This window comes from Novosphingobium sp. MD-1 (assembly GCF_001014975.1).
GTDB lineage: Bacteria > Pseudomonadota > Alphaproteobacteria > Sphingomonadales > Sphingomonadaceae > Novosphingobium.
This window is the reverse complement of record NZ_BBXA01000030.1, coordinates 475,449-532,289: the sequence shown is the minus strand read 5'-3', so window position 1 is coordinate 532,289 and position 56,841 is coordinate 475,449. Positions and strand designations below refer to the sequence as shown.

The following is a 56,841-nucleotide window of genomic DNA, read 5'->3' as shown; positions in this document are numbered from 1 at the left end:
GGCGCGGATTCGATCGCTTCGTTGGCGAGTTGCATCAGCGACGTGTCATGAAAACTGGCGGAAAGGCCCTTCAGCCGCAGCGCGGCCATGTGCCAGTTACCATCGCACCGCGCACGCGAAAGCAGGTCCAACTGGCGCTCTACACTCTCCACGAACGCCGCGCGCAGTTCAAGGAACAGGGCCGGATCGTCGCCCGCAGCCGCCGCCAGCGCGGCATCGATGTTTTCGCCGAGATAGGCCATCGGGCCATATTCAACAGTCATTGTTAAAACTGGGTTTATGCCGCTGCCCGCGGCGTGGTATGCCGGCTCCATGAGTGGGGGACGCATCATTCCGATCGACAGCAGCCAGCCCGAAGCGGAGGCGGCTGCAGATACGCGCGACAATCAGACAGAACCGCTGGAACTGACCGATCCGATCAGTGACTTGCCGATGTTCGAAACCGACGAAGGCGAATGGTTCGAGGAAGCAACCCGTTCTCGGTTTTCAGGCCTTCTCGCGCCCACGCTGGCGGCCCTGGCGATAGCTGCCTGGACCGTTCTTTTCGTATTGGCCAACCTGGACGTGCTGCGTGCAACGTCCGCTCTGAACGTCTGGGCCCAGTCGATCTCCACATGGTCGATGCCCGTGCTGTTGTGTCTTGTCGCGCTGCTGCTGGTCCTGCGCTTGAGCAAGCGCGAAGCCGCGCGGTTCAACGATGCCGCGCGCGGGCTTTCGCTGGAGTCGCAACGGCTCGAACAGCGTTTGACGAGCGTGAACACCGAACTCTCGCTGGCGCGCAACTTCATTGCCTCGCAAAGCCGCGATCTGGAAGCGCTGGGGCGCATCGCGGTGGAGCGCATTACCGGCAGCGCGGCGCGGTTGCAGGAACTGGTGGTCGACAACGGCGCGCAGGTCGATCGCATCGCCACCGTTTCGGTCAGCGCGCTCGACAACATGGAGAAGTTGCGGGGGCAACTGCCGGTCATCGCCAACGCGGCGAAGGATGTAACCAACAATATCGCCGGCGCCGGGCGCACGGCGCATCTCGAACTGGAAAGCCTGGTTGCCGGATTCCAGCGCCTCAACGAGTTCGGCGTGGCGAGCGAGCGGCAGGTCGATTCGATCCGCCGCAAGGTGAACGAGGCGCTCGCCGCGTTCGAGGCCGCAACTCAAGAGCTCGAAACAACATCGGCCGAGCGCTTTGCCGCACTGACGGCTGAAGGCGAGGCATTCCGCGAGCGCCTCGATCAGGACGAGATCGCGGCCCTGGCGGCGATCCGTGCGCGCGCCGATCACCTCGCGACCGAACTGGACCAGCACCGCGTCGCCACGATGGCGGCCGAGGCCGAGGCGCTGGATGCCCTGCAACTGCGCTTCGATACTCTGCGCGAGGAAAGCGGCAGGCTTGGCGAACAGATCGCCGCCGCCGAAAGCGACGCGCTCAAGGCCTGGTACGAACGCTCCGCCGCCCATGCCGATACCACGTTGCAATCACTGGGCGCGGTCAGCCGCGATCATGAAGCGGTGGTGGCGCAGGCGATGGAGCAGCTGGCCGGGTTCGAGGATTCCGCCCGCTCGCTGGTTTCCCGGATCGAGGCGGAAGCCCGGCGGCTGGACGACGAACTGGCACGCCGGCGCGCGAGCACCGAGGCTTCCGCTTCGGAACAGCGCGCCGCGCTGACGCGCCGTTTGACCGAGATCGACGATGCCATCCTGCTGCGGCGCCAGGCAATGGAAGCCGCCGGCGCCGAAGCGGCCGACGCGCTGGCCGCCAAGCTGGCCGAGCTGGACCAGGTGATCGAGGAACAGCGCCGGCAACAGATGCAGAGCACCCGGCAGCTCGCCACGCATTGCGATCAGATCGCCGAACGCGTGGTGTCGTTCTCGCTGGCGCTGCGCGCCTCGGGCGAACAGGGCGGGGAAACCGCGCAGGCCGTCGATCAGGCCCTGGGTCTGCTCAACCAGCGGCTTGCGGAATCGCGCGAGGCCCTTTCGAAAACGGACGTGCAGATCGGGGAACTGACGCTGGCGGCGGTTCGCCTGCTCGAACTGATCCAGGTGAGCGGCGAACACACCCGCACACAGCTTCCCGAAGCGCTGCGCAGTTCCGAAGCCGGGCTGAAAGGCATCGAGGATCGCGTGTTCATGCTGCGCGACACGTTGCGCGAAGCGGGCGACAGCGGGCGCACCCTGTCCGAAGACATTGTCGCCACGCGCGGCGAAGTGCGCGATGCGATCAAGGACGTCGGCCGGTTTCAGGAAGCCTTTCTCAGCCGTGCCGCCGAACAGCAGGTCAGCATCAGCGAACTGCGCCAGATCCTCGCCACGGCGCGCGAGGAAAGCGAGGAGCTGGCCACGCAAGTTGACGAGCGGCTTACCGAAGTGCTTACACGGCTCTCCAGCGTCGCTTCGGGGATCGCCTCGCAACTGCGCGAAGGCACCGTCGGCGAAATCGAGGAAATCGCGAACCAGCTCGGCGACCAGAGCGGAGCGGCCATCGTGCGCGTGCTTCAGGGACGCGGCGCGGAACTGGTGGGCAAGCTGGAAGAAGCGATCGACGCCGCGACGCAGGCGAGCCGCGATTCGGTTATCCAGATGCGCGATCAGCTAAGCCGCGTGGACGAACTGGCCGGCAATCTGGAAGCGCGTGTCGAACGCCTGCGCGAACGCGCAACCGAACAGGTCGACAACGATTTTGCCCGGCGGGTGGCGCTCATCACCGAATCGCTCAACTCGACCTCCATCGATATCGCCAAGGCGCTGTCGACCGACGTGTCGGAAACCGCGTGGGCGGCCTATCTCCGCGGAGACCGGGGCATCTTCACACGGCGCGCGGTCAGCCTGATCGACAACGGGCAGGCCAAGGCGATCCAGAACCACTACGAACGCAACCGCGATTTCCGCGAGAACGTGAACCATTACATCCACGATTTCGAGGCGATGCTGCGCCAGCTTCTGTCCACACGCGATGGCAACGCGCTGGGCGTGACACTGCTGTCCTCGGACATGGGCAAGCTCTACGTGGCACTGGCGCAGGGCATCGAGCGGCTGCGGGGATAAACGCCCACCGCCCGCCGTGGAAACCCGATCTTAACCAAGCCCACGTAGTGTGGTCTGATAGAACCGGACCGGAGACGATTACCCGCCGGTAAACCATTCCCATTTTTTACGCCTTAACAGGCCACCGGTAGCTCCCAACGCGATAAAACGTATGGGTAGATATCATGGGAATGACACTTGGTGGTCTGTTCGGCTGGGTAGCGCCGAAGCAGACGACGAACAATAATACCGTTGCATCATCCACGACCACGCAGCCGGCTCCGGCCACCAGCACTTCGACATCCACGGCAGTCGCAAGCGCGCCCGTCGCGACTAGCGCGACCGCGCCCGCATCGGCCGGCACGTCGACCGAAAGCGCAACCTCGCCGGGCGTAATCGTGGAAACCGGCAATACGCCTGCGGAGCCGGTAACCTACTCTGTTCCGGCGGTCGCGCCCGCCCCAGTCGAGGCTGCGCCGGTGGCATCGTCGCCCGCTTCGTCGAACGACAACACCGCTCTCGCTGCGCCGGCCGTTACCGACAGCCAGCCCGTTGCGCAGGAGCCCGTTGCGGCCGATCCGGCGACGGCAACCGCACAGCCGCCAGCTGTGACCGGGCAAGCCGCGAGCGCGCCCGCCGAACCGCTGGACCAAACGCCCCCGGCGGTTGCGTCGGCGCCCCCGGCGGACACCAATCCTCCGGCGTCGGAAGTTAACACGCCAGCGGACGCCGAAGGCCCCGAGGTGGCCGAGAACAAGGCGGCGCAGCCACAGGCGCCAGTCGACGACAAGCCCGCAGCTTCGCCGCCGGTTAACACGGCAGGCGTCGCCAGCAATACGGCAACGACAAACCCGGCATCGCCCTCGGCCGATCAGCCGGCAAGGATGGACCAGACCGCGCCAGCGACATCGTCTTCGCCCGCCGGGACGCAGTTCTCGATCGCCGGTCAGGTCAAAGCCGCCGCGCAAGCGGGGCACGCGGCCACCGACAAGGCCGAAGCCGATTCCGCGAACCGGGCGGAACGCTTCACCCATGCCGAGATATGGGCGCGGGCGGCTTACGAAATGATGGCGCAGGCATCCGCGCAAAATGTCAGGGCGCTGCACCTCGTTACATCGGATTGATTGCGGCATCCGTGGAAAGAAAAGGGGCGCTTCCCGCAGGAAGCGCCCCTTTTTTTGCGCGGATCCGATCTAACCGGTCGATCAGGGCAGCGGCGGCACCGGCTGCGGCGGAATGTCCGCGTCCTCCTCGTGCACCTCGACCGTACCACGGCCCACATGGCTGCGGCTGCGGCTGTAGGCGAAATAGACCAGCAGGCCCACCGCCGCCCAGACCACGAACAGCATCTGGCTCTTCACGTCCAGCTTGTAGAACAGATAGAGGCAGCCCAGGAACGACAGCGGCGCGGTAACCATGATCGCCGGAGTGCGGAACGGACGATGCCGCGAAGGTTCCGTGCGCCGCAGGATCAGCACCGCGACCGAAACCGCCGCGAACGCAAATAGCGTGCCGGAGTTCGAGATGTTGGCAAGCAGACCCACCGGGAAGAATGCCGAAAACAAGGCCACGAACACACCCGTCAGGATGGTGATGACGTGCGGGGTGTTGAACTTGGGGTGGATTTTGGAAAAGGCTGCCGGAAGCAGGCCATCGCGGCTCATCACGAAGAAGATGCGGGTCTGGCCGAACATCATCATCAGGATGACCGAAGGCAGGGCAAGGCCGGCCGCGAGCCCGATCAGGTTGCCGATCTTCGGCCAGCCGATCTCGCGCAGCGTCCACGCCAGCGCTTCCTTGGAGCAGACCACGGCCTGATCGCCAATGCTGGCGCACTGAGCCGCCAGTTCGCGGCTGCCGGGCTCAAGGCCCATGCCGTGCGCGTCCATGACCGGCTGCGCACCGACCGAACCGATCACGCCCGCCGCCACCAGCAGATAGAAGATGGTGCAGATCGCAAGGCTGCCGATCAGGCCGATCGGCATGTTCCGCTGCGGATTCTTGGTTTCCTCGGCGGCGGTCGAGACCGCGTCGAAGCCGACATAGGCGAAGAAGATCGAGGCGGCGGCCGCGCCCACGCCGCTGAAGCCCAGTGGCATGAACGGTTCGAAGTTCTTCATGTTCATCACCGGTACCGACAGGATGACGAACAGCGTCAGCGCGGACACCTTGATAGCCACGAGAACGGCGTTGACCGTCGCGCTTTCCTTGGTGCCGATCACGAGGAGCCCGGTGACGAGGCTGGCGATCAGCATCGCCGGCAGGTTGATAACGCCACCGTCATAGGGGCCGCGCACGAGCATGTCGGGTATGTCTATGTGGAAGGCGTTCTCCACCAGCCCGACCACATAGCCCGACCAGCCGACGCTGACCGCGCCGGCCGCCACCGCGTATTCGAGGATCAAGGCCCAGCCGACCATCCAGGCGATCAATTCGCCCATCACGGCGTAGCTGTAGGTATAGGCGGAGCCGGAAACCGGCACCATCGCCGCCATTTCGGCATAGCACAGGGCGGCAACGGCGCAGACGAAGCCGGCGATGACGAAGCTGAGCATCATGCCCGGCCCGGCCTTCTGCGCCGCTTCGGCCGTGAGCACGAAAATGCCGGTGCCGATCACGGCGCCGATCCCGAGCATGGTAAGTTGGAAGGCGCCGAGCGAGCGATGCAAGGATTTCTTCTCGGCAGTAGCAAGAATGGCGTCGAGTGGTTTGACGCGACCGAACATGGAATTCTCCCGCCTTGGACCGTTGCGGACCGCCGATCCCTCGGAACGGTTACACCGGCAACCAGGTTGTGGCGGAGGAAGCTAGCGGCAAGGTTCCGTCACGCAAAGGTCTTTTTCCCCCGCCTTCTGGGGATGCCGGCATGCTTGCGGGCGGCGAACGATGGTCTAGAAGGCTTGTCCCCGTATTCCGAAGGGACCACATGCATGTCCACGACGTTCCAGCTCGATACCGCGACCAGCCGCGCCAACCCGACGCCGGCGCCGATGAAGCGCCTGACAGTTCCGGCGATCCGTCAGCGCAAGAAGGACGGAGTGACCGACCAGCCCGTGGTGATGCTGACCGCCTACACCGCCCGACAGGCACAGTTGCTCGATGCGCATTGCGATCTTCTTCTGGTCGGGGATTCGCTGGGGCAGGTGATCTACGGCCTGCCTTCGAGCGTTCCCGTCACGCTCGACATGATGGCCGCGCACGGCGCGGCGGTCGTGCGCGGCAGCTATCACGCCGCCGTCGTGGTGGACATGCCATTCGGCGCCTATGAAGGTTCACCGGAACAAGCGTTCGCCAGCGCCGCGCGCCTGCTCAAGGAGACGGGCTGCGCGGCGGTGAAGCTCGAAGGGGGCGAAGCCATGGCGGAAACCGTGGCCTTCCTCACCCGGCGGGGGATCCCCGTGATGGGCCATGTTGGTCTTACCCCGCAGGCAGTGAATGTGCTGGGCGGCTACAACGCGCGCGGCCGCAGCGAAGCGGAAGCCGCCAAGATCGTCGGCGACGCCAGGGCGCTGGCCGATGCCGGCGCGTTCGCCATCGTGATCGAAGGCGTGGTGGAACCCATCGCCATCCAGATCACGAAGGCCGTGCCCTGCCCCACTATCGGCATCGGCGCATCGGCGCAGTGCGACGGGCAGGTGCTGGTGACCGAGGATATGCTGGGCATGTTCGAACGGGTGCCGCGTTTCGTGAAGATCTACGAGAACCTGGCCGAGACGATCTCCGGCGCGGCCGCGCGCTATGCCGACGAAGTCCGCGAACGGACCTTCCCCGGCATCGAACAGACCTACCAGCCGCGCTGAATCCGGATAACGCAAGCATCCGCGCATTTCCCGGCATTGCGTTGCCGGGTCGTTCCGCTATGCCCGGCGCGACCGTCCGTGGCCGCGCACCGGCCACCGCATTTCCGCATCTTCAGGGGACCAAACCGTGCTTCGTTTCTTCAAGGGCTCGATCGGCTTCACGCTGGTCTGCCTCGCGCTGGCGGTAGCTTATGGCTGGTGGCTGACGGGCTCGGCATCGGCAACATTGGCGCTGGTGTGGATCGTCACGGTGCTGTCGATCCTCGAAATCTCGCTGTCGTTCGACAATGCGGTGGTCAACGCCACCGTCCTCGCCGAGATGGACGACATCTGGCAGCGGCGGTTCCTCACCTGGGGCATGGTGATCGCGGTATTCGGCATGCGCATCGTGTTCCCGCTGGCCATCGTGGCGATTGCCGCCGGAATCGGGCCGGTGGAAGCGCTCAAGCTCTCGCTCAACGAACCGGCGCGCTACGAAGCGATCGTCAGCGGCGCGCATGTGGGCATTGCCGGCTTCGGTGGCGCGTTTCTGGCGATGGTGGGCCTGTCGTTCTTCTTCGACGGCGAAAAGGAAGTCCACTGGATCCGCTGGATCGAGGAGAAGCTGAGCCTCGTCTCCAACGTCAAGGCCGCCGAGATCGGCCTGCTGATGGTGGGGCTCTATCTGGTCTCGCTGCTGCTGGACGCCACCGAGGCGCATACCTTCATCGTGTCGGGGATGCTCGGCATCGTCGCCTTCATCGCGGTGGAAGCGATCGGCACGGTCCTCGAAATGCGCGAAGAAGCGCAGAAGGCGGCGGGCGCGATGGTCCGCTCCGGCCTAGGCGGATTCCTGTACCTCAACGTGCTGGATGCCTCGTTCAGCTTCGACGGCGTGATCGGCGCATTCGCGTTGTCCAACAACATGGTCATCATCGCGCTGGGCCTGTCGATTGGCGCCATGTTCGTCCGTTCGATGACCATCATGCTGGTGAAGCGCGGCACGCTGGCGGAATACCGCTATCTTGAACACGGCGCGTTCTGGGCAATCATCGCGCTGGGCGGGATCATGCTGGCATCGGCGCGCTTCCACATTCCCGAAAGCGTCACGGGGCTGATCGGCGCGGCGCTGATCGGCCTGTCGTTATGGTGGTCGATCCGCCACCGGCGTCGGCATCCCGACACCGGCGCGGACTGACCCTCACTCCGTCGGGTTGCTATTCAATCGGCATCGAGGCGAGCGTCGGTTCGGGAGCCGGCGTGCCGAGGAAGCGCGGCGCCGGCGCGGGCATGACCATGCCTCCATCCTTCACGAACGTGCCACGTGCGACGTTGTGCGCGTGGCCGGGCGCTTCCGACAGGCTGAGCACCGGCGCGAAGCAGATGTCCGTGCCATCCATGATCGCGCACCATTCGTCGCGGGTCTTCGTCAGGAACAGCGCTTTGGTCCGCTGCTTGAGATCGGGCCACGCCTTCGCATCCATCTGCCGCGCGAAATCCGGATCGTCCTTCAGCCCGGTCTTCTCCATCAGCAGCGCATAGAACTGTGGTTCGATCGATCCGATCGAAATCCACTTGCCGTCCGCCGTCTCGTAGGTGTCGTAGAAATGCGTGCCCCCATCGAGCAGGTTGACGCCGCGTTCGTCCTTCCAGATGCCGTTGCCGAAGAACGTCCACGTCATCGCGGACAGGATCGCCGCACCATCGACCATCGCGCAGTCGACCACCTGCCCCTTGCCGGTGGTGCGGGCGCTGAACACCGCCGCCATGATTCCGAACGCCATCAGCATGCCACCACCGCCGAAATCGCCGACCGCGTTGACCGGAAACTGGGGCTTGCCCCCCGCCTCGCCATAGGTGTGCAGCGCGCCGGACAGGGCGATATAGTTGATGTCGTGCCCCGCCAGCGGCGCCATCGGCCCGTCCTGGCCCCAGCCCGTCATCCGGCCGTAGACCAGCCGCGGGTTGTCGGCCAGCAGCACGTCCGGACCAAGCCCGAGCCGCTCCATCACGCCGGGGCGATAGCCCTCGACGATGGCATCGGCCTCCTTCACCAGCTCGCGAATGCGCGCCAGCGACGCCGGGTCCTTGAGATCCAGCGCGATGCGCTGACGGTTGCGGTTGAGGATATCGCGCTGGCCATCGTCGCCTACGCGGCTGGTGGCCCCGGGGCGGTCGATCCGGATCACCCTGGCGCCATGATCCGCCAGCATCATGCAGGCAAACGGCCCCGGCCCGATCCCTGCGAACTCGATGACAGTCAGTCCTTCCAGCGCTCCGGCCATGCCGCTCCCTCGTATTTAATTGATCGATTAAAGCGAGGTCGTAACGCCCGGGGCGGTGTCCTGTCCAGAGCGAATCCGCCGGACCAGGAGAGAGGCGCGATCAGCCCTGCCCGCGCCCGGCCAGGACCTGCGCCATCGCATCCGCATCCGCACCCCGCCCCTCGCGTCGCCAGCCCGCTTCCAGCAGCTTCATGGCTTGCACGCTGCCGGGGTTCTGGAACAGATAGCGCGCGGTCATGCCATCGGCGTCGCGCGCCCTCCCCGCCGCGCGTAACGCCGCATCCATCCGGACCAGAACCGGCTCGGTATAGCGGATGGACGCGGCCCGATCATAATCGGCAATGGCTCCGGTCGTGTCGCCCGCCAGCATCCTGACATCGCCAACCAGCAGGTGTGCTTCCGACGCACCGGGATTGGCGTCGCGCAGGCGCGTGGCGACCGCGAGCGCCTCGCCGTTGAGCCGCATTTCGAGCAGCCCCCGGACATAGGGCAGCACGTTGGTCGCGAAATTCGGCGCTTCGTTGTAGCGCACGCCCAGCACGCCCAGCGGTGCGCCCGACGGCAGCGGCGCGAACGGACGAACGCCGTGCTGCGCCGCCCGGGCAAGATAGGGCGCGGCACGTTGCGGCTTGCCCTGCCGTTCCCACGCATGACCGACAAGCGCGAGCATATAGGGTGATGCCCAGGGCTGTCGCGCTACGATCTCGAACCGGTCGAGTATCTGCCGGTAATCCCCCTGGCGATCCAGCGCCCGCGCCAGCATCTTCTGCGCCTCGAGGTTGTCCGGCTGCATCCGCGACAGGCGATCGAAATATTCGACCGCCAGGTTCACGTTGCCGGCACGGTATTCGAGAATGCCGTTGAGCTGGATGGCGGCCGGCATGTCGCGCAGCGCCGATCCCGTGCGCAGCAGGATCGAGCGGGCCAGCTCGGTTTTTCCCGCGCGGGCCGCCAGCACAGCTTGCAGGTAAAGCGCGCGCGCGTTCTTCGGATCGACCTCGATCAGTTTGCGGCAGACCGCCAGCATCGCGCGATACTGGCCAAGATCACCCAAGGTTGCGGCATATTCGCCCAGCAGGGCCTTGTCGTTGGGCGCGATCCGCAGACCGGCCTCGAACCACGGCAGGGCGGCGCGCAAGCCATACTGTTCGCGCACCAGCATCCCGCGCAGTTCCAGCGCGCGCACGTTGTTCGGGTCCAGCCGCACGGCGTGATCCGCGGCCCCGATCGCCTGGGCCTGCTCGCCGCCCGAAAAGCGCAGCCGCGCGATATCGACCCACAATCCGGCATCATCGGGCGTGAACCGCAAGGCCTGGTCGAACGCCTGCGCGGCACGCTGGAGATTGCCTTCCGCCAGTTCGAGTCGTCCGCGAACACGCCAGCCGTTGCCCGCCGTGTCAGGGGCGAACGCGCCTTCCGTCAGCCAGCGGCGCGCTTCCGTCCGGTCGCCTTCGAGCAGCAGCGCCTCGCCCACCAGATCGCGCACCGCATCGGCCGGTGTGCCGTTGCGCACCGCTTCGCGCAGCGGCACTTCGGCGGCGATCCCGTCACCCCGGTCCAGCGCGGCGCGCGCTTTGTCTCGCAGTCCGTCAAGCACGGGCGCGCTGCCCGCAACCGGGAGCGCGGCGGCAAGCAGAACCGCCGCCGCGACCAGCCGCGCCACCAGGGGCCAACGCCTAGTGCTGGAGGTCGTATTGCTTGAGGAGATCATAAAGCGTCGGTCGGCTGATCCCGAGCAGGCGCGCGGTGCCCGATATATTGCCCTCGCTGCGCGCCAGCGCGTGGCGGATCACGCGGCGGTCGGTCGCCTCGCGCGCGGTCTTGAGGTTCAGCGGATTGTCGCTGTTCTCGTCGGGCGCGGGCAGATCGAGGTCCAGCGCCGTCACCAGCTTGCCATCGGCCATGATGACCGCACGCTTGATCCGGTTTTCCAGTTCGCGGACGTTGCCGGGCCAGTTCCACGCGTCGATGGCGGTCAGCGCGTCGGCTGCGAAGCCCTTGACCGCCGGATTCATCTCGGCGGCGAAACGTGCAAGGAAGGCATTGGCCAACAGTGTGGCATCCCCCGGCCTTTCGGCAAGGCCCGGAATGCGCACGACGATTTCGGCCAGGCGATAGTAAAGGTCTTCGCGAAACCGCCCGTCGGCAATCATCGCTTCGAGGTTCTGGTGCGTGGCGCAGACGATGCGCGTATCGACTTCGATCGAGCGACGGCCACCGATGCGCTCGATCGTGCGTTCCTGCAAAAAGCGCAGCAGCTTCACCTGCAGCGGAAAGGGGATGTCGCCTACTTCGTCGAGAAACAGCGTGCCCCCGCTCGCCATCTCGATCTTGCCCTCGGTGGTCTTGATCGCCCCGGTGAAGGCCCCCTTCTCGTAGCCGAACAGTTCGCTTTCGAGCAGGTTTTCGGGGATGGCCGCGCAGTTGATGGCGACGAACGCGCCGCGCCGGCGGTTCGACGCTTCGTGCAGGCCGCGCGCCAGCAGTTCCTTCCCGGTGCCGCTCGCCCCCAGCAGCATGACCGAAACGTTGGTGCCGGCGACCCGTTCGATCGTGCGGGCAACCTTGACCATTTCCGGCGCCGCCGTGATCATCCGACCCAGCACCTTGTTGTCCGGCCCGGCGCGATCCGCCAGCGAGCGGTTTTCCGCCTCGATCCGGTGGAGGTGCAGCGCGCGGCGCACGATCAGGCCCAGCGCATCGATATCGACCGGCTTCTGGTAGAAATCGTAAGCGCCCTTGGCGATCGCGGTCAGCGCGCTTTCGCGCGCGCCGTGGCCGCTGGCGACGATCACTTTGGTATCGGGCTTGAGCGCCATGATCTCGTCCAGCACGGCAAAGCCTTCGCTGGTTCCGTCAGGATCGGGCGGCAGCCCCAGATCGAGCGTCGCCACCGCCGGCTCTTCTGCCCGCAGCAGCGCCAGGGCGCTGGCGCGATCGCCGGCGATAAACACGTCGAAATCCTCGTAGGCCCATTTGAGCTGGGCCTGAAGACCGGGATCGTCCTCGACGATCAGCAGCTTGGGGCGCACCTCGGTCATCATGCCACTTTCTTTTCATCGGAACCTTCCCCGGTTCCGGGACTGACGTGTTGTTCGGCGGCGGGAGCCAAAGGCAGGCGGATCGTGAAGCGGCTGCCCAGCCCTTCCCGGCTTTCCACATCAAGCCGCCCGCGCATGGCGCGCACCATTTCGCGCGCTTCGAAGGCGCCGATGCCGAAACCGCCTGACTTGGTGGAAACGAACGGCTTGAACAGGCCGTTGCGGACAAAGTCGGCGCTCATGCCGGCGCCGGTATCCACCACGTCGATGCACCCCTCCGTGCCCTCGATGCGCCAGCGCAACAGCACCGGCATCCCTTGCGGGCTGGCATCGATCGCATTCTGCACAAGGTGCAGGAGCACCTGCTCCAGCGTTTCGCGATGGGCGAGAACGCCGAACGAGGTTTCCCCAACAGCATGCGCCCGCGGCCCTTGCGCCCCGGCATAGCGGGTGACGACACCCTTGCACACGTCCGCGACGTCAGTCCCCGCGAGCTTTTCCGGCGCGGCCTTGCCATAGCGCGAAAGGCGCGCCAGCAGGGCGTTGAGCTTGTCCGTGGAATTGCGCAGCGTCACCAGCATATCGGCGCGAAAGGCCGGGTTTTCGGCATGGCGTTCCGCATTGCGCGACAGCAGGCTGAGCTGGCTCGCAAGGTTCTTGATATCGTGCATCACGAAGGCGATGCGGCGATTGAACTCGTCAAACCGGTTCGCCTCCAGCAGCGCGACCTGGCCGTTGTTCTCCGCCAGATAGCTCGCCAACTGCTGCCCGACGACGCGCAGCAGGTCGAAATCCTCCCAATCGAGCTGGCGTGTCACCGGCGGCCTGCCGAGCACGACCATGCCCACCAGCCGTTCGAAATGCAGCAGCGGCACCAGTGCCCAGGCTTCGCGGTCCTCCACCAGCCACCCCGGCACCCGTGCCCGTTCGCCCTGATGATCCGTGCCGGCCCGCACCTCGTCGAGGTCGACGATGAAGCCGTGCTGTTCAAAGAAGGCGACGCTGGCCGCCTCCATCGCCATGCCCGGAACTTCGGCGGCAGGCCATTGCCAGCGCCCGGCGAGTTCAAGGTCACCGGTTTCGGAAGGCACCAGCAGCAGGCCCTGGGCACTGTCGGTGATATCGGCCAGCGCCTGCACCACGCGCGCATGCAGCGGCAGCGCCTGCGCTCCGCCGTGTCCGATCGTGCGCGTGAAGCGCAGCCATTCGGCGCGATAATCGTAGCGGTGCTGGAACAGGTGCTTGGCGAGTACGACCTTGGCCCAGCCCCGCAGGCGCTTTGATGGCATCACGGCCAGCACCAGCACCGTGATGGCCACGGCAAACCCAAGCTGTGCCAGTTGCGAGGCGTTGCCCCCCAGCCACGCCAAAGATTGCGCGGCGCCCACCATCACGATCATGTAGCCGCCGATCACCAGCAGCGAGAGCGACTGGAAGGCGATCGTGCGCGAAGGCGAAAAGCGCAGCGAGGATTGCGCACGCGCCGCTCCGAACGCGAGCAGGACGGTAGCGATGATCTGGGTCAGCGCCCGGATCGCCACGAGATTGTCCGGCACCCAGTTCGCCAGGTAGGCGATAGTGTAGAAGTTGAGGTCGTAGCCCCAGACCAGCGCCATTGCCGCGCAGGCCCAGCGCACCGCGATGCGCTGTTGCGCCACCGCGCCGACATAGAGGTTATGGACCAGCACGAGCACGCCGGTGGTCACCAGCAGCCGCAGCATGACCGAGATGTGGAAGATCATCTCCTCCACCCCCTCGATCGCGCCGAACCACAGTTGCAGCATAATCGCGATCGCCTGCAAGGCCTCCACGAAGGCGAGCACGATCATCAGCGGGCGCACCGGTCCCATGTGGCCATTGCGCCCGTCGCTGGCGAACAGGGCGTAGACAAGGCCCAGCCAGCCCAGATCCCGCAGGGTTTCCGCCAGCTGCGCCGGGAGCGATCCAGCCCCCATCGCCGCACACAGCAAGGCCCACAGCGCCATTGCGACCAGCGCGGCGATGCGCACCTTGCCGCCGGGTTCGCGCCGCCGCGCGCCATCGCCCAGCCAGACCGCGAGCAGCAAAGCGCAGAACGCCGCAAGCACGTAGCCCCAGTGGGCAAAGCCACTGGAGGTATGCCCCGCGAGTTCGTCGATCGCGTTCAACGCGCGCCCTCGTTCCACAGCACGACGCGGATGGTCTGCAACAGGATCAGCAGGTCGAGGAACGGGGTGTAGTTCTTGGCGTAATAGAGATCGTATTCAAGCTTGTTGCGCGCGTCCTCGATCGAAGCGCCATAGGGGTAGTTGATCTGCGCCCAGCCCGTGATGCCCGGCTTTACCATGTGCCGTTCGGCGTAGTAGCGGAGCTTGTCCTCAAGATCGGACACGAATTCCGGCCGTTCCGGGCGCGGGCCGACGAAGCTCATCTCGCCTTTGAGGACCGTCCACGTCTGCGGCAATTCATCGATCCGCACCTTGCGGATGAAGCGGCCGATCCGCGTTACCCGCGGGTCATCCTTCTGCGCCCATTTCGCGCCATCCACTTCGGCATCAGTGCGCATCGAACGCAGCTTGATCACATCGAAATTCTGCCCGTAGAGCCCCACGCGGGTTTGCCGGAAGAAAGCCGGGCCACGGCTGTCCAGCTTCACCAGCACCGCGAACAGCGCGATCACCGGCAGCGTCATCACCAGCAGCAGCAGGCTGGCGGCGATGTCGAACAGGCGCTTGGCCGCGCTCGACAACATACGGCCCGACGAGAAGCCATCGGAAAAGATCAGCCAGCTCGGGTTTACCGAGTCGAGATCGATCCGCCCGGTTTCGCGCTCGACGAACGTCGAGAAATCGTTGACGTGGACGCCGGTGGTCTTGATCCGCAGCAGGTCCTTGAGCGGCAGCGCGTTACGCCTCTCTTCCAGCGCCAGCACCACTTCGCTGACGCCCAGGTTGTCCACGAAGCGCGTCAGGTTATGGATGGCGGCGCGGTTGATCGCCTCCTCCACCACCGGCACGCCGTCGCTCATGCCGACATAGCCGACGATCACGAACCCGGCCTCGGGGCGCTCTCCCAGCTTGCGCAGGCGATCGGCGCGATGGCCGGAGCCCAATACCAGGATGCGCCGACGGAACGCGGCGGTGCCGAGCAGGCCGCCCAGCAGCACGCGCACCCCGAACAGCAGGCCGATGGCCAGGAACATCGCGTAAAACAGGTTCGACCGCCACAGCGTGTGGCCGGGCAGGAGGAAATAGACCACCGACATCGCAATGATGCCGAGGCTCACAGCCACCAGCAGGCGCGCGGCGGCATAGCGCAGGGACCGCAGCGCCTCCGACCCGTAGACCCCGACCGAGATCATCGCCACCTGCACCAGCACGGCGAACGTCGCCAGCGGCGCCCAGCGTTCGTTGATCGGCCCGAAATCGAGCCCGATCTGTCGCGCGCGAACGATCCAGCCCAGTTCGCCCGACGCGATCAGCAGGAAGAAATCGAACAGGCCCAGAAGGAAGACCGCGTTCGGAATGTAATGTTTGAACAGGCGGATCATCAGCCCTGCTTCACCTGGCTTTCGACCATTACGGCCATCATCCGTCCTTGTAGCCAGGAAGGGTAAAGCGTCGGTGAATCTGACAATTTCCGTTTCACCGCGGTCGCCGGAAAACGCTGCAAAATGGAAATGTTATCGCGCTAGGTACTGAAATCTGTCGGTATTGTTTACAGCCCGCAATCGCTCGATCATGGTGCGTCGATTGTTTGCGAACAGCGCAACATGGCACTGGCGGCGAACGCGCTTCGCTGCCATGCTGCGCACCATGCGGCAAAAGGAATTGCGCATAGCCCTGGTCTGCTTCGGCGGGATCAGCCTTGCGGTCTACATGCATGGCGTGACCAAGGAATTGTGGTACGCCACGCGCGCCAGCAGAGCGCTGCATACGGACGATCCCGCCAGGGTCGCCCCGTCGGCCGGCGTGGAGAAAGTCTACCTCGACCTTCTCGAAACGATTCAGCGCGAATGCGGCCTGCGGCTGCGCATCCTGCCGGATATCATCTCGGGAACCAGCGCGGGTGGCATCAACGGCGTGCTGCTGGCCCAGGCGCTGATCAGCGGGCAGAGCCTCGAACCGCTGACGACGCTGTGGCTGGAAAAAGCCGATGTCGACGTGCTGCTCGATCCCGACGCCAAGCCGTGGAGCCGCTTCGCCAAATTCTGGGCGCAACCGATCGTGTGGTTCGTGCTGGCCCGTCCCGGCAATGCCGTGATGCGCATGGTCGCCCCGCGCATCCGCGCCGAAGTGCGGCGTAAGGTTTCCAGCCTGATCCGCGCGCGCTGGTTCGCACCGCCGTTCAGTGGCATCGGCTTTTCGCGCCTGCTGGCCGAAGCCCTGGAAGCGATGGAGGAGAGCACGGCGGAACAGGCCGGCACGGCTCCGCTGCTTCCCGCCGGCCATCCGCTCGATCTTCTGGTCACCGCAACCGATTTCAATGGCCACCTTGAGGAACTGCGGCTCAACAGCCCGCCGCTGGTGGAAGAAAGCGAACACCGGCTGGCCATCGCCTTCAGCCGGGTCGCCGGTATCGGACCTGGCAGCGATCTTGCCACGCGGGCGGAACTTGTCTTTGCCGCACGATCGACCGCCAGCTTCCCCGGCGCGTTTCCCCCGCTGATGGTGGCCGAGATCGACCGCCTTGTGCAGGAGCGCCGCATGGGCTGGCCGGGGCGCGACCGCTTCCTCCAGCGCATCATGCCCAGCCGCTGGAAGCGCGGGGAAGTGGGCGAAGTCGCGCTGGTCGATGGCGCGGTGCTGGTCAATCGGCCGTTCGCACAGGCGATGGGCGTGCTGCGCAACCGCCCGGCAGAGCGCGAGGTGGACCGTCGCTTCGTCTATATCGATCCCAGCCCCGATCACGTCCGCTATGAGGAGCGCAGCGGACGCACGGTCGGCTTCTTCTCCGCGATCTTCGGCTCGCTATCGTCGATCCCGCGCGAACAGCCGATCCGCGACAATCTGGAAACGCTGGAACAGCAATCGCGCGAGCGCGCCCGGCTCCGCTCGATCGTCGATGCGCTGCAGCCGGAGATCGAGGAAACGGTCGAACGCCTGTTCGGCTATACCCTGTTTTTCGACCAGCCCAACCGCAAGCGCCTGACCAACTGGCGGAACAAGGCGCAACAGGCGGCCGCCGAACAGGCTGGCTATGCCTTCCATGGCTATGCCCAGGTGAAGTTCGCCGGGATCGTCAGCGATCTGGTGGACCTGATCGTGGAAGCCGCGCCCGATGCCGCGCCGCGCGCGGAAATCGAGAGCGTGCTGTGGGCGCACCTTGTCCAGTCCTCGGGTCTCGACAAGCTGGCCGAACGCAAGGGCGGTGCGACAGAGGCCGCCATCGGCTTTTTCCGCGCGCACGATATCGGTTTCCGCATTCGCCGGCTCAAGCTTCTCGCCCGTCGGCTGACTTACGACTGGGACGAGGCCGAAGGGATCACGCCCGAAGCGCGCGAGGCAGCGCGCGATACCGTCTATCGCGCGCAGGCGCTCTATCAGGGCCGCGAGACCGCCGCCGGCCTTGGCCCGGGCTTCGCCGCCTCCGCCGCCGTGGTCGCCAGCGATCCGGGGGCGGTCCTTGCCTCCATCGCAGCGCGGCGCGACCTGACCGGGATCGACCTCAAGGTCGATGCCATGATCGTGGCGGCGCTGGAAGCGATGGACAAGCCGTTGCGACGGCGCTTCCTCCACGCCTATCTCGGCTTCCCGTTCTACGATGTCGCCACGCTGCCGCTGTTGCAGGGAGAGGGCATGGGCGAATTCGATCCGATCAAGGTCGATCGCATCTCGCCCGACGATGCCACGTCGATCCGCGCCGGGGGCACGCTCGATTGCCTGCGCGGCGTGGAGTTCTTCAATTTCGGCGCCTTCTTCAGCCGCGCCTATCGCGAGAACGACTATCTCTGGGGCCGCCTGCACGGCGCGGAACGGATGATCGACCTGATCGTCTCCACGGCGGAGCTTCCGCTTAACGTCAGCACCGTTCGCCGGGCGAAACGGCAAGCGTTTCTCGCCATCCTGCACGAAGAGCGGGACCGTCTCTGCGTGGAAAACGGGATGGTCGACCGCGTCATAGCGGAAGTGGAAGCGGCCTTCGAAGAAACGGAGCCGGGCGAAACGCGATAGGCGCGCCAGCCCTGCCCCGCGGAAGTTTCCCTATTCCGTCAGGTCGCTCCACGCTTCCTTGAGCCGTTCGAAGAACCCCTTCGATTGCGGGCATTCCTCGCCGGTCTCGGTCGCCTGGAACTCCCGCAGCAATTCCTTCTGCCGCGCGGAAAGCCGGGTTGGGGTTTCCACCATGACCTCGACCACCAGATCGCCCATACCGCGCCCCTGCAGCACGGGCATGCCCGCACCACGCTTGCGCAGTTGCTTGCCTGACTGGATGCCCGCCGGAATCTCCACGGCATGGCGTTTGCCATCCAGGCCTGGAATCTCGATCTCGCCGCCCAGCGCCGCCGTCGTGAAGCTGATCGGCGCGCGCGTCAGCAGCGTAGTGCCTTCGCGTTCGAACACGCGGTGGCGCTTGACGTGCAGGAAGATGTAAAGATCGCCCGGGGGGGCACCGAACGGCCCGGCCTCGCCCTTGCCGGCAAGGCGGATGCGCGTGCCGTTGTCGACGCCGGCGGGAATCGTCACTTCCAGCGTCTGTTCCAGATCGACGCGACCCTCGCCCCGGCAGAACCGGCAGGGCTTCTCGATCACCTCGCCCCGGCCATGGCAGGTCGGGCAGGTCCGCTCGACCATGAAGAAGCCCTGCTGCGCGCGCACCTTGCCGTGTCCGCCGCACAGGTTGCAGCGCCGCGCACCGGTGCCCGGCTCCGCGCCGGACCCGTCGCAGGGATCGCACTTCTGCGAAACCTCGACCGAGATTTCGGCGGTCTTGCCATGGAACGCCTCTTCCAGCGTCACTTCCATGTCATAGCGCAGGTCCGCCCCGCGCCGCGCCTGCTGGCGACCGCCGCCAAATGCGCCGCTGCCGAAGATCGTTTCGAAAATGTCGCCCAGATCACCGAAATCGGCGCCGCCACCAAAGCCGCCGCCACCGGCACCGCCCTGCTGGAACGCGGCGTGGCCATACTGGTCATAGGCCGCGCGCTTCTGCGGATCGGACAGGCAGGCGTAGGCCTCGTTGATCTGCTTGAATTTGGCTTCGGAATCGGCGCACCCCGGATTCTTGTCCGGGTGGAAGCGCATCGCCAGTCTGCGGAACGAAGACTTGATCGTCTTGTCATCCGCCGTGCGCTCGATTTCGAGCAGTTCGTAATAGTCGGCTTCGGTTGCCATAAAACAGCCCCAACGTCACCCGCCATCCACGCCTGTGCGCGAATGGCGGGTTCGTTTCATCGCAACATCAAGCCTTGTTGTCGTCGACTTCCGAGAACTCGGCGTCGACCACATCGTCATCGGCCTTCGGCGCATCGGCGCCCGGCGAAGCGGCGGCCGCCTGTTCCTTCTCGTAGATCGCCTGGCCCAGCTTCATCGCCTTTTCGGTCAGCGCCTGGGTCTTGGCGTTCATGTCGTCGGGGTTGCCGCCTTCGATCGCCGTCCGGGTTTCCGCAATGGCGGCTTCGATCTCGGCCTTCAGTGAAGCGTCGATCTTGTCACCGTGCTCCTCAAGCTGACGCTCGGTGGCGTGGACAAGGCTGTCGGCATTGTTGCGCGCCTCGGCCGCCTCACGCCGCTTCTTGTCTTCCTCGGCGAACTTCTCGGCATCCTTGACCATCTGGTCGATGTCGGAATCGCTGAGGCCACCCGAAGCCTGGATGCGGATCTGCTGCTCCTTGCCGGTGCCCTTGTCCTTGGCGCTGACGTTGACGATGCCGTTGGCGTCGATGTCGAACGTCACCTCGATCTGGGGCACGCCGCGACGCGCTGCCGGAATGCCCACGAGGTCGAACTGCCCCAGGAGCTTGTTGTCCTGCGCCATTTCGCGCTCGCCCTGGAAGACCCGGATCGTCACCGCCTGCTGGTTGTCCTCGGCAGTCGAATAGACCTGGCTCTTCTTGGTCGGGATCGTGGTGTTGCGGTCGATCATCTTGGTCATGATGCCGCCCAGCGTCTCGATGCCCAGCGAAAGCGGAGTCACGTCGAGCAGCAGCACGTCCTTGACGTCGCCCTGCAGCACGCCAGCCTGGATCGCCGCGCCCATGGCGACGACTTCGTCCGGGTTCACGCCGGTGTGCGGGTCCTTGCCGAAGAAGTCCTTCACCACTTCGCGAACCTTGGGCATGCGGGTCATGCCGCCCACCAGCACCACGTCGTCGATGTCCTTGGCCGAAAGACCGGCATCAGCCAGCGCCTTCTTGCAAGGATCGAGCGTGCGCTGGATCAGGCCGGCGACCAGCTTTTCCAGGTCGGCGCGGGTGATGGTTTCGACGAGGTGCAGCGGAGTGGTGCTGCCGCCTTCCATGCGCGCGGTGATGAACGGCAGGTTGATCTCGGTCGTCTGGGCCGACGACAGTTCGATCTTCGCCTTTTCGGCCGCTTCCTTCAGACGCTGGAGCGCAAGCTTGTCGCCACGGAGATCCATGTTCTCCTTGGCCTTGAACTTGTCCGCCAGGTATTCGACCAGCGCGGTGTCGAAATCTTCACCGCCCAGGAACGTATCGCCGTTGGTGGACTTCACCTCGAACACGCCATCGCCGATCTCCAGGATCGAGATGTCGAAGGTGCCGCCGCCAAGGTCATAGACCGCGATCGTCTTGCCGTCCTGCTTGTCGAGGCCATAGGCCAGCGCCGCCGCGGTCGGCTCGTTGATGATGCGCAGCACTTCCAGGCCGGCGATCTGGCCGGCGTCCTTGGTCGCCTGGCGCTGCGCGTCGTTGAAGTACGCGGGAACGGTAATGACCGCCTGCGTCACCGTCTCGCCCAGATAGGCTTCGGCGGTTTCCTTCATCTTCTGCAGCGTGAAGGCGGAAATCTGCGACGGGCTGTAGTCCTGGCCACCGGCCTTGACCCAGGCATCGCCGTTCTTGCCCTTCACGATCGTGTAGGGAACGAGCTCCGTGTCCTTCTGGGTCAGCGGATCGTCGAAACGACGGCCGATCAGACGCTTGACCGCGAAGATGGTGTTGTCCGGATTGGTCACGGCCTGGCGCTTCGCCGGCTGGCCGATCAGACGTTCGCCGTCCTTGGTGAAGGCGACGATCGAAGGCGTCGTGCGCGCGCCTTCCGAATTTTCGATGACCTTGGGCGTGCCCCCGTCCATCACCGCAACGCAGCTGTTGGTCGTGCCGAGGTCGATACCGATAACTTTAGCCATGGTTTCCCCATTTCCTTCCAGATTAGACACCGCGCACATGGCGCCCCCCGCGAAGGGCAGACGCCGGTCGGCGGCTCCGACGCGGCCGATATAGGTTCGGTTTGACTTGGCACAAGGCCTGACCGCGCCTAGATCAACAGACGAATTTTCAACTGGAGGATCGACGATGCGGCTCTACGTTCTGGCGGGACTTTCCAGCCTTGCCCTCGCGCTGACAGGATGTGGCGAAAAGGCCCCGCAGGAACCGGTCGCCGCTTCGTCGAGCGCCGATGCCACCCCGGAAAATGCCCCCGGAATCGCCCTGACCGATGCTATCGTGCAACTGCCGGTGGTCGCCGGCCGCCCCGGTGTCGCCTACTTCACCGTTTCGCAGGGGAACGGCGCGCCGCGCAAGGTCGCGGCGGTCCATGTCGATGGCGCCGGCCGGGCGGAAATGCACGAAAGCAAGATGGAGAACGGCGTCTCCTCGATGTCTCCGGTCAAGGAAGTGGCGCTGGAGCCGGGTAAGACCGTGGAGTTCAAGCCCGGCGGTTTCCACGTCATGCTGTTCGACGTGGCCGATACGCTGAAGGCCGGCGGCACTACCGAACTGACCATCACGCTCGACAATGGCGACAAGGCAACGGTCGTCGCCAAGGTGGCCAGCCCCGGCGGTGGTGAGGCGAGCGGCGCGATGGGCGGCATGGAGCATATGGACCACAAGATGTGATCGCCAGCGCCGCGCAAACGTGCCCGGTGGGCGGTGATCGGCCGCTCACCGAACGCGAGTGCGCGCTGGTGCGGGAGGTGTTCGGCGGAGCCATCGATGTGGCACCGGTCCGCGTCAAACGGCGGCGGTTCTTTCCGTTCCAGCCGCGCAACGTGGTAATGGCGCCGATGGGCCACCTCCACTTCCATCCCGCCGGAGCGCACTATTGCGACGATTTCGGGGAAGCCCCGCTATCACTGCAAGGCCTGTTCATTCATGAGATGGCGCATGTCTGGCAGGCCCAGCGCAAGGGGCGATGGTATCTGCCGCTGATGCGCCATCCGTTCTGCCGCTACGATTACCGTGTCGTGCCGGGCAAGCCCTTCGCCCGCTATGGCATCGAACAGCAGGCGGAAATCGTCCGTCATGCCTTCCTCGCGCAAAAGGGGCATCCCGCCGGGGACGCCCCTCCTCTCGCCCGCCTGCAGGCGATTCTGCCCTTCGCGGATCAACAGCGCACTTCGTATTCGTAACCGTTGCGATCCACGCGGTAGCACCGGCCGCCGTGCTTCTTGATCTGCGAGCCGCCGAGCGCGCCGACCGCGCCGCCGATCGCGGCGCCGGTAGCGGCATCACCGCCCGTCGCCGCCGCCACACCGGCGCCGGCCGCCGCGCCGACGAGGCCACCTTCGGCCGCATAGTTGCGCGAACAGCCGCCCAGCGTGACGGCGGAACCCAGAACAAGCGAGGCAATCAGGAACTTACGCATGATGTGTCTCCGTTTCTTGCGCAGGCGACGCGCGAACCGGGGGCCGCGTTCCGCCGCTTGCGACGAACCGTGCAGCAGTTGCGTTTCACGGGCCGGAAGCGCGGCAGGAAGCGGGCAGACTCGCCATGCGCTTCGTGATCGACAAGTGGCTGATAATCCACCGGAGGACGCCATGCCGCACCATGTCGATCACGCCGCCATTCTCGATCGCCTTGCCGCCGGGCGCGGCGGCGTGCGCAATGTGTTTGACGATATCGATCCGCGCCGCCTGGCGCACATCGTGGTCGACATGCAGAACGGCTTCATGGAGCCGGGCGCGCCCGTGGAAGTGCCCGAAGCGCGGAGCATAGTCGCCAACATCAACCGGATCACGCGCGCGGTGCGGGCCGCCGGGGGCACCAACGTGTTCCTGCGCTACACCAGTTCGCCCGAAGGCGATGCAAGCTGGTCCAATTTCATGATCCGCCAGGGCGCGGCCGCCACCGGCCACAAGGCGGCGTTCACCCCCGGCGCGCACTACTGGCAGCTCTCGCCCGCACTCGATGTCGCGCCGGGCGATCAGCTCCTCGACAAGCATCGGTTCAGCGCGTTCACGCCGGGCACTTGCGCGCTCGACGCCTTGCTGCGGGAACGCGGGATCGACACCGTGCTCATCACGGGGACGCTGACCAACTGCTGTTGCGAAAGCACTGCGCGCGATGCGATGCAGTTGAACTACCGCGTGCTGATCGCCGCGGACGCCAACGCCGCGCTGAGCGACGAAGAGCACGCCGCCACGCTGCACATCATGGCCATGGTGTTCGCCGACCTTTATGCGACCGACGAGGTGGAGGAACTGCTGGCGCGCTGACGCGCCAGCGCTTGCCCCGTCGTCCGGCTCAGTCCGGCTTTTTGGCCACGGCCACCATCGCGGGTCGCAGCAGGCGGTCCTTGATCATGTAGCCGGCCTGAAGTTCCTGCAGCACGGTGCCGGGTTCGGCGTCGGCGGAAGGCACTTCCATCATCGCCTGATGCTGGTGCGGATCGAGCGGCAGGCCCGTGGCCGCGATACGGCTGATGCCGTGGCCGGCGAAGACCTTCTCGATCTCCCGCCCCGTGGCTTCCAGTCCGGCGACCAGATTCTTGAACTTCTCGTCATCGCGCAAGTCTGCGGGGATCGATTCCAGCGCGCGCGCCAGGTTGTCGGCCACGGACAGGATGTCGCGCGCGAAGCCGGTCGCGGCGTAGGCGCGCGTGTCCGCGATGTCCTTTTCCATGCGGCGGCGCAGGTTCTGCGTTTCGGCCTTTGCGTAAAGGATGCCCTGCTTCGCCGCCTCGAGTTCTTCGCGCAGCTTGACCAGTTCCTCGCCGTTGCCCGCCGAATCGATCAGTTCCTCGGGCACACCCTTCAGTTCTGCCTGTGCAGCTTCGTCCAGCGGGCGTGTCTCGTTATCCGTCATTTTCTTGAAAATCCGTCTTGTCCGATGAGTTTGCTCAACGATTGAGCCGTGAAATCCACCATGGGGACAACGCGCGCATAATTCAACCGCGTCGGTCCGATAACCCCCACCACGCCGACGACGCGCCCTTCCGCATCGCGCCACGGCGAAGCGATCACCGACGAGCCGGACAGCGAGAACAGGCGGTTCTCGCTGCCGATGAAAATCCGCGTCGATTCGGCATCGCGCGCGGCATCGAGCACCCCGGCGATCGCCTCGGCGTTCTCGAGCTGGTCCAGCAGTTGGCGGACACGCTCGATGTCGCCCAGCGCGGCCTCGTCCAGCAGGTTGGCCTGCCCGCGCACCACCAGCACCGGGCGCTGCGCCGCGTCCATCGACCAGATCGCCAATCCCCGTTCGACCAGATCGCGGCTGGCAGTATCGAGCGCGGACCGGCCGCCCGCGATGTCGCGCCGGATTTCCACGGCGGCTTCGCCCAGCGTGCGCCCCATCAGCTTGTGCGTCAGGTAATTGCCTGCCTGCTCCAACGCGTGGGGCGGAACATCCGCCGGCAGGTCGATCAGCCGGTTCTCGATCGCGCCATCCTCGCCCACCAGCACCGCCAGAGCCCGTCCGGGCGAAAGGGCCATGAAGGAAAGCTGCATAAGCCGGGGCTCGCGCCGCGGCACCATCACGACGCCCGCGCCGGCGGACAGTTCCGACAGCGCCAGCGACGCGGCGTTGAGCGCCGCCTCGATCGTGCCGCCTTCGGCAAGGCCCCGCTGGATCTGCGCGCGCTCCGCCGCTGAGGGTTCCGCCACCTGCATGATGCCATCGACAAACAGGCGCAGGCCAATCTCGGTCGGCATCCGGCCCGCGCTGGTGTGGGGCGCGGCCAGCAGCCCCGCGTCCTGCAATTCCTGCAGCACCGAACGGATCGAGGCGGGCGACAGGTTGACCCCGCCCGTGCCCGCCAAGGTCTTGGAGCCGACCGGCTGGCCGCTGGCTATATAGCCTTCCACCACGAGCCGGAAGATATCCCGGGCGCGGCTGGACAGTTCGGTGAGCGGAAGCGAAACCATAAGCACCCAATGTAAACGGCAGGCTTGCAGGCTCAAGGGCATTGCGCGTAGGGCCTGCGCAACTTTCAACACCCGCCTGTCATCGGCATGCGGATTTGCAGGATAATCGCCATGCGCCCTTCCGGCCGCGCCGCAGACGAAATGCGCGCCATCACGATCGAGACCAACTTCACCAAGCATGCCGAAGGTTCGGTCCTGATCGGATTCGGCGATACCAAGGTGCTGGTCACCGCTTCGGTGGAAGAGCGCGTGCCGCCGTTCATGCGCGGCAAGGGCGAAGGCTGGGTGACGGCGGAATATTCGATGCTGCCCCGCGCCACCCACACGCGCGGCAGTCGTGAGGCGGCCAAGGGCAAGCAGTCCGGCCGCACGCAGGAAATCCAGCGCCTGATCGGCCGCAGCCTGCGCGCCGTGACCGACCTCAAGAAACTGGGCGAACGCCAGATCACGCTCGATTGCGACGTGATCCAGGCCGATGGCGGCACCCGCACCGCCTCGATCTCGGGCGCGTGGATCGCGCTGCGCCTGGCGGTGCAGAAGCTGATCGACGCCGGAGCGATCCAAGACGATCCGCTGACCGAAAAGGTAGCCGCGATCTCGTGCGGAATCGTGAACGGCGTGCCGGTGCTGGACCTCGACTACATCGAGGATTCCTCGGCCGATGCCGATGCCAACTTCGTGCTGATCGATGGCGGCAAGATCGCCGAGGTGCAGGCCACCGCCGAAGGCGCGACCTATGACGAGGAGGGTCTGCTCCGGCTGCTCCGCCTCGCCCGCGTGGGTTGCGCGCAGATCTTCGATGCACAGGCCAAGGCTGTCGCGCGGTGACACGCCACCTGGCGCGCGGCAAGCTCGTCATCGCCACGCACAACAAGGGCAAGCTCCGCGAAATCCAGGCGTTGCTGGCGCCCTATGGCGTGGAGTGCCTGTCCGCCGGCGAACTCGGCCTGCCCGAACCGGCCGAAACCGGCACGACTTTCGTCGAGAACGCGCTGATCAAGGCGCGCGCGGCGGCGGAAGCGGCGAACCTGCCGGCGCTGGCCGACGATTCCGGCCTCTGCGTCGCCGCGCTGGGCGGCGCGCCCGGCGTCTATACCGCCGACTGGGCCGAAGCCGCGCCCTATGAAGGCGGCCCCGGTCGCGATTGGTACATGGCCATGGGCAAGGTCGAGGGGAAACTGTGCGAACAGGGGGCGGACACCCCGCGCGACGGATACTTCGCCTGCGTCCTCGCCATCGCCTGGCCCGATGGCGCCAGCGCCGTCTATGAAGGCCGCGCGCACGGCACGCTGACCTGGCCGCCGCGCGGCACGCTGGGCTTCGGCTACGATCCGGTGTTCGTGCCCGCCGGCGGCACCCGTACTTTCGCCGAACTCGATCCGGAGGAAAAGCATCGCATCAGCCACCGCGCCGATGCCTTCGCCAAGCTGGTCGCGGAACAGTTCCCGGAGTAGAACCGGGCCGATGACGCCGCTTGCGCTCTATATCCACTGGCCGTTCTGCCTGGCGAAGTGCCCCTATTGCGACTTCAACAGCCATGTACGCGAACGCACCGACATAGGCCAGTGGCAGGCCGCGCTGCTGGCGGACATGGCGCACGAAGCGGCGCTGTCCGGTGGCCGTGAGTTGACTTCGATCTTCTTCGGCGGCGGCACGCCATCGCTGATGCCGCCCGCGCTGGTCGAAAGCCTGATTGCGCAAGCTAGCCGGCATTGGCGCTTTGCCGAAGACATCGAGATCACGCTGGAAGCCAACCCTTCCTCGGTGGAAGCCGCCAACTTCGCGGCGCTGGCGCAGGCCGGCATCAACCGCGTCTCGCTGGGGCTTCAGGCGCTGGACGATACCGCCTTGCGCTTTCTCGGCCGGCTTCATGACGCCAGCGAAGGGCTGGCCGCGCTTGCCGTGGCGCAACGGCATTTCCGCCGCGTCAGCTTCGACCTGATCTATGCGCGCCCCGATCACACCCCGGAAAGCTGGGAAGCCGAACTGACCCGCGCGCTGGCCTTCGGCACCGGTCACCTCTCGCTCTACCAGTTGACGATCGAGCCGGGCACGCGCTTCGCCACGCTCGTGCGCGAAGGCCGCTTCACGCCGCTCGACGATGACGCGGCCGGCGCGCTTTTCGGCCTGACCCGCGAACTCACCGCGCGCGCGGGCCTGCCCGCCTACGAGATCAGCAACCACGCCCGCCCCGGCGAGGAAAGCCGCCACAACCTCACCTACTGGCGCTATGGCGATTATGCCGGCATAGGCCCCGGCGCGCACGGGCGGCGCGGCGGCGTGGCGACAGTGCGCCACCGCAAGCCGGAAAACTTCCTCAAGGCGGTGGACGCGCAGGCGCATGGCCTTGCCGAACAGCGCGCGCTGGGGATGGCGGAGCAGGCTTCCGAAGCGATGCTGATGGGCCTGCGGCTGGCCGAAGGCGTGGACGTGAAGGCGCTGGCGGCGCGGTTCGGTTTCGCCGAAAGCGATCTCGTGGTGCCCGCCAAGCGCGCGTTCTATGCCGGATTGGGCCTGCTGAACGATACCGGCGACCGGCTGGCCGTCACCGGAAAGGGCATGCCACTGCTCGACGCGCTGCTGGGCGAACTCGTGCCCGAAAGCCTGGTTGCGGCATGACGCCGCAGGACATCCTCGAAGCCTGGGGCCAGCACCTTTCGCTGGCGCGGCGCCGCTCCCCGCATACGGTCCGCGCCTACCTCGCCACCGCCACGCGCCTCCTGGCGGCGCTTCCGCCCGCGCAGGGCTGGGCCTCGCTCGCCCGGCTCGATCCCGCCACGCTGCGCACGCACCTTGCCGCGCGGCGGGCAGACGGGATCGGCAATGTCTCCGCCGCGCGCGAACTGTCGGCGATCAAGTCGTTCATCGCCTTCGCGCGCGAACAATCCGGCGAAACCGGCATCGCGCCGCCCCGCCTGCGCGGCCCGCGCGTGAAGAAGGGCCTGCCGCGCCCGATCACGCCGGATGAGGCGGTCAACCTCGCCGCCATGGTCGCCGAAGACGCCAGCGAGGAATGGATCGCCGCGCGCGATCGCGCCGTCCTGCTGCTGCTCTATGGTGCGGGCCTGCGCATCGCCGAGGCGCTGGCCCTGCCGGCCGCCGTCCTCCCGCTGGGCGAATCGCTCGTCGTCACCGGCAAGGGTAATCGCCAGCGCGTCGTCGCGATCCTGCCGATCGTGCGGGCGGCGGTGGAGGACTATGCCGCCAAGGCGCCCTGGCCGCTGACGAAGGACGCCCCCCTGTTCCGGGGCGCCAAGGGCGGTCCGCTGGCGCAGGGCATGGTGCAGAAGGCCGTCGCGCGCGCCCGCACGGTGCTTGGCCTGCCTCCCACCGCGACCCCGCACGCCTTGCGGCACAGCTTCGCCACGCACCTGCTCGGCGCGGGTGCAGACTTGCGTTCGTTGCAGGAGCTACTGGGCCACGCTAGCCTCAGTTCAACGCAGATCTACACCAAGGTGGACGCGGCAACGCTGCTGGACGTCTATCGCAACGCCCATCCGCGCGAACGGTAGGCGGCCGTTACTTCACCACCACGCGCGGCAGGCGCAGCGTGGTCAGCAACCCACCCAGATCCTCGCTTTCGTTCAGCGAAATCGAACCGCCGTAAAGCTCGGCCACGTCGCGCACGATGGCCAGGCCCAGCCCGGTTCCGGGCTTGCCGGTATCGAGCCGCGCGCCCCGATCGAAGATGCGCTCCCGCGCTTCCTCGGGAATGCCCATGCCGTCGTCCTCGACCCAGATGTCGCAGAACTTCGGGTCCGCCGGGTTCGCGTCCACGGTGATGAACACGCTGCCGCCGCCATACTTGGCGGCGTTCTCGATCAGGTTGCCCAATATCTCGTCCAGATCCTGCCGTTCGATCGCGACCTGCGCCTCGCGGCTGCCGTCCATGTCGAAGCGGACTTTGGGATAGAGCCGTGTAACCGCGCGCTCCACCGCCTCGGCGCTTTCCCACACCACCGCGCGCGAAAGGCCGGTCGCGCGGCGGCCGACGGCGCGCGCGCGGGCCAGGTGGTGATCCACCTGGCGCCGCATCACCGCCGCCTCGCGGATCACCGTATCGGCAAGGTCCGAAGCCTTGGCCGTCGCCGCGTTCATCACCACCGTCAGCGGCGTCTTGAGCGCATGGGCCAGGTTGCCGGCGTGGGTGCGGGCTTCCTCCGCCTGCCGTTCCGAATGTTCGAGCAGCGCGTTCAGCTCCAGCACCAGCGGCTGCACTTCCAGCGGCAGCGGCTCGTTGACCCGGCTCGCCCCGCCTTCGCGCATGGCCGCGATCGCCCGCCGCACGCGCCGCAACGGCCCCAGCCCGTAATAGGTCTGCAAGGCCGCCATGCCGAACAGCCCCAGCCCCAGCACCACGAACGACCAGATCAGGATCGAGCGGATGCGGCGGATCTGCGCGTCAAGTTCACTGCGGCTGGCGGCGACCGCGAATTGCCACAGCGTGTTGCTGCCCGGCAGGATTACCGATCGCTCGATCATCCGCAGCCGTTCGCCCTCGAACTGGCCGCTATCATAGATGTGCGGCTCGGTATCGACATGGTCGCTCTGGAGCTTGAGCGTGCGGTCCCACAGCGAGCGCGACGGGAAATCCTCATGCCCCTGCCCGCTGATCTGCCAGTAGAGCCCGCTGTTCGGTTCCAGAAAGCGCTGGTCCCCCAGCGGCCGGTTGAAGAACACTTCGCCATCCGGCCCGATCTCGGCCGAGGCGACCATGGCGGTCAGCATGTAGCCCAGCTGTTCGTCGAAATTGCGCGTGACCAGGCCGGTCAGCGTGCGGTCGAGCGCGAGCCCACCGCCCAGCAACAGCACCGTGATCCACGCGAACGCGATCAGCATCATGCGCCGCGCCAGCGATCCGGTGTGCGGCGCTGTCTTCGGTTCCTGCGCGGTGGTGGTCACGCTCTCAGTTCCCTGCCCGTCCGCCGCGATGCCGTGTCATGCCCTGCGGTGCCGCGGACAAGGCGCCGATCGTCAACCGCGGCCCGGATGGGCCGGATCGTCGAGGCTGTAACCCAGCCCCCGGATCGTGGTGATCACGTCCGGCCCCAGCTTCTTGCGGATACGGGTGACGAACACCTCGATCGTGTTCGAATCCCGGTCGAAATCCTGATCGTAGATATGCTCGATCAATTCGGTGCGGCTGACGACCTTGCCCTTGTGGTGAAGCAGGTAGGACAGCAGCTTGTATTCCTGCGCCGTCAGCTTCACCGGCTCGCCGTTCAGCGTGACCCGGCCCGAACGGGTATCGAGCCGCACGTCGCCCGCGATGAGTTCCGACGAGGAGTTGCCCGAAGCCCGACGGATCAGCGCGCGCAGGCGGGCGATCAGTTCCTCGGTCTGGAACGGCTTGGCCAGATAGTCGTCGGCGCCCGCGTCGAGCCCGGCCACCTTGTCGGACCAGCTGTCGCGCGCCGTCAGCACCAGCACCGGGAATTTGCGCCCTTCCTTGCGCCACATGCCAAGCACGGTCAGCCCGTCGATCTCGGGCAGGCCCAGATCGAGGATCACCGCGTCGTAGTCCTCTGTCGAGCCGAGAAAATGGCCGTCCTCGCCATCGGTGGAAAGATCGACGGCGTAGCCATTGTGTTCCAGCGTGGCCTTGAGCTGCTTGCCGAGGGTCGGTTCGTCCTCGACGATCAGGATGCGCATGTAAGGCTGTCCCCTGCTGCTCGCCCGCTCCCATGCCGGAGAGCGCGCGGTTACGTGTTCAGGAATGCTAGATGATCCCTTGAACCTGAACGGTCAAGGAATGGAAAGATCAGCGGGATTCACCCAGCACCTGCCCGGTGCGCGCATCCACGTCGACGAACATGACATGGCCTTCGCGAATGAACTTCAGGCGATAGACCATGGCGGCGGGATCGTATTCCGGCCCCAGGTATTGCATTCCCGGCTTGGTCGGCAACACGGTCCGCTCGATCTCGCGCAGCGAACGCACGTTGCCCGCGCGCAGGTCGCGGCGGACTTCGCCCTGGGCGTCAGGACGGTTCGGGGCCGAAAAGGCCGTCGCAGGCAAGGCCGCGAGACCGACAGCGGTAAAGGCGATGATCCAGCGCATGATGCTGCTTTGCCTAGAGCCGAAGCATTGAACAAGGCGTGAATGCGGATGCCGGCGGCGGTTCAGGCAAAAAGTGCCGGCCGGTAGTCCTGACCCTAGACCTTCTGCCCACCGGCGGCTAAGCGCGCGGCATGGCAGCAGCACCGATCTTGAGCTGGGAGGGCCTTGGGCTTCTCCAGGGCACCGGCTGGCTTTTCCGCGATCTTGACCTCCACATCGGCCCGCGCGACCGGCTGGCGCTGATTGGCCGCAACGGCGCGGGCAAGACCACGCTGCTGCGCCTGATCGCGGGGCAGATCGATGCCGACAAGGGCAAGCGCTCCATCCAGCCGGGCGTGCGGCTGGTGACGCTGGAGCAGGACCCGTTCTTCACCGGGTTCGATACGCTGATGGATTTCGCGCTGCACGGGCCGGACGCGCCGGAACGACACGAGGTGGAAGCCATCGCCAGCCAGCTTGGCATCGACATGGCCCGCAAGGCCGAAAGCGCCAGCGGTGGCGAACGCCGCCGTGCCGCGCTGGCCCGCGCGCTCGCCTCAGACCCCGACATCCTGCTGCTGGACGAACCGACCAACCACCTCGATCTCGCCGCGATCGACTGGCTGGAATCCTGGCTCCAGCGCTATACCGGCGCATTCGTGGTCATCAGCCACGACCGCACGTTTCTCGAACGGCTCACCCGCGCCACGCTGTGGCTCGATCGCGGTTCGCTGCGCCGAAAGGACATCGGCTTCGGTGGCTATGAAGCGTGGATGGAACAGGTCTATGCCGAGGAAGCCCGCGCCGCGGACAAGCTGGACGCCAAACTGAAGATCGAGGCGCACTGGCTTGAGCGCGGCGTCACCGCACGGCGCAAACGCAACCAGGGCCGCCTTGAAAAGCTCTGGGAAATGCGCGCCCAGCGCGCCGCGATGCTCAGTCCGCAAGGCACCGCCAAGCTCGCCGTCGCCAGCGACGATGCCAAGAGCAAGGCGGTGATCGTCGCCGATCACGTTACCAAGACGTTCGGTGAAGGCGCCGGCGGGCGCGCGATCATCAAGGATTTCAGCCTGCGCATCACCCGGCGCGACCGCATCGGCGTGGTCGGCGCGAACGGCGCGGGCAAGACCACGCTGCTCAAGCTGCTGACCGGCGAACTCCAGCCCGACAGCGGGACGGTCACGCTGGCCAAGACGCTCAGCGGCGTGATGATCGACCAGCAACGCAGCCTGATGTCGCCGGAAAAGCGCGTGCGCGACGTGCTGGCGGAGGGCGGCGACTGGATCGACGTGCGCGGCGAACGCAAGCACATCCAGGGCTATCTCAAGGATTTCCTGTTCGATCCGGGCCTCGTCGAGGCGCGCGTCGGCACGCTGTCGGGAGGCGAACGCTCGCGTCTGCTGCTCGCGCGCGAATTCGCCCGCAAGTCCAACCTGCTCGTGCTGGACGAGCCGACCAACGACCTCGACCTCGAAACGCTCGATCTGCTGCAGGAAGTGATCGCGGACTACGACGGCACCGTACTCATCGTCAGCCACGACCGCGACTTTCTCGATCGCACCGTCACCATCACGCTAGGGCTGGACGGATCGGGCAAGGTCGATGTCGTGGCCGGCGGCTATGCCGACTGGGAAAAGCAGCGCAAGGCGCGCGTGGCGCCGGTCAAGGCCGCGCCCAAGGCGGAAAGCGCCCCGCCGCCGCCTCCCCCGGCCGCGAAGAAGAGCAAGCTCTCCTACAAGGATCAGCGCGATTACGAACTGCTGCCCAAAAAGATCGAAGAACTCGATGCCGCCATTGCGCGCGGCGAAGCGCAGCTGGCCGATCCGGACCTCTACGCGCGCGATCCCAAGAAGTTTGACGCGCTGATGGCCGCGCTGGAAAAGGTCCGGGCCGACAAGGACGCGGCCGAGGAGCGCTGGCTCGAACTCGCGGAGATGGCGGAAGGCTGAGAGCCGACAAGCTCCCAGCCTTCGGTCGTCAGCCGCGCTTCGCTTCGGCGATCCGTTCGTCCACCCGCTTCTCCAGCATAGACAGCGGCATCACGCCTTCCTTCAGGATGTCGTGAAACCAGGGCAGGCTGAAGTGGTCGCCCAGTGCCTGCTGCGCCTTGGTGCGCGCAGCAACCCAGGCCGTGTGACCCATCTTATAGCTGCACGCCTGCCCGATCGAGGCGCAATAGCGCTCGATCTCGCGCTGGCTGCGCGGCCGCGCGAAGCCCACTGTGTTGACGAGGTAGTCGGTCGCTTTCTCACGGCTCCAGCGGTAGTGGTTCAGCCCGGTATCGACCACCAGACGCGCCGCGCGGAACAGGAAGGACTGGAGATAGCCGGCGCTTTCGATGCCGGTATATCCGCCCAGTTCATCGGCTAGCTGCTCGGCATAGAGCGCCCAGCCCTCGCCATAGGCGGAAATGAAATAGTCCTTCAGGAACATCGGCAGGTTCCCGCCGCTACGGGTATAGCCGCCCTGCAAGTGATGGCCGGGAATGCCCTCGTGGTAGGTCAGCGCCGGCAGCGAATACTTCGGCCAGTCGGCAACGTCCTTCAGGTTGATCCAGTAGATCGCCGGGCGCGAACCGTCGAGCGGCGCGGAATAGTAATACCCGTTCGGCGCGCCATCCTGAATTTCCACCGGAACGCGGCGGATTTCGAGCGGTTCAGACGGGATGTCGCGGAACGCGCGCGGCAGTTTCTGCGTCATCGCGGCGATACCCGCGTTCAGGCTGGCGATCAGGTCCAGGCGCCCCTGATCGGTGTTCGGATAGCGTTGCGCGGGCGAGGCGTTGAGCGCGGTCAGCCGCGCCCCAACCGAACCGGAGGTGAAGCCCGCGCCCTTCAGGATCACGTCCAGCTTTGCGGAAATATCGGCTACCTGCTCCAGCCCGATCTTGTGGACCTGCTCGGCCGTGTGATCGGTGGTGGTCGCCTTGCGCAGCGCCAGCCCGTAAATCTCGTCGCCCTTGGGCAGACGCCACGCGCCATCGCCCGGCCGCGTGCGTCCTCGCAACTGCTGCATCAGCGCGATCTGGCGATCGAGCGCGGGATAGACGTCTCCCGCCACGATCCGGGCAGCCCGGCTTTCCCAGTCGCCTGCCACGGTCTTTGCTGTCGTTCGCTTGACCAGCGATCGCACCATGGCGTTCTGTTCGGGCGACGGTGCGCGCAGCGCGCGCATCTGCTTCAGCACCAGATCGACGGACCATACCGGCGCGATCAGGCCGCGCCCGGCGTCGCGCCGCTGCCGCGCGGTTTCATCGTCCAGCGCGAAAGCGAAGGCCCGCAGCCGCGTCAGATAGGCTTCGGCGTCATCGGCGTTCTCGACCGGGTGCTGGCTGTCGAGAAAGTCGGGAACACTGAAATAGACGCCGCTCTGCTGCGTGATCGGATAGGGATTTTCCACGTCGTCCAGCCCGAACGGCTTGCCGGCGAGTTCCTGTTCGAACTTGTAGGCAAGGACATCGCGGTTCAGCCGGGCGGCGGCGCTCAGGCTTCCCGCATCCACGCCACGCATTGCCGCCAAGGCGCGTTCGTTGAACGCCCGCGACGCGTCCTTCCCGGCCTCGCTGTAGTCATCAAGCCGTGCTCGCAAGCCGGCACGAGTGCCCTTGTCGAGGCCAAGGCGCGTCGCGTTTTCGGGCTCGATAAGCAGCTGTTCGTAGAACAATCTGTCGGCCAGCGCGTTGAACGCGGCATCGCCGGCCGTCTGGGCCAGAACCCGGAGCGGCCAGCCTCCGCCAAGCGCACCCGCCGCGATTCCCGCGAAACCCAGAAATTCCCGTCGTTCCATGAAGCTGCTTCCCGACACTATGGTTTCAATCGATACGGCCTGACACGGCGCGGGGATAGCACGCAATGACGTTCGTCGATCCGCCTGTGTCGTTCATCGGATGCGATAAAAGTCCGCCAAACGGTCAAGCGCGATGCGCAAGACCAGCTTACCGCTGCGGACAGGCCAGTCCAGCGCCTTCTCCGCCATCGCCAGGGCATCGCCGGCGCAAACCACCCGCCACAGAATATCGCTCAATCCGGTTCCCGCGGCGGCGATCGCCGCATCGAAGCGTTCCTTCGCCGCGATCTGCCGCTCGGTCGGCGAAAGGTTGCGCTCGCCACCGCCAAAACGCACCGGTTCCCAGCGCATCGTGACGGCTGGCGCCAGTTGCGCGCGCTCCCAATCGGTCCGCAGGCGCTCCCCCGCGTCGAACTGCCGGTCGCTGAGATGGCCGCGTGCATGGAGCCAGGTCAGTGGCGATTCGGCGCAATTCACCTTCACGCTGCGCCGCGCGGCCGCCGCGGAACCACGCCCTGCCCGGCGCGGGCCTTCGCTGGTCAGTTCACGATCGATCAAGACCTGGCGCATCGGGTCACCTCCGCTTTGAACATTTGGGGAACGCCGCCGCACTTGCCCCAGGGGCTGCTTTGTAGGAAAGCAATTTCAACTTCCGTTCCTCTCAGAAATGGAACCACCATGATCAACCGCATCCGCGACATCCGTCGCCAGAAAGGCCTGACCCTGGCCGACGTGGCCGCGCGCTGCGTTCCGCCGACGACGGCGCAAACCATCGGCCGGCTCGAAACCGGGATGCGCAGCTTGTCGCTGACGTGGATGAACCGGATCGGCGCCGCGCTCGATGTCGATCCGCAGCTTCTGGTAAAGCCGGACCATTCCGCCATACCCAACGTCGTCGCGCGGCTCACCGCCGGCGGACCTGAGGCGCTGACGCACCCGATGGACGCGGTGCTGCCCACCGAGTTCGGCGGCGATGCGCGACTCATGGCGCTGGTTGTCGATGCGGGCCTGGGCGAATACCGGGCGGGCGATCAGGTGTGGCTGCGGCAGGTCGATCCGGCGGATTATTCGCGTGCGCTCAACCGCGACGTGCTTGCGCCACGCCCTGCCGGCCGCTTCGCCTTCGGGCGGATGATCGACCATCTCGACGGGCGCATCGCACTGCTGCCCCCAGGCATCGGGCAGCGGCAGGTTGTGATCGACCACCCGGCGTGGATCGGCGTGGCGGAAATGCTGGTCCGAAAACTGTGAACCCTGCAACCGGGCGCCGCCTGCTCTCGATTTCGACGCTTTACCCCTCGTCCCAGCGCCCCGGTTTCGGGCGCTTCGTCGCGCGGCAGATGGAAGCGCTGGCCGCGCGCGGCGATTGGGAGGTGACGGTGGTGAACCCCATCGGCCTGCCACCCGTCAAGCTGGCCCGCTATGCCGACATTGCCGAAACGCCGCTGATCGAAACCGGCGGTCCCGTCACGGTGCATCATCCGCGCTTCACGCTGATCCCCGGCCTTTCCGGCCACATCAATCCCCTGCTGATCGCACGCGCTATCCTGCCGATGGTGCGGCGCCTCCACGCCGAACGGCCGTTCGACATGGTCGACGCGCAGTTCTTCTATCCCGATGGTCCGGCCGCCATGCGCGTGGCCGAGGCGCTGGGCCTGCCGTTCGCGATCAAGGCACGCGGGTCCGACATCCACTACTGGGGCACAAAACCCTTCGCGCTGCGGCAGATGCGCGCGGCCGCCGAAAAGGCATCGGTCCTGCTGTCGGTCTCGCAGGCACTCGCCAACGACATGGCCGCCTTGGGCCTGCCAGCCGGCAAGATGCACGTCCATTATACTGGCCTCGATCACGCGCGCTTTTCGCCCCTGCCGCGCGCCGCGGCGCGGCAGCTGGTCTCGGCCATTCCCGATCTCGGCATCTGGTCGGTCGGTAGGCTCGTCGTCAGCGTCGGCGCGCTGATCCCGATCAAGGGGCAGGCGCTGGCGATCCGCGCCCTGGCCCATCTGCCCGAGGACGTCCGCCTGGTCATTGCCGGCACCGGGGCGAACGAGGCCGCGCTCAAGGCGCTGGCGAGCGAACTCGAGCTGGCCGAGCGGGTCCAGTTCGTCGGCGCGGTCGATCACGAGACCCTGCCCACGCTGCTTTGCGCGGCGGACGCCATGGTCCTGCCTTCGGAACGCGAAGGCCTTGCCAATGCCTGGATCGAAGCGCTCGCCTGCGGCACGCCGGTCGTCATCCCCGACATCGGCGGCGCGCGCGAGGTGGTGGACTGCCCCGCCGCTGGCCGCATCGCCGCACGCGATCCGGTGGCCATCGCCACCGCGCTCGGCGATCTGCTGGCCTATCCCCCCGCGCAGGAAGACGTCGCAGCCTGCGCCGCCCGCTTCAGCTGGGGCGGCAATGCGGCCGCGATGGCGGAGATTTACGAGGGCGTGGTCCGGGAGCAGACCACAGCCTGACGGCGCGCACAAACACCGCCCCCGTCGTCCCAGCCCAAGCTGGGACCTCAGGCTGCTGCGGGAGACCTTTCAGAGGTCCGTCCCCGGTTGCCCGAGATCCCAGCTTACGCTGGGATGACGCGTTTTCTCACCCCCGCTCGCGCGCCAGGCGTTCCTGCTTTTCCAGCGCGCTTTCGGTGGGGATGAAGCTCTTGGGATTGACCTTCAGCCAGATCAGGATCGGCGCGGCCATGTAGATCGAGCTGTAGGTACCCACGAAGATACCGAGCGTGATCGCCGCGGTGAAGCCGAAGATCACGTCCGGCCCGAACAGCAGCAACGCGACCAGCGTGATCAGCATCGACAGCGAGGTCACGATCGTACGCGCCAGCGTCTCGTTGACCGAAAGGTCGAGCAGTTCCGGCATCGGCATCTTGCGGTATTTCTTCATGTTCTCGCGGATACGGTCATAGACCACGATCGTATCGTTGAGCGAATAGCCGATCAGTGTCAGCAGCGCGGCCACGATGTTGAGGTCGAACTCCATTTGCGTGATCGCGAACATGCCGAGCGTCAGCACCACGTCATGCACCAGCGCGAACAGCGCGCCGATGCCGAACTGCCATTCGAACCGTATCCAGATGTAGGCCGCCACAGCCAGCGCGGCGAAGCCCAGCGCCTTGAACGCGTCCCAGCCAAGCTCCTTGGAAACCTTGCCCGAAACCGAATCGACGCCGTCGATCCGCGCATCGGCATGGGCCGTCTTGATCGCGGCGGTGATCGTGCGGGCCATCTTGTCCGACAGCGCGGGATCGTGGTCCGATCCTTCGGGCAGCTTCATCCGGATCGAGATTTCGTTGGGCTTGCCGTAGCGCTGGATGATCGGCTCGCCGTAACCCAGTTTATCCACCTCGCCCCGCAGCTGCGCCACGGGCGCCTCGGCGCTGCGCTCGAAGGTCACGCGGATCATCTGGCCGCCGACGAAATCGACGCCCAGGTTGAGGCCGCGCGTCGCCACCAGCGTCAGCGATCCCGCCATCAGCAGCAGGCTGATGATGTAGAACGGCAGCCGCCACTTCAGGAAATGGATGTTGGTATTGTCGGGAATGAGCTTGAGGAGCTTCATGTCCTTCGTCTCCTCTTACAGGCTCAGTTCGGACGGCCGCGCGCGGCGGAGCCACTGCGCCACCCACATGCGGGTCATGGTCACGGCGGTGAACACCGAAGTGACGATGCCGATCATGAGCACCACGGCGAAGCCGCGCACCGGGCCGGTGCCGAACGCGAACATCAGCACCGCGGCGATGACATTGGTGATATTGGCGTCGAAGATCGCGCGGCTCGCTTCCTTGTAGCCCATCTCCACCGCCTGCACCACGCGCCGGCCACGATGACGTTCCTCGCGGATGCGTTCGTTGATCAGCACGTTGGCGTCCACCGCCGCGCCGATGGTCAGCACGAAGCCGGCGATGCCGGGCAGGGTCAGCGTGGTGCCGACGATGCCCATGATGCCCAGGATCATCAGCACGTTCACGACCAGCGCCAGGTTCGCGTAAACCCCGAAACGGCCGTAGGTGATGAGGATGAAGGCCATCAGCGCGCCGGTGCCGACGAGCATGGCGATCATGCCCTTGCGGATCGAATCCGCGCCAAGGTCCGGCCCCACGGTCCGCTCTTCCACCACCTTGAGGTCCACCGGCAGCGCGCCCGAGCGCAGCGCGATGGCGAGCTGGTTGGCGCTTTCCGTGGTGAACCGGCCAGAAATGACGGCACTGCCGCCCAGGATCGGCTCGTTGATGTTGGGCGCGGACAGGACCTTGCCGTCCAGGATGATGGCGAAGGGCTTGTTGACGTTCTGCGTGGTCAGCTTGGCGAACTTTTCGCCGCCGTCCGAATTGAACGTGATGTTGACGACCGGTTCGTTGGTCTGCTGGCTGTTGGTCTGCTGCGCGTTGGTCAGCTGGTCGCCGCGAATGCCGCCCAGCCGCTTGACTGCGATCGCGCCCAGCTTGGGGTCCTGATAGGGTACGATCTCGCTGCCCGGAGGGGCGATGCCGCGCGCCACGTCCGAAGGCAGCGCGCTGGTATCCACCAGCTTGAATTCGAGCTTGGCGGTCTGGCCCAGCAGGTTCTTGAGCGCCTGCGGGTCCTGCAGCCCCGGCACCTGCACCACGATGCGGTTGGCGCCCTGGCGGATGATCGTCGGCTCCTTGGTGCCCAGCGCGTCGATGCGCTTGCGCACCACTTCAACCGCCGTGTCCATCGCCTGCGTCACCGCCTGGTCGATGCCTTCCTGCGACGGCGTCAGCACGAAGCGGTTGCCGTCGACGACGTCGATCTTCCAGTCGCGCTGGCCGGTAAGCCCCGCGCCGCTGGTCAGCGGCAGCACCGCCTCGCGCACCGCGTCCACCTTGGTCGGGTCGGCCACCACGAACGTCAGCGCGCCATCGCGGTTGGAGATGTCGCTGATGCGGATATCACCGGACTGGCGCAGCTTGTTGCGGACGCTTTCCTCCATCGCTTCGATGCGCTGCTGGCGCACTTGCGACGGATCGGCTTCGAGCAGGATGTGGCTGCCGCCGGCCAGGTCGAGACCGAGGTTGATCTTCGGCTCCGGCAGTACGGACGGCCAGTTGAGGCCCGCCGTGGCGGTCAGCGAAGGCACGGCGGCCAGCATGCCGACGATCGTCAGCGCCCAGAGCCACAGTACCTTCCAGCGCGGGAAATCGAGCATGAGAACAGGTTCTTTTCGTCTAGCCGATGGGATCAGTCGTTGGCCGGAGCCGTCCCGCCGGGCGGAACGATGTCACCGATCGTCGAACGCACCGCCTTGACGCGCACGTTGGGGCCAAGTTCCAGTTCGGCATAGTGATCGTCCAGCTTGATGACCTTGCCGACCAGCCCCCCGGCGGTGACGACCATGTCCCCCTTCTTCATGGCGGCGATCTTTTCCTTGTGCGCCTTCTGCTGGCGCATCTGCGGCCGCAGGATCAGGAACCAGAAAATGAACGCCATGCCGACCAGCGGCAGGAACGAAAGCCACTGCGGCGGCTCCTGGGTGGCGGCGGGTGCGGCGGCGGAAAGGAATGTCAGCATCATGGAACCGTTCTTGGGATCGGTGGAAAGGCATTGCAACCCGCCCGGACGGAAAGCGGTGTGCCCGCCCGGAAAGATTGCGCAAAAATATGGCCCGGCCGCCTAGCAGCTTGGGCCACGCAAGGCAAACGGCACCCCTTCCGGCGGCACTTTCGGAGACGAAAAATCGTCTCCGCCCAAAGCGCACCATGCCGCTTGCCATCCGCAAGTGACCTGCCTATAGGGCGCGCTCCGGTCGGGACGTAGCGCAGCCTGGTAGCGCATCACACTGGGGGTGTGGGGGTCGGAGGTTCGAATCCTCTCGTCCCGACCAATATTTCCAACAACAACGCACAACGAAACACGCCGCCCACGGAACCCCGCAGGCGGCGCGCTTGTTTTGGCCGTTCGATCCCTATCAGGCGAGATCGAAGCGGTCGGCGTTCATCACCTTGGTCCAGGCGGCGATGAAATCGGCCACGAACTTCCCGTGGGCATCATCCTGCGCATAGACTTCGGCATAGGCCCTGAGGATCGAGTTGGAACCGAACGTCAGGTCCAACGCCGTGGCGGTCCACTTCACCGCGCCCGTCTTCCGATCACGGATTTCGAAGAGGCCGTTGCCGGCCGGCTTCCAGGTGTTGGCCATGTCGGTCAGGTTCACGAAGAAGTCGGTGGTCAGCGCGCCTTCGCGGGCGGTCAGCACGCCATGCTTGGTTCCGCCGTGATTGGCGCCGAGCACGCGAAGCCCGCCGACCAGCACGGTCATTTCCGGCGCGGTAAGCCCCATCAGCTGCGTGCGATCCAGCATCAGCTCCGCCGGACTGACCGCGTAGTCCTGCTTCAGCCAGTTGCGATAGCCATCGTGGATCGGCTCCAGCGGCGCGAAGCTGTGAGCGTCGGTCTGCGCGTCGGTGGCATCGCCCCGCCCCGGTGCGAACGGCACGGTCGCCTCGATGCCGGCAGCGTTGGCGGCCTGTTCCACACCGACATTGCCGGCCAGCACGATGATGTCCGCCACGCTGGCGCCAACATCCGCCGCGATCGGTTCCAGCACCGCCAGCACGCGCGCCAGCCGGGCCGGCTCGTTGCCTTCCCAGTCCTTCTGCGGGGCCAGGCGGAGGCGCGCGCCGTTGGCGCCGCCGCGCATGTCGGACCCGCGATAGGTCCGCGCGCTGTCCCACGCGGTCGCCACGAGATCGCTGATCGACAGTCCGCTCGCCGCGATCCTGGCCTTTGCCGCGGCGATGTCCCAGCCGGTGCTGCCGGCGGGCACCGGGTCCTGCCAGATCAGGTCCTCGGCCGGTACGTCGGGTCCGCGGTAGCGCACCTTCGGCCCCATGTCGCGGTGCGTGAGCTTGAACCAGGCGCGCGCGAAGACCTCGGAGAAATAGGCCTGATCGTCGCGGAACCGTTCGGAAATCGCGCGGTAGACCGGGTCCTTGATCATCGCCATGTCGGCATCGGTCATCATCGGATTGGTGCGGATCGACGGGTCCTCCACGTCGGCCGGACGATCTTCCTCGCGGATGTTGACCGGTTCCCACTGCCAGGCGCCGGCCGGGCTCTTGCGCAGTTCCCAGTCGTGGTTGAACAGCATCTGGAAATAGCCGTTGTCCCACCGCGTGGGATGCGTGGTCCATGCCCCCTCGATGCCGCTGGTGATGGTATCGCGGCCCATGCCCTTGCCGCCGGGATTGGCCCAGCCAAGGCCCTGCTGCTCCACCGGAGAGGCTTCGGGTTCGGGGCCAAGCCGGCTGGCATCGCCATTGCCGTGCGCCTTGCCCACGGTGTGGCCGCCTGCCGTCAGCGCCACGGTTTCCTCGTCATCCATCGCCATGCGGGCGAAGGTTTCGCGAATCTGCGCGGCGGTCTTCAGCGGATCGGGCTGGCCGTTCACGCCCTCCGGATTGACGTAGATCAGGCCCATCTGCACGGCCGCGAGAGGGTTTTCCATCGTCGAAGGCGTGGCAACATCGCCATAGCGTTCGTCCGACGGAGCCAGCCATTCCTTCTCGGCGCCCCAATAGACGTCCTTTTCGGGATGCCAGATGTCCTCGCGACCAAACCCGAAACCAAAGGTCTTCAGCCCCATGGTCTCGTAGGCGATGGTACCTGCCAGCACGATCAGGTCGGCCCAGCTCACCTTGTTGCCGTACTTCTTCTTGATCGGCCACAACAGGCGGCGCGCCTTGTCCAGGCTGACGTTGTCAGGCCAGGAATTGAGCGGCGCGAAGCGCTGGTTGCCGGTGCCGCCACCGCCGCGCCCGTCCGCCGTGCGATAGCTGCCGGCCGAATGCCACGACAGGCGGATCATCAAGCCGCCGTAATGCCCCCAGTCCGCCGGCCACCATTCCTGGCTGTCGGTCATCAGCGCGCGCATGTCCTGCTTGAGCGCCTCGAAATCGAGCGACTTCAGCGCCTCGTGATAGCGGAAGCCCTTGCCCAGCGGATTGGTCTTGCTGTCGTGCTGGTGCAGGATGTCGAGGTTGAGCGTTTCGGGCCACCAGCTCGTGACGGAGGCCGACGTGCTGGTCAGGCCCCCATGCATGACGGGACACTTCCCCGCCGTTGCGGAATTGCTGCTCATTCTGTTTCTCCAGCCTTGTTCATCAACCGCGCCGCATGCGCCGCCGAAATCCGTATCGTTCGGGCGAACTCATTTATCAAAGCGATTTAAATTGTCACAATGATCGCTCAGTGCGATTTCTGTATCTCACATCATGTCGAGCGCCTGAGCAATCATACTTTGGTTTCCTACATGAACCGATACGGTTACTGTCCCGCGTCCTGCCGCAACAAGGACGCTCCCATGCCCCTCCTCGACGCCCTGATTTCCCCCATCTCCTCGATCATCGATCGCATCATTCCCGACAAGGAAGCCCGCGACCGCGCCAAGCTGGAACTGTTGAGGCTGCAAGGCACGCAGGAACTCGAGCAGATCCGCACGCAAATGTCGGCCATCCTCGCCGAAGTGGGATCTACCGATCCATGGACCAGCCGCGCCCGCCCCGGCTTCCTCTACGTCATGTACATCATGATCCTGTGGTCGCTGCCGATGGGCCTGATCGCTGCGGCGCGGCCCGAAGCGGCGCGCGACATCGCCGCCGGTATCACCGCCTATCTCAATGGCCTGCCCGAGCCGCTCTATGCGCTCTTCGGCACCGGCTATCTCGGCTACACGGCGGCGCGCCAGTGGGGCAAGGCCAAGGGCATAGACCGGTAAAGAGATGGACCGCGCGGGTTTCTTCCGGGGATTCGCGCGGCCACTTGCGCATGGCGGCGGCGGCACTATCACGGCGCGGCGGCCACACGCACCGGGAACACGCCACCATGTCAGACAAGACCGTCTTCGTCCTCAATGGACCGAACCTCAACCTGCTTGGCCTGCGCGAGCCGGAAATCTATGGAACGCAGACGCTGGACGACATTGCCGGCATGCTGGAAGACCACGCGCAGAAGCTCGGCCTCGACATCGACATGCGCCAGTCGAATCACGAAGGTCACCTGGTCGACTGGCTGCACGAAGCGCAGGCCGTGGGGGCAAAGGCCGTGCTGCTGAACGCCGGCGCCTATACCCACACCTCGGTCGCGCTGCACGATGCGATCAAGGGAATCCGGACGCCGGTGATCGAAGTCCACCTGTCCAACCCCCACACCCGCGAAGCATTCCGCCACAAGAGCTACGTCGGGATGGCCGCCAAGGGCACCATCGCCGGGTTCGGCGCGCGCAGCTACATTCTGGCGCTGGACGCCGCCGCCGCGCTCTGACGGCTTCCCGTAGGCGCGAAAAAGCGGCGAAAGCGCCTGTTTTCCACCCTCGCGGGCATTCCCACCCCATCCCCCCCTTGCCAGCGCCGCCGGCTGAAGGCATGGCGGCCAGCCAGTATGACCACCCGCGAGGATTAAAATGGGGCACGACCGCGGCGAAAAGGCCGAAGGAATGGCAATCGACAGCACGCTTGTGCGTGAACTGGCGGAGCTGCTTGCCGAAACCGGGCTCAGCGAAATCGAAGTCGAGGATGGCGAACGCAAGATCCGCGTCGCGCGCACGCTGACGGCGGCGCCGGTGGCGCAGACCGTTGCCGTCGCCGCTCCGGCGCCCGTTGCCGCCGCTGCTCCGGCGGCCGCGCCCGCAACAGCGCAACCTGCCGAGGATCACGCCAATGCCGTGAAATCGCCGATGGTGGGCACGGTCTATCTCTCGCCCGACCCCACCGCTCCCGCTTTCATCAGCCTGGGCCAGACCGTGAAGGCCGGCGAAACGCTGCTGATCGTCGAAGCGATGAAGGTGATGAACGCGATCACCGCGCCCGCCGCCGGCACGGTAAAGGCGATCCTCGTCGAAAACGCGCAGCCGGTCGAATACGACCAGCCGCTGGTCGTGATCGGCTGAGGCGCCAGCGTCCATGGCCATCAAACGCCTGCTGATCGCCAATCGCGGCGAAATCGCCCTGCGCATCCACCGTGCCGCGCACGAGATGGGGATCGAAACGGTCGCGGTGCATTCCACCGCCGATGCCGATGCGATGCACGTGCGCCTGGCCGATCACGCGGTCTGCATCGGCCCGCCGCCCGCGCGCGACAGCTATCTGAACGTCGCCGCGATCATTTCGGCGGCGGAGATTACCCAGGCCGACGCGATCCATCCGGGCTATGGCTTCCTCTCGGAGAACGCCAAGTTCGCCGATATCGTGGAAGCCCACGGCATCACCTGGATCGGCCCCAAGCCCGAACATATCCGCACGATGGGCGACAAGGTGGAAGCCAAGCGCACCGCCGGCGCGCTGGGCCTGCCGCTGGTTCCGGGATCGGATGGCGCCGTCTCCGAAGTGGAGGAAGCGCGTAGGATTGCCGAGGCGATCGGCTATCCGGTGATCATCAAGGCAGCATCGGGCGGCGGCGGACGCGGCATGAAGGTGTGCAACAGCGCCGGCCAACTCGAAACGCTGATGCAGCAGGCCGGCAGCGAGGCGAAAGCCGCGTTCGGCGATGCCACGGTCTATATCGAGAAGTATCTCGGCAACCCGCGCCACATCGAATTCCAGATATTCGGCGACGGTAACGGCAACGCCATCCACTTGGGCGAGCGCGACTGCTCGCTCCAGCGCCGCCACCAGAAAGTGCTCGAAGAAGCGCCCTCGCCCGTCATCTCGGCCGAGGAGCGCGCGCGCATGGGCGGCGTGGTCGCGCGCGCCATGGCCGACATGGGCTATCGCGGCGCGGGCACCATCGAGTTCCTGTGGGAAAACGGCGAGTTCTATTTCATCGAGATGAACACCCGCCTGCAGGTGGAACATCCGGTGACCGAAGCGATCACCGGCGTCGACCTGGTGCGCGAACAGATCCGCATCGCCGAAGGGCGGCCGCTGTCGGTCGCGCAGGAGGACATTGAGTTCAAGGGCCACGCGATCGAGTGCCGCATCAATGCGGAAGACCCGTTCACGTTCGCGCCCTCGCCCGGCCTGGTGAAGACCTATCACGCGGCCGGTGGCATGCATGTGCGCGTCGATTCGGGGCTCTATGCCGGCTATCGCATCCCGCCGTACTATGATTCGATGATCGCAAAGCTGATCGTCTATGGCCGCACGCGCGAAGGCTGCATCATGCGCCTGAAGCGCGCGCTGGAGGAAATGGTGATCGATGGCGTCAAGACCTCGATCCCTTTGCACCAGAAGCTGCTGACCGATCCTGACTTCCTCAGCGGCGATTATACGATCAAGTGGCTGGAAGACTGGCTGGCGAAGGACGCCTGAATCGTTTGCAAGTGCGGAGTGGGGAAGCCCACCCCGCTGCGACTGACGCCGCCTGCGGCGACGCAAGTCTTGCTCCCCTCCCGCAAGCGGGAGGGGTTGGGGGTGGGCAGCGCTCCATGGATTGCAAGCGATATAATCGCCTTCTGTAAGGAACCTCACTCCCCGCGTGGCTTCCACCGCACCACGCGCCACAGGTAGGCGATAGCCACCAGCGCCATACAGCCGGTCGCCAGCGGCCCGGTGTACCGATCGACCTCCGCGAAATTGCGGCCGAGATAATAGCCCGCCGCCACCAGCAGCGCGTTCCACACTGCCGCGCCGGCGAAGGTGAACGCCAGGAAACGGGCGTGGCCCATCCGGGCGAGGCCCGCCGGCAGCGAGATCATCGTGCGCATCACCGGGGCAAAGCGCACGACGAAGACCACCCACTGCCCGTGCCGCCCGAAGAAGGCCACCAGCCGTTCGACATCGTGCCAATCCAACGTCAGCCACCGCCCGAAGCGCGTGACCAGCGGGTGCAGACGCCGGTATCCGAACGCCCGTCCGACCAGGAACCAGAAATAGTTGCCCAGCGTCGATCCCGCCGTGGCGAACAGCATCAGCGGCGCGATTTCCATCCGCCCCCTGGCCACGGCGATGCCGCCCAGCCCCATGATCACTTCGGACGGGATCGGCGGGAACACGTTCTCGATGACCATCAGGGCGGCGATGCCCCAATAGCCGCCGCCTTCGATCAGGTGGACGATCCAGTCATTCATCGATCACACAACGCGGCGATGCGGGAACGGGTCCGGTTCCCGATGCGTCAAAGCCGCCGCTCGATCGCGTCCCAGATCATGCCAGCCGTATCGCTACCGTTGAATTTGTCGATAGCGACGATGCCGGTGGGGCTGGTCACGTTGATCTCGGTCAGCCACTTGCCGCCGATCACGTCGATGCCCACGAAGATCAGGCCGCGCTTCTTCAACTCCGGCCCCAGCGCCTCGCAGATTTCCTGCTCGCGCGCGGTCAGCGTGGTCTGTTCGGCATAGCCGCCGACCGCGAGGTTGGAGCGGAACTCGCCCTCGCCCGGCTTGCGGTTGATCGCGCCGGCCACCTCGCCATCGACCAGCACGATGCGCTTGTCGCCTTCGGCCACTTCGGGAAGGAACGGCTGGACCATGAACGGTTCCGGCCAGACCTGCCCGAACAGTTCGGCCAGCGCGGAAAGGTTGCCGCCATCGGCTTCCACCTTGAACACCGCCTTGCCGCCATTGCCGTGGAGCGGCTTTACGACCACCGCCGTTTCACCCAGTTCGTGCTGGAAGGCGCGCACGTCCTTTGCCGAACGGGTGATCAGCGTGGGCGGCATGAAGCGCGCGTAATCGAGCACATAGACCTTTTCCGGCGCATTGCGCACCGAACGCGGATCGTTGACGACCAGCGTCTCGCCCTCCAGCCGTTCCAGCAGGTGCGTGGCGGTGATGTAGCCCAGATCGAACGGCGGGTCCTGCCGCATCAGCACGACATCGGCGTCGCTGCCAAGATCGAGCTTGCGCACCTCGCCCAGCTTGTAGTGATCGCCCGCCACGCGCTGCACCGTCACCGGCGCGCCTTCAGCCGTCACGCGCCCGGCCTTCCACGCCAGCGACTTCACGTCATAATAGTACAGTTCATGCCCGCGTTCCTGCGCCGACAGCATCAGGGCGAAGGAGGAATCCCCCGCGATGTTGATCGAATGAAGCGGGTCCATCTGGACCGCGACGCGAAGGGTCATGCTGTTCCATCCCGTGAAGGCGCCGTCATGGCTGCCAGACGTTCGCCATGTGGCGTGGCCAGCGGCCTGGCGCAAGGAGGATCACGTCAATTCGCAGGACATCGCCGGGTCTGGCAAAGCGCGGCGCGATCGCTTCGGCGGCGCGCGCCACGCGTTGCAGGCGGCGGGCATCGATGGCGAGATCGAGTGCTTCGCCGCTACGCCGCCACTTGACCTCGACGAAAGCCAGCGTGCGGCCGCGCCGCGCGACGATGTCGACCTCGCCCACGCCGATCCGCTGGCGCCGGGCGAGAATGCGCCAGCCTTTCAAGCGCAGCCACAGGCCGGCCAGCGCCTCGCCACGCCGGCCCTGTTTTTCGGCCACGGCCCGATCACGGGCGCGGCTCATGCCTTGAGCGCCATCGCCTGTGCATAGAGCGCCTTGCGATCGAGCCCATGCTTCTTCGCCACGCGGGCGGCGGCCTGCGAGGGCGGCAATTCGGCGAGCGCGGCGCGCAGTTCGGCTTCGACGACGTCCTCGTCCGGCGCCTCGGGCGCGGCGGGCGGACCGGCAAGCAGCACGATCTCTCCCTTGGGCGGATGCGCGCGATAGTGATCGGCAAGGTCTGCCGCCGTGCCCGTCCGGCATTCCTCGTGCAGCTTGGTCAGTTCCCGCGCCACGGCAACTTCCCGCCCCGGCAGCACGGTTGCCATGGCTTCCAGCGAGGCGACAAGGCGCGGCCCGGTTTCGTAGAACACCAGCGTTGCGGGGACGGCGGCGAAGCTCGCCAGCACATCTCCCCGCGCCTTGTCCTTCGAAGGCAGGAAACCTGCGAACAGGAAACGGTCGGTCGGCAAGCCGGCGATGGTCAGCGCGGTGATCATCGCGCTAGGCCCCGGCAGGCTGGTGACGGCGATCCCGCGCGCGCGCGCTTCCCGCACCAGGCGATAGCCGGGATCGGAAATCAGCGGCGTGCCGGCATCGCTCACCAGCACAACCGGTTTTTCCGCCATTTCGGCGAGTAATCGCTCGCGCGCCTCTTCTCCGGCGTGATCGTCATAGCGCCGCAGCGGCTTCTTGATGCCAAGATGATTCAACAACTTAGCCGTGACGCGCGTGTCTTCGCACGCTATAACCGCACAAGAGGCAAGCGTTTCGGCGGCGCGTCTGGTAATGTCGCCGAGATTGCCAATCGGCGTGGCGACAATATAGAGCCCGGGCTCCATAAGCGAAGGCGTGGTCATGCGCCTTCCATGGCCGGGTCATTGGGAACGGGCAAGCGATGTTGAAAGGTCAATGGGTCGGATCCGTCCGGATGGGGCGGCGTTTTCTCGTGATGGGCGCCATGGCCGCGCTCGCCGCGTGTACCGTCATTCCCAAGCCGCAGGGGCCGGTCGCGCCCAGGCCCGAACCGACCGAAACCGCGCCGCAGGCCAATGTCCTGCCTACCGATGCCTCGCGCCACCGCGTCGCGCTGCTGGTGCCCATGACGGGGCCAAACGCATCGGTGGGCCAGTCGATCGCCAATGCGGCGATGATGGCGCTGCTCGATACCAACGCGCAGAACCTGCGCATCACCACCTACGATACGGCGGCCGGCGCGGGCGCGGCGGCGAACAAGGCCATTCTCGACGGCAACCGCCTGATCCTCGGGCCGCTGCTGGCCGAAGACGTCGTCGCCGTTTCCGGAGTCGCGCGGCCGGCCAAGGTGCCGATGATCACCTATTCCAACGACGTGAGCGTGGCGGATCGCGATGTCTTCGTGCTCGGGCAGGTTCCCGGCCAATCGGTGGCCCGCGTCGTCAGTTTCGCCAAGAGCCGCGGCGTAAACCGCATCGGCGCGATCATCCCCACCGGCATCTACGGCCAGCGGGCAATGAACGCGCTGACCGAAGCCGCGCGCGCCAGCGGCGTGACGGTAACCGCCACCGAAACCTATGACCGCAGCAATACTTCGGTCGCCAGCGCGGTGCGCCGCCTGCTGGCCAAGGCCCCGGTCGATGCGCTGCTGATCGCGGACGGCGCGCGCATTGCGCTCCAGGCCGCGCCGGCGGCCGGCGGAACACGCCTGCTCGGCACCGAACTGTGGGCGGGCGATGCCGGGATCGCGCGCAGCGCCGCCACGCGCGGGGCGTGGTTCGCCACGGTATCCGACGCGCGCTTCGGCCAGTTCGAGCAGAGCTATCGCCGCCGCTATGGCGCATCGCCCTCGCGCATCGCCACGCTCGGCTACGATAGCGTGCTGCTGACGCTCAACGTGGGCCGCACCTGGAAGCCCGGTACGATCTTCCCCACCGCCAAGCTCTATGACCGCGACGGGTTCATCGGCCTGGACGGCGTGTTCCGTTTCAACCAGTTCGGCGTGGCCGAGCGCGCCATGGAAGTGCGCGAGGTAGGCGCGGGCACCTTTACGACGGTAAGCCCGGCGCCGGCCCGCTTCACCCCCTGACACCAGCCCTGCCCGCCCGGTATCGCCGGAAGGGATAAGTTATCCGCCCCTTTGCGCCGAAATCGCCCGCATAAGGGTGCCTCCCGGCTTGCGTCCGGAATCCGGCGTGTTCTATAGCCGTTCCATATGGCTGACGACCTGTTCGACAAGGCGCCGGTATCCAGCGCCGAAAGCTACGATGGCTCCGCGATCGAGGTGCTGGAGGGGCTCGAACCCGTTCGTCGCCGTCCCGGCATGTATATCGGCGGCACGGACGAACGCGCGCTGCATCACCTTGCCGCCGAAGTGCTCGACAACGCGATGGACGAGGCTGTCGCCGGCCATGCCAACCGCATCGAGGTGACGCTGGAGGAAGAACCCGGCTCGGCCGGGCGACTGACCATCACCGACAACGGGCGCGGCATCCCGGTCGACGAGCACCCGAAGTATCCGGGCAAGTCGGCGCTCGAAGTTATCCTCACCACGCTCCATTCGGGCGGCAAGTTCTCCGGCAAGGCCTATGCCACCTCGGGCGGCCTCCACGGCGTCGGCGTCAGCGTGGTCAACGCGCTGTCAACGCTGACGCGGATCGAAGTGGCGCGCAACAAGGAGCTTTACGCGCAGGAATTCTCGCGCGGGCATCCCACCGGGCCGCTGGAAAAGATCGGCAATGCCCCCAACCGGCGTGGCACTTCGGTCACCTTCGTACCCGATCCCGAAATCTTCGGTGCGGACGCCCGGTTCAAGCCGGCGCGGCTGTTCCGGCTGGCGCGGTCCAAGGCCTATCTCTTCGCTGGCGTTGAAATCCGCTGGAAGTGCGCGCCATCGCTGGCTTCGGAAGACGTGCCGGCGGAAGCCGTGTTCCAGTTCCCCGGCGGCCTTGCCGATCACCTCGCCGAACAGGTCGGCGCGCGCGAATGCGTGACGACAGTGCCCTTCACCGGATCGCAGGATTTTACCGCCGGGCCGGACGGGCAGGAGATGGGCCGCGTGGAATGGGCGATCGCCTGGCCGCTGTGGTCCGACGGATCGTACAGCTGGTACTGCAACACCATTCCCACGCCCGATGGCGGCACGCACGAACAGGGCCTGCGCGCGGCGCTGACCAAGGGCATCCGCGCCTTTGCCGAACTGATCGGGCAGAAGAAGGCCAAGGACATCGCCCCGGAAGACATGATCACCGGAAGCGAGGTCATGCTTTCGGTGTTCGTCCGCGATCCCCAGTTCCAGAGCCAGACCAAGGACCGCCTGACGTCTCCGGAAGCCGCGCGCCTCGTCGAAAACGCGGTGCGCGACCATTTCGACCACTTCCTGACCGACAACATGGAGCGCGGCAAGGCGCTGCTGGGCGCGGTGATGGAGCGCATGGACGAGCGGCTTCGCCGGAAGGCGGAGCGCGAGGTCAAGCGCAAGACCGCCACCAATGCCCGCAAGCTGCGCTTGCCGGGCAAGCTGACCGACTGTTCCGGCGAAGGCGATGGCGAGACCGAACTGTTCATCGTGGAAGGTGATTCGGCCGGTGGTAGCGCCAAGCAGGCGCGCGACCGCAAGACGCAGGCGATCCTGCCGATCCGCGGCAAGATTCTCAACGTCGCCAGCGCCACCAGCGACAAGATCCGCGCCAACCAGGAAATCGCCGACCTGATCCTGGCGCTGGGCTGCGGCAGCCGCAAGGACTGCAACCCGGATGCGCTGCGCTATGACCGCATCATCATCATGACCGATGCCGACGTCGACGGCGCGCACATCGCCACGCTGCTGATGACGTTCTTCTTCCAGGAAATGCCCGACGTGGTGCGGCGCGGCCATCTCTATCTGGCACAGCCGCCGCTCTATCGCCTGACCAGCGGCAGCACCTCCGCCTATGCCCGCGACGATGCCCACCGTGCCGAGCTGGAAGCGACGAAGTTCAAGGGCAAGAAGGTGGAGGTCTCCCGCTTCAAGGGGCTGGGCGAAATGAACCCGCAGCAGCTTCGCGAAACGACAATGAGCCCGGCCAGCCGCTCGCTGATCCGCATCACTCTGCCGCCGGAATACGAAGGCCGCGCGGCCGTGAAGGATCTGGTCGATCGCTTGATGGGCCGCAATCCCGAGCACCGCTTCATGTTCATCCAGAACCGCGCGAGCGAGGTCGATCCGGAATTGATCGACGCCTGACGGGCCCAAAACCCGGCCATCGCCCGGAACCCGAACGCCCCGTCAACCGTTCACCCATGGCTAAGATCGGCGGTCCCATCCCGAGAAGGGTGGGGCCAAGACCGCTCGCGAACAGCGGCGGATTGCGGAGATTTGCCATGAAGCGTTCCATCACCCTGCTAGCCCTGCCCCTGGCGCTTGGCCTGTCTGCCTGCGCGTCGGATGGATACTACGGCGAATACGGCACCAGCGTGGGCTGGGGCTCTCCCTACCCCTACAATGGCTGGTACGACGGGTATTACGGCCCGATCTACGACGGCTACTGGGGCCGTGACGGCTTCTTCTACTATCGCTCCGCCCCTGACGCCCGCGCGTTCCGGCGCGGCGACCGCAACCACTTCCGCCGCGACGCGCCTCCCCCCGGCGGACGCTATCAGGAGTTCCGCGGCAATTTCCAGCCGCGGCGCGACTATCACATGCCGAACTATCCCCACGGAGGCGGACCGCGCGGCGGCGGGCGACCGCGCGGGCACGGGCACTGATCATTCCCGCTTAAATGGATGTAACAACGATGCAGGCTCGATTGACAATGTCTACTGATTAAGTAGTAATTTCTCCGCCACCGCCTTCCGGCGGAGCACTCGGGAGATAGACATGCGCGTCGGCGTCCGTTCCTTCCTTCTGTCCGCAACATCAGCCTGCTCTCTATTGCTCGCCGGGTGCGGCGAAAAAGCGCCCGAAGCCGCTTCGGAAAGCGCCGCCTCCAGTGTCCCCGGCATATCGCCATCAGCGGCGCCGGGTGTGGCTTTCAACTATCATTATGACTTCGCGCTTCCCGACAAGGCGATCGCGGGCGTGCAGGAGCAACACGCTGCCGCCTGCGAAAAACTCGGCCCGGAACGGTGCCGCATCACCGGCATGCACTATGCATTGGTGCGCAACGATAGCGTCAGCGCCAGCCTCGAATTCAAGTTGGCCCCGGATCTTGCCCGCGCATTTGGCAAGGAAGGCATTGCGGCGGTGGAGCACGCCGACGGAAAGCTGATCCGCGCTGCGATCGAAGGACAAGACGTGGGTTCCGACATCGCGGCCGCCGAGAAGCGCGGTTCGGACGCGCAGGCCGATCTCAACCAGATCGAGGCCAAACTCGCCAAGGGTGGCCTGGGGGATCGCGAACGGGCGGAATTGAACCAGCAGGCCGGCGCGTTGCGCGCGAAGGTCGCGGCGGAACGCGATGCCCAGACAACCGGCGCGGTGCGATTGGCAAGCACGCCGATGACCTTCACTTATGCCGGCGGTGGCAGCTTCGTGTGGGGCGACAACCCGTTCGCCGGGGTGGCGCAGGCCTCCTGGTCCAGCTTGCGCACGATGGTCGCACTGGTCGTCTTCATCGTCGGCATCGGCGCTCCATGGCTCGCGCTGCTGATCGCGCTGCTCGTCTTGTGGCGCGTCCTGCCGATACCGCGCCTGCGCCGCTTCCTGTTGCGGAAAACAGAAGACGAATAACGCCGATCAGCCGCCGTCGGACGGCCCCTCACCCGCCGCATCATCGCGCTTCGCCGGCTTGAAATCGAAGCGGATGCGCACCCAGGCGCCGATCATCGGCTTGCCGTCCACGCGCGGCGGCCGGACCAGGAATTGCCAGGAGGCCTGCCGCAGGGCGCGGGCGATGCCCGAGCCACGCGGGGATTCGTCGAGTTCGCGGCAATCCTCGACGTGGTATTTCTCGATCGTGCGGCAAGCGATCATGCCCCACTGGCCGGGCGGGCGCCCCTGCGGCATGTAGCCCGCGATCTCCGCATCGCGCGGTTCGCGATACCATTCGGCGGCGTAGAGGCGGGCGCCGTTGGGTCCATCGCCCTGCCCGCCGGCCGATCCCCCCGCCGAGCCCGACGCGCTGCCGCTGCTGCCCGCATCCCCGCGCCGGGCCATCTTGCCGATATCCGCCGCGGCCAGGTCCGCCCGGCTCATGTGGATGAAACCGGGCGGCCAATCGACCTTGTTTTCCGACGGCACCGGCACGTGCGGCGGCATCACCGGCCTTGGCGTCTGCGCTGCCTGCTGCGTCCGTTCGCTGGCCTTGATCTCGCGCGTGGCCTTGCGGGCGCCCGCCGAACTCGCTTCCGCTTCCTTGGACAGATTGACCGCGACCAGTTGCCCGCCGCCTTCGGGGCCATTCCCGGTGAAGGCCCCCATCCGGATCATGATGAAGAACAGCAGCGCGACGGTGGCCGCCGAAAGCAGGAACGCAGGCCCCCTGCTACGCCGCGACGCGCCATATCGACCGGAAGGCAAGGACGCGGGCTCCGCTGTCATCGCGGCGTGGCTACAGCCCGGCGCGGGCCAGCGCAATCGCCCGGCATCATGAAATATCATTCATGCGGAAATACTTGGACGCGCCCCGAAACAATCGGCCGAAACAATCGGCCAAAACAATCGCTTGAAATTCGCCGTGAACACCGTTTCAAAACCCGCCGTTGCGGCTCTTGTCACACGGCGCGCCGCCGCCTATCCCTTAACCAAGCGATTAAAAAAGACAGGATGGAAGGCATGCGTTTTCAAGGCACCAGCAACTATGTCGCCACCGATGATCTGAAGGTGGCGGTCAACGCCGCCGTGCTGCTGCGGCGCCCGCTGCTGGTCAAAGGCGAACCGGGCACCGGCAAGACGGTGCTGGCCCACGAAATCGCCAAGGCGGTGGGCGCGCCCCTGATCGAATGGAACATCAAGTCCACCACCAAGGCGCAGCAAGGCCTTTACGAATACGATGCCGTTGCCCGCTTGCGCGACGGCCAGCTCGGCGACGAGCGCGTGCATGACATTCGCAACTACATCAAGAAGGGCAAGCTGTGGGAGGCGTTCACCAGCCCCACGCTGCCCGTGCTGCTGATCGACGAGATCGACAAGGCCGACATCGAGTTCCCGAACGATCTGCTGCAGGAACTCGACCGCATGAGCTTCGACGTCTACGAGACGCAGGAGCGCATCGCGGCCCAGGAACGCCCGATCGTGGTCATCACCTCGAACAACGAGAAGGAACTGCCCGACGCCTTCCTGCGCCGCTGCTTCTTCCACTACATCAAGTTCCCCGACCGCGACACGATGCAGGCGATCATCGACGTCCACTTCCCCGGCATCCAGAAGACGCTGGTGAGCAAGGCGATGGAAGTGTTCTACGAAGTGCGCGAAGTGCCCGGCCTGAAGAAGAAGCCCAGCACGTCGGAACTGCTCGACTGGCTGAAGCTGCTGCTCAACGAGGACATGCCGCTCGACGTGCTGCAGAACCGCGATCCCACCAAGGCGATCCCTCCGCTACACGGCGCCCTGCTCAAGAACGAGCAGGACATCATGCTGTTCGAACGGCTGGCCTTCATGGCGCGCCGGGGGAACTGAGTTGATCGGGCGCGCGCTTATTGCCGCCACGCTTTGCTGCACCAGCTTTTCCGCATCGGCGCAGAATGCCGGCAATTCAATCCATCCCATCGTCGCGGACGTTTCAGCGCCATGGACTCACGTCCAGACAGGGACCACGCTGCCGCCGAAAATCGAAGGTTTTGACAGGACGGAAATCGCTCAGAACGGATCGAGAGAAATCGATCTCTGGGCGACATACAAGGACCCGAACAGCAAAACGACGGCGACGGTCTATGTTTTCCGAGCCTCCGTTCCCGTCGTTCCCATCTGGTTCGACAGGATAGTCGACACGATGCACTCACCGGAATCGTCCCAGCGTCTTGGCGGTAAATTGAGCCCCGAGCCGATCACAACGGCGTTCACGTCCCCGGGGGAAAGCAGCGATAGTGCCCTTCGCACTGTGTACGCCATGGACGGAGGGCCTTTAAAAAGCACCGGGGCGGCAGTTATTCCCCATGATCAATGGCTTATTACAATGCGGATTTCGTCGGCGACGTTGGACAAGAACGCGCTGGACGCCACGCTTGCGCGCTTTATCGGGAACATCCCGACAGGAAACCACGCCCAAGCGCCAAGGCCTGCCAAACCCGTTGTCGCCTGCACCGACACTCTTCCTGCCAAGCCCGCAAAACGTGCAAAGCCTGATCCCGCCAGTTCG

The 56,841-nt window shown here is 65.9% G+C and carries 51 protein-coding genes and 1 tRNA gene (2 of these 52 running past the window's edge); 26 read left to right on the top strand and 26 right to left on the bottom strand.

The window, feature by feature from the left end:
- On the bottom strand, window positions 1–242 hold the 5' portion of the coding sequence (locus NMD1_RS15515) for an Hpt domain-containing protein (protein ID WP_125955481.1). Its footprint begins 64 nt before the window's first position; only the first 242 of its 306 coding nucleotides appear in the window; its start codon is at window positions 240–242; the stop codon falls past the left edge of the window.
- Between the two features lie 70 nt (window positions 243–312).
- Between NMD1_RS15515 and NMD1_RS15510 the strand changes: the two genes are divergently transcribed.
- Complete coding sequence (locus NMD1_RS15510; protein WP_125955402.1) at window positions 313–3,042, top strand: hypothetical protein; 2,730 nt, start codon at window positions 313–315, stop codon at window positions 3,040–3,042.
- Window positions 3,043–3,206: 164 nt separating this feature from the next.
- Window positions 3,207–4,145, top strand: coding sequence for a hypothetical protein (locus tag NMD1_RS15505; RefSeq protein WP_125955401.1), 939 nt, complete (start codon window positions 3,207–3,209; stop codon window positions 4,143–4,145).
- 81 nt (window positions 4,146–4,226) lie between these two features.
- On the opposite strand, the gene NMD1_RS15500 is transcribed toward NMD1_RS15505, so the two are convergent.
- Window positions 4,227–5,747: an amino acid permease gene (locus tag NMD1_RS15500; protein ID WP_125955400.1), complete on the bottom strand. Its 1,521-nt coding sequence runs from the start codon at window positions 5,745–5,747 to the stop codon at window positions 4,227–4,229.
- 204 nt (window positions 5,748–5,951) lie between these two features.
- Between NMD1_RS15500 and panB the strand changes: the two genes are divergently transcribed.
- Window positions 5,952–6,821 (top strand): 3-methyl-2-oxobutanoate hydroxymethyltransferase, encoded by an 870-nt coding sequence (gene panB / locus NMD1_RS15495; protein WP_125955399.1) that lies wholly within the window; start codon window positions 5,952–5,954, stop codon window positions 6,819–6,821.
- A gap of 127 nt (window positions 6,822–6,948) precedes the next feature.
- Window positions 6,949–7,998 carry a DUF475 domain-containing protein gene (locus NMD1_RS15490; protein WP_125955398.1) on the top strand — a complete coding sequence of 350 codons (1,050 nt, stop codon included), beginning with the start codon at window positions 6,949–6,951 and terminating at the stop codon, window positions 7,996–7,998.
- A 19-nt stretch (window positions 7,999–8,017) separates the two neighbouring features.
- Here NMD1_RS15490 and NMD1_RS15485 read toward each other — a convergent pair whose 3' ends face one another.
- The 5 genes from NMD1_RS15485 to NMD1_RS15465 all read right to left on the bottom strand — a co-directional run bounded on the left by NMD1_RS15485 (window position 8,018) and on the right by NMD1_RS15465 (window position 15,655).
- A complete protein-coding gene (locus NMD1_RS15485) occupies window positions 8,018–9,085 on the bottom strand; it encodes a CaiB/BaiF CoA-transferase family protein (protein WP_125955397.1) in 1,068 nt (355 codons plus the stop codon).
- Between the two features lie 100 nt (window positions 9,086–9,185).
- Window positions 9,186–10,748 (bottom strand): tetratricopeptide repeat protein, encoded by a 1,563-nt coding sequence (locus NMD1_RS15480; RefSeq protein ID WP_233497698.1) that lies wholly within the window; start codon window positions 10,746–10,748, stop codon window positions 9,186–9,188.
- Between the two features lie 13 nt (window positions 10,749–10,761).
- Window positions 10,762–12,126, bottom strand: coding sequence for a PEP-CTERM-box response regulator transcription factor (gene prsR / locus NMD1_RS15475; RefSeq protein ID WP_124807666.1), 1,365 nt, complete (start codon window positions 12,124–12,126; stop codon window positions 10,762–10,764).
- Complete coding sequence (gene prsK / locus NMD1_RS15470; protein WP_233497697.1) at window positions 12,126–14,273, bottom strand: XrtA/PEP-CTERM system histidine kinase PrsK; 2,148 nt, start codon at window positions 14,271–14,273, stop codon at window positions 12,126–12,128. Before prsK ends, prsR begins: the two co-directional genes overlap by 1 nt.
- Window positions 14,270–15,655, bottom strand: a complete 1,386-nt coding sequence (locus NMD1_RS15465; RefSeq protein WP_124807496.1) for a TIGR03013 family XrtA/PEP-CTERM system glycosyltransferase — start codon at window positions 15,653–15,655, stop codon at window positions 14,270–14,272. Before NMD1_RS15465 ends, prsK begins: the two co-directional genes overlap by 4 nt.
- 265 nt (window positions 15,656–15,920) lie before the next feature.
- On the opposite strand from NMD1_RS15465, the gene NMD1_RS15460 reads away from it, so the two are divergent.
- Window positions 15,921–18,278, top strand: a complete 2,358-nt coding sequence (locus tag NMD1_RS15460) for a patatin-like protein (RefSeq protein ID WP_125955479.1) — start codon at window positions 15,921–15,923, stop codon at window positions 18,276–18,278.
- Between the two features lie 30 nt (window positions 18,279–18,308).
- Here the strand turns inward: NMD1_RS15460 and dnaJ are convergent, their stop codons facing one another.
- Together dnaJ and dnaK are read right to left on the bottom strand one after the other, a co-directional pair.
- Complete coding sequence (gene dnaJ, locus NMD1_RS15455; protein ID WP_125955395.1) at window positions 18,309–19,439, bottom strand: molecular chaperone DnaJ; 1,131 nt, start codon at window positions 19,437–19,439, stop codon at window positions 18,309–18,311.
- Window positions 19,440–19,506: 67 nt separating this feature from the next.
- Window positions 19,507–21,417 carry a molecular chaperone DnaK gene (gene dnaK, locus NMD1_RS15450; RefSeq protein ID WP_124807498.1) on the bottom strand — a complete coding sequence of 637 codons (1,911 nt, stop codon included), beginning with the start codon at window positions 21,415–21,417 and terminating at the stop codon, window positions 19,507–19,509.
- A 166-nt stretch (window positions 21,418–21,583) separates the two neighbouring features.
- Here dnaK and NMD1_RS15445 point away from each other — a divergent pair, with 166 nt between their 5' ends.
- Complete coding sequence (locus tag NMD1_RS15445; protein WP_125955394.1) at window positions 21,584–22,126, top strand: copper chaperone PCu(A)C; 543 nt, start codon at window positions 21,584–21,586, stop codon at window positions 22,124–22,126.
- Complete coding sequence (locus NMD1_RS15440; RefSeq protein ID WP_233497695.1) at window positions 22,123–22,638, top strand: vgr related protein; 516 nt, start codon at window positions 22,123–22,125, stop codon at window positions 22,636–22,638. The genes NMD1_RS15445 and NMD1_RS15440 overlap by 4 nt, the downstream gene beginning before the upstream one ends.
- On the opposite strand, the gene NMD1_RS15435 is transcribed toward NMD1_RS15440, so the two are convergent.
- Complete coding sequence (locus NMD1_RS15435) at window positions 22,614–22,874, bottom strand: glycine zipper domain-containing protein (protein ID WP_124807500.1); 261 nt, start codon at window positions 22,872–22,874, stop codon at window positions 22,614–22,616. The two genes, NMD1_RS15440 and NMD1_RS15435, sit on opposite strands and share 25 nt — an antisense overlap.
- A 145-nt stretch (window positions 22,875–23,019) precedes the next feature.
- On the opposite strand from NMD1_RS15435, the gene NMD1_RS15430 reads away from it, so the two are divergent.
- The gene (locus NMD1_RS15430; RefSeq protein ID WP_223806408.1) at window positions 23,020–23,724 is read left to right on the top strand and encodes a cysteine hydrolase family protein; all 705 of its coding nucleotides are present in this window, start codon (window positions 23,020–23,022) and stop codon (window positions 23,722–23,724) included.
- 28 nt (window positions 23,725–23,752) lie between these two features.
- On the opposite strand, the gene NMD1_RS15425 is transcribed toward NMD1_RS15430, so the two are convergent.
- Together NMD1_RS15425 and hrcA are read right to left on the bottom strand one after the other, a co-directional pair.
- Window positions 23,753–24,313, bottom strand: coding sequence for a nucleotide exchange factor GrpE (locus NMD1_RS15425; RefSeq protein ID WP_125955393.1), 561 nt, complete (start codon window positions 24,311–24,313; stop codon window positions 23,753–23,755).
- Window positions 24,310–25,374 (bottom strand): heat-inducible transcriptional repressor HrcA, encoded by a 1,065-nt coding sequence (gene hrcA / locus NMD1_RS15420; protein WP_124807502.1) that lies wholly within the window; start codon window positions 25,372–25,374, stop codon window positions 24,310–24,312. Before hrcA ends, NMD1_RS15425 begins: the two co-directional genes overlap by 4 nt.
- A gap of 111 nt (window positions 25,375–25,485) precedes the next feature.
- Between hrcA and rph the strand changes: the two genes are divergently transcribed.
- From rph to NMD1_RS15400, 4 genes are read left to right on the top strand one after another with little or no spacing between them, the layout of a single operon-like run.
- Window positions 25,486–26,202, top strand: a complete 717-nt coding sequence (rph, locus tag NMD1_RS15415; protein WP_125955392.1) for a ribonuclease PH — start codon at window positions 25,486–25,488, stop codon at window positions 26,200–26,202.
- On the top strand, window positions 26,199–26,828 hold the full coding sequence (gene rdgB, locus NMD1_RS15410) for an RdgB/HAM1 family non-canonical purine NTP pyrophosphatase (RefSeq protein WP_125955391.1): 630 nt from the start codon (window positions 26,199–26,201) through the stop codon (window positions 26,826–26,828). The genes rph and rdgB overlap by 4 nt, the downstream gene beginning before the upstream one ends.
- Before the next feature lie 10 nt (window positions 26,829–26,838).
- Entirely contained in the window at window positions 26,839–27,993 is a 1,155-nt protein-coding gene (gene hemW / locus NMD1_RS15405) for a radical SAM family heme chaperone HemW (protein WP_125955390.1), read from the top strand.
- Entirely contained in the window at window positions 27,990–28,886 is an 897-nt protein-coding gene (locus tag NMD1_RS15400; RefSeq protein WP_124807507.1) for a tyrosine recombinase XerC, read from the top strand. Before hemW ends, NMD1_RS15400 begins: the two co-directional genes overlap by 4 nt.
- Before the next feature lie 7 nt (window positions 28,887–28,893).
- Here the strand turns inward: NMD1_RS15400 and NMD1_RS15395 are convergent, their stop codons facing one another.
- The 3 genes from NMD1_RS15395 to NMD1_RS15385 all read right to left on the bottom strand — a co-directional run bounded on the left by NMD1_RS15395 (window position 28,894) and on the right by NMD1_RS15385 (window position 31,435).
- Entirely contained in the window at window positions 28,894–30,216 is a 1,323-nt protein-coding gene (locus tag NMD1_RS15395) for a sensor histidine kinase KdpD (protein ID WP_124807670.1), read from the bottom strand.
- Between the two features lie 132 nt (window positions 30,217–30,348).
- Window positions 30,349–31,026, bottom strand: a complete 678-nt coding sequence (locus NMD1_RS15390) for a response regulator transcription factor (RefSeq protein WP_124807508.1) — start codon at window positions 31,024–31,026, stop codon at window positions 30,349–30,351.
- Between the two features lie 109 nt (window positions 31,027–31,135).
- Window positions 31,136–31,435, bottom strand: a complete 300-nt coding sequence (locus tag NMD1_RS15385) for a PepSY domain-containing protein (RefSeq protein ID WP_124807509.1) — start codon at window positions 31,433–31,435, stop codon at window positions 31,136–31,138.
- Between the two features lie 131 nt (window positions 31,436–31,566).
- Between NMD1_RS15385 and NMD1_RS15380 the strand changes: the two genes are divergently transcribed.
- Window positions 31,567–33,363, top strand: coding sequence for an ABC-F family ATP-binding cassette domain-containing protein (locus NMD1_RS15380; protein WP_125955389.1), 1,797 nt, complete (start codon window positions 31,567–31,569; stop codon window positions 33,361–33,363).
- Between the two features lie 28 nt (window positions 33,364–33,391).
- Here NMD1_RS15380 and NMD1_RS15375 read toward each other — a convergent pair whose 3' ends face one another.
- Window positions 33,392–35,200 (bottom strand): DUF885 family protein, encoded by a 1,809-nt coding sequence (locus NMD1_RS15375; RefSeq protein ID WP_125955388.1) that lies wholly within the window; start codon window positions 35,198–35,200, stop codon window positions 33,392–33,394.
- 93 nt (window positions 35,201–35,293) lie between these two features.
- Window positions 35,294–35,770 (bottom strand): DUF6456 domain-containing protein, encoded by a 477-nt coding sequence (locus tag NMD1_RS15370; RefSeq protein WP_125955387.1) that lies wholly within the window; start codon window positions 35,768–35,770, stop codon window positions 35,294–35,296.
- Window positions 35,771–35,878: 108 nt separating this feature from the next.
- On the opposite strand from NMD1_RS15370, the gene NMD1_RS15365 reads away from it, so the two are divergent.
- Both NMD1_RS15365 and NMD1_RS15360 read left to right on the top strand, forming a co-directional pair.
- Window positions 35,879–36,451 (top strand): helix-turn-helix domain-containing protein, encoded by a 573-nt coding sequence (locus NMD1_RS15365; protein WP_125955386.1) that lies wholly within the window; start codon window positions 35,879–35,881, stop codon window positions 36,449–36,451.
- Window positions 36,448–37,659 carry a glycosyltransferase gene (locus tag NMD1_RS15360; protein WP_233497692.1) on the top strand — a complete coding sequence of 404 codons (1,212 nt, stop codon included), beginning with the start codon at window positions 36,448–36,450 and terminating at the stop codon, window positions 37,657–37,659. Before NMD1_RS15365 ends, NMD1_RS15360 begins: the two co-directional genes overlap by 4 nt.
- 127 nt (window positions 37,660–37,786) lie before the next feature.
- Here NMD1_RS15360 and secF read toward each other — a convergent pair whose 3' ends face one another.
- From secF to yajC, 3 genes are read right to left on the bottom strand one after another with little or no spacing between them, the layout of a single operon-like run.
- A complete protein-coding gene (gene secF / locus NMD1_RS15355) occupies window positions 37,787–38,764 on the bottom strand; it encodes a protein translocase subunit SecF (protein ID WP_124807514.1) in 978 nt (325 codons plus the stop codon).
- A 15-nt stretch (window positions 38,765–38,779) separates the two neighbouring features.
- Complete coding sequence (secD, locus tag NMD1_RS15350; protein WP_125955385.1) at window positions 38,780–40,372, bottom strand: protein translocase subunit SecD; 1,593 nt, start codon at window positions 40,370–40,372, stop codon at window positions 38,780–38,782.
- Window positions 40,373–40,404: 32 nt separating this feature from the next.
- On the bottom strand, window positions 40,405–40,734 hold the full coding sequence (gene yajC, locus NMD1_RS15345) for a preprotein translocase subunit YajC (protein WP_190287084.1): 330 nt from the start codon (window positions 40,732–40,734) through the stop codon (window positions 40,405–40,407).
- A 236-nt stretch (window positions 40,735–40,970) separates the two neighbouring features.
- Between yajC and NMD1_RS15340 the strand changes: the two genes are divergently transcribed.
- Window positions 40,971–41,047: transfer RNA gene (locus NMD1_RS15340), tRNA-Pro, on the top strand.
- Between the two features lie 84 nt (window positions 41,048–41,131).
- Here the strand turns inward: NMD1_RS15340 and katG are convergent.
- Window positions 41,132–43,303, bottom strand: coding sequence for a catalase/peroxidase HPI (katG, locus tag NMD1_RS15335; protein WP_125955384.1), 2,172 nt, complete (start codon window positions 43,301–43,303; stop codon window positions 41,132–41,134).
- 222 nt (window positions 43,304–43,525) lie between these two features.
- Between katG and NMD1_RS15330 the strand changes: the two genes are divergently transcribed.
- From NMD1_RS15330 to accC, 4 genes are all read left to right on the top strand, one after another.
- Complete coding sequence (locus tag NMD1_RS15330; protein WP_125955383.1) at window positions 43,526–43,939, top strand: holin family protein; 414 nt, start codon at window positions 43,526–43,528, stop codon at window positions 43,937–43,939.
- A gap of 107 nt (window positions 43,940–44,046) precedes the next feature.
- Window positions 44,047–44,484 (top strand): type II 3-dehydroquinate dehydratase, encoded by a 438-nt coding sequence (gene aroQ, locus NMD1_RS15325; RefSeq protein WP_125955382.1) that lies wholly within the window; start codon window positions 44,047–44,049, stop codon window positions 44,482–44,484.
- 139 nt (window positions 44,485–44,623) lie between these two features.
- On the top strand, window positions 44,624–45,109 hold the full coding sequence (gene accB, locus NMD1_RS15320; RefSeq protein ID WP_125955381.1) for an acetyl-CoA carboxylase biotin carboxyl carrier protein: 486 nt from the start codon (window positions 44,624–44,626) through the stop codon (window positions 45,107–45,109).
- 13 nt (window positions 45,110–45,122) lie between these two features.
- Window positions 45,123–46,469, top strand: a complete 1,347-nt coding sequence (gene accC / locus NMD1_RS15315; protein WP_125955380.1) for an acetyl-CoA carboxylase biotin carboxylase subunit — start codon at window positions 45,123–45,125, stop codon at window positions 46,467–46,469.
- 155 nt (window positions 46,470–46,624) lie between these two features.
- Here accC and NMD1_RS15310 read toward each other — a convergent pair whose 3' ends face one another.
- The 4 genes from NMD1_RS15310 to rsmI are packed head-to-tail and all read right to left on the bottom strand — an operon-like array spanning window position 46,625 to window position 49,449.
- Window positions 46,625–47,227: a DedA family protein gene (locus NMD1_RS15310; RefSeq protein ID WP_125955379.1), complete on the bottom strand. Its 603-nt coding sequence runs from the start codon at window positions 47,225–47,227 to the stop codon at window positions 46,625–46,627.
- Between the two features lie 47 nt (window positions 47,228–47,274).
- Window positions 47,275–48,225 carry a glutathione synthase gene (gene gshB / locus NMD1_RS15305; RefSeq protein WP_125955378.1) on the bottom strand — a complete coding sequence of 317 codons (951 nt, stop codon included), beginning with the start codon at window positions 48,223–48,225 and terminating at the stop codon, window positions 47,275–47,277.
- 25 nt (window positions 48,226–48,250) lie between these two features.
- A complete protein-coding gene (locus NMD1_RS15300) occupies window positions 48,251–48,613 on the bottom strand; it encodes a YraN family protein (RefSeq protein WP_124807597.1) in 363 nt (120 codons plus the stop codon).
- A complete protein-coding gene (rsmI, locus tag NMD1_RS15295; protein ID WP_125955377.1) occupies window positions 48,610–49,449 on the bottom strand; it encodes a 16S rRNA (cytidine(1402)-2'-O)-methyltransferase in 840 nt (279 codons plus the stop codon). Before rsmI ends, NMD1_RS15300 begins: the two co-directional genes overlap by 4 nt.
- A 71-nt stretch (window positions 49,450–49,520) precedes the next feature.
- Here rsmI and NMD1_RS15290 point away from each other — a divergent pair, with 71 nt between their 5' ends.
- From NMD1_RS15290 to NMD1_RS15275, 4 genes are all read left to right on the top strand, one after another.
- Complete coding sequence (locus NMD1_RS15290; protein WP_124807599.1) at window positions 49,521–50,654, top strand: penicillin-binding protein activator; 1,134 nt, start codon at window positions 49,521–49,523, stop codon at window positions 50,652–50,654.
- A 126-nt stretch (window positions 50,655–50,780) separates the two neighbouring features.
- The gene (gene parE / locus NMD1_RS15285) at window positions 50,781–52,790 is read left to right on the top strand and encodes a DNA topoisomerase IV subunit B (protein WP_125955376.1); all 2,010 of its coding nucleotides are present in this window, start codon (window positions 50,781–50,783) and stop codon (window positions 52,788–52,790) included.
- Between the two features lie 137 nt (window positions 52,791–52,927).
- Entirely contained in the window at window positions 52,928–53,311 is a 384-nt protein-coding gene (locus NMD1_RS15280; RefSeq protein WP_125955375.1) for a hypothetical protein, read from the top strand.
- 259 nt (window positions 53,312–53,570) lie between these two features.
- Window positions 53,571–54,275, top strand: coding sequence for a hypothetical protein (locus NMD1_RS15275; RefSeq protein ID WP_124807602.1), 705 nt, complete (start codon window positions 53,571–53,573; stop codon window positions 54,273–54,275).
- Between the two features lie 6 nt (window positions 54,276–54,281).
- Here the strand turns inward: NMD1_RS15275 and NMD1_RS15270 are convergent, their stop codons facing one another.
- Window positions 54,282–55,064 (bottom strand): hypothetical protein, encoded by a 783-nt coding sequence (locus NMD1_RS15270; protein ID WP_233497690.1) that lies wholly within the window; start codon window positions 55,062–55,064, stop codon window positions 54,282–54,284.
- A gap of 255 nt (window positions 55,065–55,319) precedes the next feature.
- On the opposite strand from NMD1_RS15270, the gene NMD1_RS15265 reads away from it, so the two are divergent.
- Window positions 55,320–56,162: a MoxR family ATPase gene (locus NMD1_RS15265; protein WP_124807604.1), complete on the top strand. Its 843-nt coding sequence runs from the start codon at window positions 55,320–55,322 to the stop codon at window positions 56,160–56,162.
- A gap of 1 nt (window position 56,163) precedes the next feature.
- Window positions 56,164–56,841, top strand: partial view of a hypothetical protein gene (locus NMD1_RS15260; RefSeq protein ID WP_124807605.1) — the 5' portion only. The gene runs 396 nt beyond the window's last position; only the first 678 of its 1,074 coding nucleotides appear in the window; it begins with the start codon at window positions 56,164–56,166; its stop codon lies beyond the right edge, outside the window.

Bases quoted from the DNA above. Each gene is read 5' to 3' on its own strand.
- NMD1_RS15505 (WP_125955401.1), top strand. From the start codon at position 3,207: ATGGGAATGACACTTGGTGGTCTGTTCGGCTGGGTAGCGCCGAAGCAG.
- katG (WP_125955384.1), bottom strand. From the start codon at position 43,303: ATGAGCAGCAATTCCGCAACGGCGGGGAAGTGTCCCGTCATGCATGGG.
- NMD1_RS15370 (WP_125955387.1), bottom strand. From the start codon at position 35,770: ATGCGCCAGGTCTTGATCGATCGTGAACTGACCAGCGAAGGCCCGCGC.
- hemW (WP_125955390.1), top strand. From the start codon at position 26,839: ATGACGCCGCTTGCGCTCTATATCCACTGGCCGTTCTGCCTGGCGAAG.
- NMD1_RS15435 (WP_124807500.1), bottom strand. From the start codon at position 22,874: ATGCGTAAGTTCCTGATTGCCTCGCTTGTTCTGGGTTCCGCCGTCACG.
- NMD1_RS15465 (WP_124807496.1), bottom strand. From the start codon at position 15,655: ATGATCCGCCTGTTCAAACATTACATTCCGAACGCGGTCTTCCTTCTG.
- parE (WP_125955376.1), top strand. From the start codon at position 50,781: ATGGCTGACGACCTGTTCGACAAGGCGCCGGTATCCAGCGCCGAAAGC.
- NMD1_RS15500 (WP_125955400.1), bottom strand. From the start codon at position 5,747: ATGTTCGGTCGCGTCAAACCACTCGACGCCATTCTTGCTACTGCCGAG.
- rsmI (WP_125955377.1), bottom strand. From the start codon at position 49,449: ATGACCACGCCTTCGCTTATGGAGCCCGGGCTCTATATTGTCGCCACG.
- NMD1_RS15395 (WP_124807670.1), bottom strand. From the start codon at position 30,216: ATGATGCTGATCGCGTTCGCGTGGATCACGGTGCTGTTGCTGGGCGGT.
- NMD1_RS15310 (WP_125955379.1), bottom strand. From the start codon at position 47,227: ATGAATGACTGGATCGTCCACCTGATCGAAGGCGGCGGCTATTGGGGC.
- NMD1_RS15445 (WP_125955394.1), top strand. From the start codon at position 21,584: ATGCGGCTCTACGTTCTGGCGGGACTTTCCAGCCTTGCCCTCGCGCTG.
- dnaJ (WP_125955395.1), bottom strand. From the start codon at position 19,439: ATGGCAACCGAAGCCGACTATTACGAACTGCTCGAAATCGAGCGCACG.
- NMD1_RS15460 (WP_125955479.1), top strand. From the start codon at position 15,921: ATGCGGCAAAAGGAATTGCGCATAGCCCTGGTCTGCTTCGGCGGGATC.
- NMD1_RS15265 (WP_124807604.1), top strand. From the start codon at position 55,320: ATGCGTTTTCAAGGCACCAGCAACTATGTCGCCACCGATGATCTGAAG.
- NMD1_RS15380 (WP_125955389.1), top strand. From the start codon at position 31,567: ATGGCAGCAGCACCGATCTTGAGCTGGGAGGGCCTTGGGCTTCTCCAG.
- secD (WP_125955385.1), bottom strand. From the start codon at position 40,372: ATGCTCGATTTCCCGCGCTGGAAGGTACTGTGGCTCTGGGCGCTGACG.
- NMD1_RS15485 (WP_125955397.1), bottom strand. From the start codon at position 9,085: ATGGCCGGAGCGCTGGAAGGACTGACTGTCATCGAGTTCGCAGGGATC.
- accB (WP_125955381.1), top strand. From the start codon at position 44,624: ATGGGGCACGACCGCGGCGAAAAGGCCGAAGGAATGGCAATCGACAGC.
- NMD1_RS15385 (WP_124807509.1), bottom strand. From the start codon at position 31,435: ATGCGCTGGATCATCGCCTTTACCGCTGTCGGTCTCGCGGCCTTGCCT.
- accC (WP_125955380.1), top strand. From the start codon at position 45,123: ATGGCCATCAAACGCCTGCTGATCGCCAATCGCGGCGAAATCGCCCTG.
- rph (WP_125955392.1), top strand. From the start codon at position 25,486: ATGCGCCCTTCCGGCCGCGCCGCAGACGAAATGCGCGCCATCACGATC.
- dnaK (WP_124807498.1), bottom strand. From the start codon at position 21,417: ATGGCTAAAGTTATCGGTATCGACCTCGGCACGACCAACAGCTGCGTT.
- NMD1_RS15290 (WP_124807599.1), top strand. From the start codon at position 49,521: ATGGGGCGGCGTTTTCTCGTGATGGGCGCCATGGCCGCGCTCGCCGCG.
- NMD1_RS15510 (WP_125955402.1), top strand. From the start codon at position 313: ATGAGTGGGGGACGCATCATTCCGATCGACAGCAGCCAGCCCGAAGCG.
- yajC (WP_190287084.1), bottom strand. From the start codon at position 40,734: ATGCTGACATTCCTTTCCGCCGCCGCACCCGCCGCCACCCAGGAGCCG.
- prsR (WP_124807666.1), bottom strand. From the start codon at position 12,126: ATGACCGAGGTGCGCCCCAAGCTGCTGATCGTCGAGGACGATCCCGGT.
- NMD1_RS15375 (WP_125955388.1), bottom strand. From the start codon at position 35,200: ATGGAACGACGGGAATTTCTGGGTTTCGCGGGAATCGCGGCGGGTGCG.
- aroQ (WP_125955382.1), top strand. From the start codon at position 44,047: ATGTCAGACAAGACCGTCTTCGTCCTCAATGGACCGAACCTCAACCTG.
- gshB (WP_125955378.1), bottom strand. From the start codon at position 48,225: ATGACCCTTCGCGTCGCGGTCCAGATGGACCCGCTTCATTCGATCAAC.
- panB (WP_125955399.1), top strand. From the start codon at position 5,952: ATGTCCACGACGTTCCAGCTCGATACCGCGACCAGCCGCGCCAACCCG.
- NMD1_RS15280 (WP_125955375.1), top strand. From the start codon at position 52,928: ATGAAGCGTTCCATCACCCTGCTAGCCCTGCCCCTGGCGCTTGGCCTG.
- NMD1_RS15425 (WP_125955393.1), bottom strand. From the start codon at position 24,313: ATGACGGATAACGAGACACGCCCGCTGGACGAAGCTGCACAGGCAGAA.
- NMD1_RS15365 (WP_125955386.1), top strand. From the start codon at position 35,879: ATGATCAACCGCATCCGCGACATCCGTCGCCAGAAAGGCCTGACCCTG.
- NMD1_RS15400 (WP_124807507.1), top strand. From the start codon at position 27,990: ATGACGCCGCAGGACATCCTCGAAGCCTGGGGCCAGCACCTTTCGCTG.
- secF (WP_124807514.1), bottom strand. From the start codon at position 38,764: ATGAAGCTCCTCAAGCTCATTCCCGACAATACCAACATCCATTTCCTG.
- hrcA (WP_124807502.1), bottom strand. From the start codon at position 25,374: ATGGTTTCGCTTCCGCTCACCGAACTGTCCAGCCGCGCCCGGGATATC.
- NMD1_RS15300 (WP_124807597.1), bottom strand. From the start codon at position 48,613: ATGAGCCGCGCCCGTGATCGGGCCGTGGCCGAAAAACAGGGCCGGCGT.
- NMD1_RS15390 (WP_124807508.1), bottom strand. From the start codon at position 31,026: ATGCGCATCCTGATCGTCGAGGACGAACCGACCCTCGGCAAGCAGCTC.
- NMD1_RS15330 (WP_125955383.1), top strand. From the start codon at position 43,526: ATGCCCCTCCTCGACGCCCTGATTTCCCCCATCTCCTCGATCATCGAT.